The organism is Halomonas sp. DP4Y7-1 (genome assembly GCF_019800705.1).
Lineage (GTDB): Bacteria > Pseudomonadota > Gammaproteobacteria > Pseudomonadales > Halomonadaceae > Halomonas > Halomonas litopenaei_A.
Genome location: NZ_JAHVKS010000014.1, coordinates 1 through 52199 on the forward strand (window position 1 = coordinate 1; position 52199 = coordinate 52199).

The 52199-nt window shown below is 61.1% G+C and carries 40 protein-coding genes; 14 read left to right on the plus strand and 26 right to left on the minus strand.

The features are described 5' to 3' along the window. Positions 1-655: 655 nt before the first annotated feature. From prpF to KUV72_RS19315, 5 genes are all read right to left on the minus strand, one after another. A complete protein-coding gene (prpF, locus tag KUV72_RS19295) occupies positions 656-1852 on the minus strand; it encodes a 2-methylaconitate cis-trans isomerase PrpF (RefSeq protein ID WP_222239465.1) in 1197 nt (398 codons plus the stop codon). 2 nt (positions 1853-1854) lie between these two features. Further along, the gene (gene acnD / locus KUV72_RS19300) at positions 1855-4446 is read right to left on the minus strand and encodes a Fe/S-dependent 2-methylisocitrate dehydratase AcnD (RefSeq protein ID WP_206944831.1); all 2592 of its coding nucleotides are present in this window, start codon (positions 4444-4446) and stop codon (positions 1855-1857) included. A 111-nt stretch (positions 4447-4557) separates the two neighbouring features. After that, complete coding sequence (gene prpC / locus KUV72_RS19305) at positions 4558-5685, minus strand: 2-methylcitrate synthase (protein WP_206944832.1); 1128 nt, start codon at positions 5683-5685, stop codon at positions 4558-4560. 103 nt (positions 5686-5788) lie between these two features. Next, the gene (gene prpB, locus KUV72_RS19310; RefSeq protein ID WP_206944833.1) at positions 5789-6682 is read right to left on the minus strand and encodes a methylisocitrate lyase; all 894 of its coding nucleotides are present in this window, start codon (positions 6680-6682) and stop codon (positions 5789-5791) included. A 38-nt stretch (positions 6683-6720) separates the two neighbouring features. Further along, complete coding sequence (locus tag KUV72_RS19315) at positions 6721-7458, minus strand: GntR family transcriptional regulator (RefSeq protein WP_206944834.1); 738 nt, start codon at positions 7456-7458, stop codon at positions 6721-6723. A gap of 220 nt (positions 7459-7678) precedes the next feature. On the opposite strand from KUV72_RS19315, the gene pabB reads away from it, so the two are divergent. Together pabB and KUV72_RS19325 are read left to right on the plus strand one after the other, a co-directional pair. Further along, positions 7679-9049 carry an aminodeoxychorismate synthase component I gene (pabB, locus tag KUV72_RS19320; protein ID WP_222239466.1) on the plus strand — a complete coding sequence of 457 codons (1371 nt, stop codon included), beginning with the start codon at positions 7679-7681 and terminating at the stop codon, positions 9047-9049. Positions 9050-9183: 134 nt separating this feature from the next. Further along, positions 9184-9927 (plus strand): phosphoadenylyl-sulfate reductase, encoded by a 744-nt coding sequence (locus KUV72_RS19325; RefSeq protein WP_206944836.1) that lies wholly within the window; start codon positions 9184-9186, stop codon positions 9925-9927. Between the two features lie 91 nt (positions 9928-10018). Here KUV72_RS19325 and cysB read toward each other — a convergent pair whose 3' ends face one another. Continuing rightward, positions 10019-10990 (minus strand): HTH-type transcriptional regulator CysB, encoded by a 972-nt coding sequence (gene cysB / locus KUV72_RS19330; protein ID WP_206944837.1) that lies wholly within the window; start codon positions 10988-10990, stop codon positions 10019-10021. 365 nt (positions 10991-11355) lie between these two features. Between cysB and trxA the strand changes: the two genes are divergently transcribed. Continuing rightward, on the plus strand, positions 11356-11679 hold the full coding sequence (trxA, locus tag KUV72_RS19335) for a thioredoxin (protein ID WP_206944838.1): 324 nt from the start codon (positions 11356-11358) through the stop codon (positions 11677-11679). A 146-nt stretch (positions 11680-11825) separates the two neighbouring features. Here trxA and KUV72_RS19340 read toward each other — a convergent pair whose 3' ends face one another. Beyond that, on the minus strand, positions 11826-12266 hold the full coding sequence (locus KUV72_RS19340; protein WP_206944839.1) for a YtoQ family protein: 441 nt from the start codon (positions 12264-12266) through the stop codon (positions 11826-11828). A gap of 268 nt (positions 12267-12534) precedes the next feature. Here KUV72_RS19340 and KUV72_RS19345 point away from each other — a divergent pair, with 268 nt between their 5' ends. Together KUV72_RS19345 and KUV72_RS19350 are read left to right on the plus strand one after the other, a co-directional pair. Then, complete coding sequence (locus tag KUV72_RS19345) at positions 12535-13221, plus strand: gamma-glutamylcyclotransferase (protein WP_261317586.1); 687 nt, start codon at positions 12535-12537, stop codon at positions 13219-13221. Positions 13222-13499: 278 nt separating this feature from the next. Beyond that, complete coding sequence (locus KUV72_RS19350; RefSeq protein WP_222239467.1) at positions 13500-14768, plus strand: threonine ammonia-lyase; 1269 nt, start codon at positions 13500-13502, stop codon at positions 14766-14768. Positions 14769-14876: 108 nt separating this feature from the next. On the opposite strand, the gene KUV72_RS19355 is transcribed toward KUV72_RS19350, so the two are convergent. The 5 genes from KUV72_RS19355 to KUV72_RS19375 all read right to left on the minus strand — a co-directional run bounded on the left by KUV72_RS19355 (position 14877) and on the right by KUV72_RS19375 (position 21996). Further along, positions 14877-17114, minus strand: a complete 2238-nt coding sequence (locus tag KUV72_RS19355) for an ATP-binding protein (RefSeq protein ID WP_222239468.1) — start codon at positions 17112-17114, stop codon at positions 14877-14879. A 6-nt stretch (positions 17115-17120) separates the two neighbouring features. Continuing rightward, the gene (locus tag KUV72_RS19360) at positions 17121-17600 is read right to left on the minus strand and encodes a molybdopterin-dependent oxidoreductase (protein ID WP_206944842.1); all 480 of its coding nucleotides are present in this window, start codon (positions 17598-17600) and stop codon (positions 17121-17123) included. A gap of 336 nt (positions 17601-17936) precedes the next feature. Continuing rightward, positions 17937-20315, minus strand: coding sequence for an ATP-binding protein (locus tag KUV72_RS19365; protein WP_222239469.1), 2379 nt, complete (start codon positions 20313-20315; stop codon positions 17937-17939). Positions 20316-20339: 24 nt separating this feature from the next. Then, on the minus strand, positions 20340-20837 hold the full coding sequence (locus KUV72_RS19370; RefSeq protein ID WP_222239470.1) for a hypothetical protein: 498 nt from the start codon (positions 20835-20837) through the stop codon (positions 20340-20342). 211 nt (positions 20838-21048) lie between these two features. Next, positions 21049-21996 (minus strand): LysR family transcriptional regulator, encoded by a 948-nt coding sequence (locus KUV72_RS19375; protein WP_206944845.1) that lies wholly within the window; start codon positions 21994-21996, stop codon positions 21049-21051. Between the two features lie 144 nt (positions 21997-22140). Between KUV72_RS19375 and trpB the strand changes: the two genes are divergently transcribed. The 3 genes from trpB (at position 22141) to sstT (ending at position 25789) form a co-directional block, all read left to right on the plus strand. Further along, on the plus strand, positions 22141-23388 hold the full coding sequence (gene trpB / locus KUV72_RS19380; RefSeq protein WP_222239471.1) for a tryptophan synthase subunit beta: 1248 nt from the start codon (positions 22141-22143) through the stop codon (positions 23386-23388). 27 nt (positions 23389-23415) lie between these two features. Next, positions 23416-24261 (plus strand): tryptophan synthase subunit alpha, encoded by an 846-nt coding sequence (gene trpA, locus KUV72_RS19385; RefSeq protein ID WP_261317587.1) that lies wholly within the window; start codon positions 23416-23418, stop codon positions 24259-24261. Positions 24262-24559: 298 nt separating this feature from the next. Further along, entirely contained in the window at positions 24560-25789 is a 1230-nt protein-coding gene (gene sstT, locus KUV72_RS19390; RefSeq protein WP_206944865.1) for a serine/threonine transporter SstT, read from the plus strand. 133 nt (positions 25790-25922) lie between these two features. Here sstT and pflA read toward each other — a convergent pair whose 3' ends face one another. From pflA to KUV72_RS19420, 5 genes are all read right to left on the minus strand, one after another. Continuing rightward, entirely contained in the window at positions 25923-26666 is a 744-nt protein-coding gene (gene pflA / locus KUV72_RS19395; RefSeq protein ID WP_222239472.1) for a pyruvate formate-lyase-activating protein, read from the minus strand. Between the two features lie 95 nt (positions 26667-26761). Then, entirely contained in the window at positions 26762-29038 is a 2277-nt protein-coding gene (pflB, locus tag KUV72_RS19400; protein WP_222239473.1) for a formate C-acetyltransferase, read from the minus strand. A gap of 398 nt (positions 29039-29436) precedes the next feature. Then, positions 29437-31341: a molecular chaperone HtpG gene (gene htpG / locus KUV72_RS19405; RefSeq protein ID WP_222164335.1), complete on the minus strand. Its 1905-nt coding sequence runs from the start codon at positions 31339-31341 to the stop codon at positions 29437-29439. Positions 31342-31572: 231 nt separating this feature from the next. Beyond that, positions 31573-32571: a PaaI family thioesterase gene (locus KUV72_RS19940; protein WP_261317588.1), complete on the minus strand. Its 999-nt coding sequence runs from the start codon at positions 32569-32571 to the stop codon at positions 31573-31575. Between the two features lie 232 nt (positions 32572-32803). Further along, on the minus strand, positions 32804-33340 hold the full coding sequence (locus KUV72_RS19420) for a YkvA family protein (RefSeq protein ID WP_315857953.1): 537 nt from the start codon (positions 33338-33340) through the stop codon (positions 32804-32806). 68 nt (positions 33341-33408) lie between these two features. Between KUV72_RS19420 and KUV72_RS19425 the strand changes: the two genes are divergently transcribed. Next, on the plus strand, positions 33409-35352 hold the full coding sequence (locus KUV72_RS19425; RefSeq protein WP_222239474.1) for a transglycosylase SLT domain-containing protein: 1944 nt from the start codon (positions 33409-33411) through the stop codon (positions 35350-35352). A 172-nt stretch (positions 35353-35524) separates the two neighbouring features. On the opposite strand, the gene KUV72_RS19430 is transcribed toward KUV72_RS19425, so the two are convergent. Both KUV72_RS19430 and KUV72_RS19435 read right to left on the minus strand, forming a co-directional pair. Further along, positions 35525-36184, minus strand: a complete 660-nt coding sequence (locus tag KUV72_RS19430; RefSeq protein WP_374107046.1) for a LysE family translocator — start codon at positions 36182-36184, stop codon at positions 35525-35527. Then, positions 36181-36603, minus strand: coding sequence for an NINE protein (locus KUV72_RS19435; RefSeq protein WP_224852177.1), 423 nt, complete (start codon positions 36601-36603; stop codon positions 36181-36183). The genes KUV72_RS19430 and KUV72_RS19435 overlap by 4 nt, the downstream gene beginning before the upstream one ends. Before the next feature lie 368 nt (positions 36604-36971). On the opposite strand from KUV72_RS19435, the gene KUV72_RS19440 reads away from it, so the two are divergent. Then, the gene (locus KUV72_RS19440) at positions 36972-37178 is read left to right on the plus strand and encodes a cold-shock protein (RefSeq protein ID WP_206944852.1); all 207 of its coding nucleotides are present in this window, start codon (positions 36972-36974) and stop codon (positions 37176-37178) included. A gap of 172 nt (positions 37179-37350) precedes the next feature. Here KUV72_RS19440 and KUV72_RS19445 read toward each other — a convergent pair whose 3' ends face one another. Next, positions 37351-38160 carry a hypothetical protein gene (locus KUV72_RS19445; protein WP_222239475.1) on the minus strand — a complete coding sequence of 270 codons (810 nt, stop codon included), beginning with the start codon at positions 38158-38160 and terminating at the stop codon, positions 37351-37353. A gap of 241 nt (positions 38161-38401) precedes the next feature. Further along, on the minus strand, positions 38402-39331 hold the full coding sequence (yegS, locus tag KUV72_RS19450) for a lipid kinase YegS (RefSeq protein ID WP_206944855.1): 930 nt from the start codon (positions 39329-39331) through the stop codon (positions 38402-38404). Between the two features lie 243 nt (positions 39332-39574). On the opposite strand from yegS, the gene KUV72_RS19455 reads away from it, so the two are divergent. Both KUV72_RS19455 and KUV72_RS19460 read left to right on the plus strand, forming a co-directional pair. Continuing rightward, positions 39575-41197 (plus strand): cation:proton antiporter family protein, encoded by a 1623-nt coding sequence (locus KUV72_RS19455; RefSeq protein ID WP_222164331.1) that lies wholly within the window; start codon positions 39575-39577, stop codon positions 41195-41197. 136 nt (positions 41198-41333) lie between these two features. Next, a complete protein-coding gene (locus tag KUV72_RS19460; protein ID WP_224852176.1) occupies positions 41334-41621 on the plus strand; it encodes a hypothetical protein in 288 nt (95 codons plus the stop codon). Between the two features lie 82 nt (positions 41622-41703). Here KUV72_RS19460 and pepN read toward each other — a convergent pair whose 3' ends face one another. The 4 genes from pepN to KUV72_RS19480 form a co-directional block, all read right to left on the minus strand. Then, on the minus strand, positions 41704-44337 hold the full coding sequence (gene pepN, locus KUV72_RS19465) for an aminopeptidase N (RefSeq protein WP_222239476.1): 2634 nt from the start codon (positions 44335-44337) through the stop codon (positions 41704-41706). An 85-nt stretch (positions 44338-44422) separates the two neighbouring features. Further along, positions 44423-44803, minus strand: a complete 381-nt coding sequence (locus KUV72_RS19470) for a YbaN family protein (protein ID WP_224852175.1) — start codon at positions 44801-44803, stop codon at positions 44423-44425. 240 nt (positions 44804-45043) lie between these two features. After that, a complete protein-coding gene (locus tag KUV72_RS19475) occupies positions 45044-45529 on the minus strand; it encodes a YajQ family cyclic di-GMP-binding protein (protein WP_206944859.1) in 486 nt (161 codons plus the stop codon). 23 nt (positions 45530-45552) lie between these two features. Then, on the minus strand, positions 45553-46260 hold the full coding sequence (locus KUV72_RS19480) for a GNAT family N-acetyltransferase (RefSeq protein WP_222239477.1): 708 nt from the start codon (positions 46258-46260) through the stop codon (positions 45553-45555). Positions 46261-46503: 243 nt separating this feature from the next. Here KUV72_RS19480 and KUV72_RS19485 point away from each other — a divergent pair, with 243 nt between their 5' ends. Then, entirely contained in the window at positions 46504-47988 is a 1485-nt protein-coding gene (locus KUV72_RS19485) for a RimK family protein (RefSeq protein WP_315857955.1), read from the plus strand. A 104-nt stretch (positions 47989-48092) separates the two neighbouring features. Continuing rightward, the gene (cobO, locus tag KUV72_RS19490; protein ID WP_222164328.1) at positions 48093-48698 is read left to right on the plus strand and encodes a cob(I)yrinic acid a,c-diamide adenosyltransferase; all 606 of its coding nucleotides are present in this window, start codon (positions 48093-48095) and stop codon (positions 48696-48698) included. A 246-nt stretch (positions 48699-48944) separates the two neighbouring features. On the opposite strand, the gene KUV72_RS19495 is transcribed toward cobO, so the two are convergent. Next, positions 48945-52199: type I secretion C-terminal target domain-containing protein (locus tag KUV72_RS19495; RefSeq protein WP_222239478.1), on the minus strand; the 3255-nt coding region annotated here is incomplete at its 5' end.

Sequence of the window (52199 nt, forward strand, 5' to 3'; positions counted from 1 at the left end):
TTAGGCCTGCCGCCAGCGTTCAATCTGAGCCATGATCAAACTCTTCAGTTTAAAGTCTGATAGTCCGTTAAGCGGACCAAACTTGGCTCAAGGTTCAAACGTCTCGTTTGACGAGTCGCTTGCCTTGATATTTCAGTGACATTGTCACTGACTCATCGGCAAGCGCCCACATGAATTACCTGATCAATTTTTAAAGAGCGTGCTCTTGACTCTAGTGAGCTCAATGAGCGCCTCGCTGTTGCCGAGCGCTTTGCTCAGCGCCCTGCGAGGAAGGCGTATTCTACAGAATCGAAGCGTTTTGTCAAGCGCTTTCTTTTGCGTCCTGCAAGCGATGCTCGCAGACTTCAAAAGAGAGCGAAGCGTGCCTCAGCGCATCCTTTGATGCCCTGTCGGCGACTCCGATCAAGTGGCGAGCATTTTACCGATTTTTCGTTGCTCGTCAAGCAGTAATTTTTCCGAGAAGCTTCAAAAAGCCTTTTCAAATCAACTGCTTTTACCACTCTTTACCGCCTGTGACGTTTGCTCGTCGCCGGCAGCGGATGCGTACTTTACGGATCTACTGCCGGCTTGGCAAGGGATATTTTTAAAAAATGTCAGGCGCTGTCCGAGCCTTCTTCACGATGGCTGAACGCAGGCGAAGACTAGCCGCTACAACCTACTCGATGCCGTCCTGAGGCACACGCACCAGACCCTCCATCAGGATGCGTGCGCTACGACTCATGGTGGCCTCCTCGGCGACCCACTCATTCTCCTGCTGCCTGACGCCTGCCCCTACCCGCAGCGTGCCGGAGGGATGACCAAAGACAACCGAGACTCGCTCCTTGCCGCCTCCGGCAGCGCGGTTGACCAAGGTGCCAGGCACGGCGGCAGCCACACCAATAGCGACAGCAGCGGTTCCCATCATGGCGTGGTGCAGCTTACCCATCGACATCGCCCTGACCAGAAGGTCGATATCGCCGGCCTCTATCGACTTACCGCTGGACGCCGCGTAGCTCCTGGGAGGGGCAACGAACGCAAGCTTAGGCGTGTGCTGGCGACTTGCCGCGTCCTCTAGCCGGTTGATAAGCCCCATCTTGAGCGCACCATGCGCACGCAACGCTTCAAGCCGGGCTAGCGCAGCAGGATCCTCATTGATGTCTTCCTGGAGCTCGTCTCCCCGGTAACCGAGATCCGCGGCATCGACAAAGATCGTCGGGATGCCTGCGTTGATCAGGGTAGCGTCGATCCTCCCTCCGGCCACGATATCGTCGGGCACGCTGAGCTCGTCGACGACGTGCCCCGTGGGAAACATGCTGCCCTCCCCATCGGCGGGATCCTTGAAGGCGAGGTGAATCTCAGCGGCGGGAAAGGCGACGCCGTCCAGCACGAACTCGCCGGTTTCCTGTACCCGGCCGTTGCGCACCGGCACACGGGAGACGATCGTCTTGCCGATGTTGGCCTGCCAGATTCGCACCTCGACCTCACCATCATGGGGAATGCGCTCGGGCGCAATCATTCCACTCTCGATGGCGAAGGGGCCGACGGCTGACGAAAGGTTGCCACAATTGCCGCTCCAGTCGACGAACGGCTTGTCGATGGACACCTGGCCGAACAGGTAGTCGACGTCGTGATCTGGTGATTCGCTGGTACTGACGATGACAACCTTGCTGGTGCTTGAGGTGGCGCCCCCCATGCCATCAGTGTGCTTGCCGTAGGGATCCGGGCTACCCACCACACGCATCAACAAAGCGTCTCGGCTTGGCCCAGGGCGACGTGCAGATTCAGGAAGGTCGTCCTGGCGGAAAAACGTTCCTTTGCTGGTACCACCACGCATGTAAACAGCGGGAATACGAAGCTGCGGCAGGTTCGCCATGGTCACGCTACCTCCGACTCAAGAAAATCCTGAGCAAACCGCTGCAAGACACCGCCAGCACTGTAGATCGACAGCTCTTCAAAGGTATCGATGCGGCAGGTGACAGCAACGTCCTCGACCTCTCCATTCCCTCGCTGAATCTTGAGCGTCAAGCGGGCACCGGGCTGGATATCACCGCTGACATCAAAGGTCTCGCTGCCATCGATTCCCAGCGTCTTGCGTGTCGTTCCCGGCAGGAACTCCAGGGGGAGCACTCCCATGCCGATCAAGTTGGTACGGTGAATACGCTCGAACCCTTCTGCCACGATCACCTCAACGCCGGCCAGCCTCACCCCCTTGGCTGCCCAGTCTCGAGAGGACCCCTGCCCATAGTCGGCACCAGCAATCACGATCAGCGGCTGCTTTCTCGACATGTAGGTCTCGATCGCTTCCCACATCCGCATCACCTCACCTTCAGGCTCGAGCCGAGTCAGCGATCCCTGCTTGACCTCACCGTCGACCACCGCCATCTCGTTCACCAGCTTGGGGTTGGCAAAGGTCGCGCGCTGGGCGGTGAGATGGTCTCCTCGATGGGTCGCATAGGAGTTGAAGTCTTCTTCCGGCAAGCCCATCTTGGCGAGGTATTCGCCAGCGGCACTGGTCGGCAGGATGGCGTTTGACGGCGACAGGTGATCGGTCGTGATGTTGTCACCCAATACTGCAAGCGCCCTCAGCCCCGTCAGGGACCGCTCGGCTGCCAGCGCGCCTTCCCAATAAGGAGGACGGCGAATGTAGGTACTCATCTCACGCCAGTCATACAGCGGGCTGATCTCCTTGGACCTGTCAAACGTGGTGTCGAACATCGGAATGTAGACATCGCGGAAGTGTTCCGGCTTGACGCTCTCGGCAATGATCGCGTCGATCTCTTCATCCGCTGGCCACAGCTCCTTCAGGGTGATGGGGTTGCCCTCAGGGTCATGACCCAGCACGCCTTTTTCAATATCAAAGCGCACACTGCCCGCGATGGCGTAGGCGACCACAAGGGGCGGCGAGGCAAGGAATGCCTGCTTGGCATAGGGATGTATCCTGCCATCGAAGTTACGATTGCCTGACAGCACGGCCGTTGCGTACAGGTCACGCTCGACCACTTCTCGCTGAATCTCGGGATCCAGTGCACCGCTCATGCCGTTACAGGTGGTACAGGCAAAGCCGACGATGCCGAAACCAAGCTGCTCCAGCTCACTCAGCAGGCTGGATTCTTCCAGATAGAGCTGTACAGCCTTGGACCCAGGCGCCAGCGATGTCTTGACCCATGGCTTACGCGTCAGGCCCAGCTCATTGGCGCGCTTGGCGAGCAGACCCGCCGCGATCACGTTGCGTGGGTTCGAGGTGTTGGTACAGCTCGTGATCGCGGCAATGATGACCGCCCCATCCGGCATTTGGCCAGGCGTCTCTTCATAGGGCGCCACAATCCCCCGCGCTTCCAGCTCACGGGTGGACACCCGGTTATGGGGACTCGACGGACCGGCCAGAGTGCGCTCGACCGTGGACAGGTCAAAGTGCAGCACGCGTTCGTACTGGGCATCGACCAGACTGTCCGCCCACAGCCCCGCTTCCTTGGCATAGGTTTCGACCAGGGCGACCTGTTCAGGCTCCCGTCCGGTCAACCTCAGATAGTCCAGCGTCTGGTCATCGATGTAGAACATGGCCGCGGTGGCACCATATTCCGGTGTCATGTTGGAGATCGTAGCCCGGTCACCCAAGGTCAGGTGCGCGGCGCCTTCACCGAAAAATTCCAGATAGCTGGATACCACCCGCTCCGACCGCAGGTATTCGGTCAGGGCCAGCACAATGTCTGTCGCCGTGATACCCGGCTGTGGCTTGCCGCTAAGCTCTACCCCGACGATATCCGGTAGACGCATGTAAGAGGCTCGACCCAGCATCACGCTCTCGGCCTCCAGGCCGCCCACGCCGACGGCAATGACGCCCAGTGCGTCTACATGGGGCGTATGACTGTCGGTGCCGACCAGCGTATCCGGGAAGGCAACGCCCTCCCGCGCCTGAATCACCGGCGACATCTTCTCCAGATTGATCTGGTGCATGATGCCGTTGCCCGGGGGAATGACGTCGACGTTCTCGAAGGCTTCACGGGTCCAGTTGATAAAGTGGAAGCGGTCCTCGTTGCGCCGATCCTCGACGGCGCGGTTCTTTTCGAAGGCACCCTCCTCGAACCCCGGATGCTCCACCGCCAGCGAGTGATCGACGATCAGCTGGGTCGGCACCACAGGGTTGACCTTCGCCGGGTCACCGCCCTTTTCGGCGATGGCGTCGCGCAACCCTGCCAGGTCTACCAGGGCAGTCTGTCCCAGAATGTCATGACACACGACACGCGCCGGGAACCAGGGGAAGTCCAGATCTCGCTTGCGTTCAATGAGCTGTGACAGAGATGCCCTGAGATCCTCCGGAGGACAGCGCCTGACCAGGTTTTCCGCCAGCACTCGGGAGGTGTAAGGCAAACGCTCATAGGCGCCGTCGGCGATGGCATTCACCGCTTCCCGGGTGTCAAAGTAGTCCAGCTCAGTGCCGGGGAGCGGCTTTCGGAAATCGGTATTCATGGCAGGAGTTCACGGTCGCTTGCACCATCGAATGCGGCTCGATGACACATGTTGTTAGAAGAAGCGGCAGGCAGAGTGCCTGCCGCTGCTGGCCGATACGCGAGTGTTGCGTCAATCGCGCTGCTCGATCGGCACCCAGTCAGAGTGTGCAGGCCCGGTGTAGTCGGCGCTGGGACGAATGATGCGGTTATTGTCACGCTGTTCAAACACGTGAGCGCACCAGCCGGTCACCCGCGAGCACACGAAGATCGGTGTAAACAGCTTGGTCGGAATGTCCATGAAGTGGTAGGCGCTGGCATGGAAAAAATCGGCGTTGCAGAAAAGCTTCTTCTCACGCCACATGACCGCTTCAACCCGCTCCGACACCGGATACAGGAAGCTGTCACCCACGTCCTCCGACAGCTTCTTGGACCACTCCTTGATGATGGCATTGCGAGGATCGGACTCGCGGTAGATGGCGTGGCCGAACCCCATGATCTTTTCCTTGCGCTCCAGCATGCCGAGGATTTCCTGCTCGGCCTCTTCCGGGCTCCGCCAGTTCTCGATCATCGCCATGGCTGCCTCGTTGGCACCGCCATGCAAGGGACCGCGCAACGAACCAATCGCCCCGGTCACGCAGGAGTGCATGTCGGACAAGGTCGAGGCACAGACCCGCGCAGTAAAGGTGGAGGCGTTGAACTCGTGCTCTGCGTAAAGGATCAGCGAGACGTTCATCACTCTGGCATGCAGCTCTGACGCGGGCGCATCGCGCAGCAAGTGCAGGAAGTGACCGCCGATAGACGCATCGTCTGTCTCGGTCTCGATACGCACTCCATCATGGCTGAAGCGGTACCAGTAGCAGATGATGGATGGCAGCGCCGCCAGCAGACGGTCGGCGACATCCTGCTGCTGGCCGAAATCGGCTTCCGTCTCGAGATTGCCGAGCATGGATGCGCCGGTACGCATGACGTCCATGGGGTGGGCATCCGCCGGGATCTGCTCCAGTACGGTCTTCAAGGCATCGGGCAGACCCCGCAAGCTCTTGAGCTTGGCAATGTAGTCGTCAAGTTCACGCTGGTTGGGCAACTTTCCCTTCAACAGCAGGTAAGCGACCTCCTCGAAGCGGGCCTTGTCAGCCAGCTCCTTGATATCGTAGCCGCGATAGGTCAGCCCCGACCCACTCTGTCCCACCGTGCACAATGCCGTGGCACCGGCACTTTGACCGCGCAACCCAGCGCCTCCGATCGGTTTGTCAGCCATGGCGTAGCTCCTTATGTCATCGTTGGACGTTGTTATAAAAAATGATCAAGCGTGATTGAGCGCGAAAGCGCGTCACCGCATCATCTGGCGAGCCGATGTGATGTCAGTCCTTGCCCTCGGCGAACAGCGCATCCAGCTTGCGTTCGAACTCGTGGTAGCCCAGCACGTCGTAGAGCTCTTCACGGGTCTGCATCATGTCCACCACATCGCGCTGATGGCCGTTGCTTTGAATACTCTGATACACCTGAAGCGCTGCTGCGTTCATCGCCCGGAAGGCTGAAAGCGGATACAGGACCAGACGACAGCCCACTTCGGCCAACTCCTGCTGACTGAACAGCGGGGTCGCTCCGAACTCTGTGATATTGGCGAGAATCGGTGCATCAACCCGAGCACAAAACGCGCGGTAGTCATCCAGGGTATGCACGGCTTCAGCGAAGATGGCGTCAGCGCCAGCCTCGATGCACGCATTGGCGCGCTCGATGGCAGCATCCAGCCCCTCTTTCTGAAAGGCATCGGTACGCGCGATCAAGTAGAAATCCGGATCGATGCGGGCGTCCGCCGCCGCCTTGACGCGATCCACCATCTCCTGCTGGGACACGATGGCCTTGTTGGGACGGTGGCCACAGCGCTTCTGCGCCACCTGGTCTTCCAGATGCACGGCCGCCACGCCTGCACGCTGCATTTCCTTGACCGTGCGCGCGATGTTGAAGGCCCCACCCCAGCCAGTATCGATATCCACCAGCAGTGGCAGGTCACTGGCACCGCAGATGCGGTGGGCATCTTCCACCACATCATTCATGGTGGTCATGCCCAGATCAGGCAGACCGAAGGACGCATTGGCAACCCCCCCGCCGGACAGGTAAATCGCCTGGTGGCCTGCACGTTCGGCCAGCATCGCGGTGTAGGCATTGATGGTGCCGACGATGGGTAACGGCGTATGGGCGGCAAGGGCTGCGCGGAAGCGAGCGCCCGGCGTCATTGAGCTAGGGGATGTCATGCAAGTCTCCAATCATGGTGGGGTCGAAAAATAGGCCATCAGCTACCGAGATCAGCACCGATGACCACATCGGGCTCATCACGGCCTTCAAGAGAGGCGGCATAGCGGGCCATGACGTTCTCGCGGGAAGCGCTGACATGGCGTCGCATCAGCAGCTCGGCAAGCTCGGCGTCCCCTGCCTCAATGGCGTCGACGATACGGTGGTGTTCGACAAACGCCTTCTGCGGTCTGGCACCGCTGGCACTGAACTGAGTGCGATACATGCGCACCAGGTAGTAGAGGTCGTCACACAGCAACGCCATGAGCATCCGATTGTGGCTACCTAGTACGATGCGGTAGTGAAAATCCAGATCGCCCTCGCGCTGGTAATAGGCTTCACCGCTGGCCAGGTCCGCCTGTTTCTCGTGCACGGCCAGGACCTCTCTCAGCCCGGCTATCTCGCTGGCCGTCATGTGCTCGGCCGCGATTCTCGCCGCCATGCTCTCGAGCGCCTCGCGTACATCGAAAAGCTCCATCAGCTCTTTCATCGATAGCTTGACCACCCGCGCCCCGACGTGGGGCACGCGCTCGATCAAGCGGTGCGCTTCAAGGCGGCGCATGGCTTCTCGCAGTGGACCACGGGATATGCCATAGGCCTTCGACAGGCCCGGCTCGGTGATCTTGCTGCCAGGCGCCAGCTCACCACGGACGATGGCGTCCTGCAGCTGGTGGAAAACACGCTCTGCCAGGGTCCTGACTTCGGGGGGTACCACTATCTCGTGTTCAGCGCTGGTCATGGCTTGATTGTCGACAATAAATGGATAACAGGAATGTAAGACAGGCCAAAGACTGGGTCAATGCCCGGCAAGGACCACAACCTTAGCCATTGGTTGTAGACAATACAACCCAAGGTGTCAGCACGGTGACAAATGCAGCGTTGAGGCAACGCCCGCGGCAACAACGACAAGTGTTTGCGTTGGCCGTAGAATACGCAGCCTGCACTACCCGAGGCCCCGCATGAACGCCCAGCTAGACATCACGCCAATGCCCTATCAGCCCACGCCACTCGGCTATTTCGAGTCACTCCGCTCGAGACCTGGTGCTGTGCTGCTGGACAGCGGCAGGCCTAAGGCTCCCGGCGGGAGGTTCGATATCTTGACCAGTGATCCGCTCGATCAACTGGAGATCGATCCGCTGGGCAAGGCGTGGGATGCGGAAGGCAACCTTGTGACGGGCTCTCCCTTCGCCGCTCAGCAACGCCTGCTCAACCGATTGCCGAAGACAGACCTGGTCTCCGAGCTGCCCTTTCTCGGAGGCTTGATCGGCTATTGGAGCTATGACCTGGGTCGCCTTATCGCCGGAGTCAAAGGCCCGGCACGCGCGAGCACCCGACTTCCCCTGGCACGACTGGGCCTTTACGACTGGGCCTTGATTCAGGACCACGAGCAACAACGAAGCTATCTCGTTGCCGACACGGCGCGACGTCAGCAGGTCCTCGCCTGGCTGCTCGAGCCTGCCGAAGACAGTCACTTCACACTGACATCCCGCTTCACCTCCAACCTCGACGAAGCGTCCTACCGCGACCGCTTTGAGCGTGTTCAGCACTACATTCGGGCAGGAGACTGCTACCAGATCAATCTTGCCCAGCGCTACTCGGCACGCTACCAGGGCGATCTATGGGGAGCCTACCGGTGCCTTCGAGCGGCGACCCCAACGCCCTTTTCCGGATTCATGTCGTGGCAAGGCCGTCACGCTGAACAAGGTCTCCTGTCGGTGTCTCCAGAGCGCTTTATCGAATGCCGGGAAGGCACCGTGGAAGCACGGCCCATCAAGGGCACTCGTCCTCGTGGACAGTCGCCGGCCGAAGACTTGGCCCTCGCTGAAGAACTACGGCAAAGCGTCAAGGACCAAGCCGAGAACGTCATGATCGTGGACCTGCTACGCAATGACCTGGGGCGAGTCTGCGAAACCGGCAGTGTGAACGTTCCCCAGCTGTGCGGTCTGGAAAGCTACGCCAACGTGCATCACCTGGTCAGCATCGTGAGTGGAAAGCTGCCGCCACACACGCCACCGCTGACCCTGATGGAGGCAGCGTTCCCTGGGGGATCCATCACCGGGGCACCCAAGATTCGCGCCATGCAGATCATCGACGAACTGGAGCCAGACAGACGCAGTGCCTACTGCGGCAGCCTCGGCTATGTCGATGTTCGTGGCCATATGGACACGTCCATCGCGATTCGCACGGTGGTGGCCGATGACAAGCATCTGCATATCTGGGGAGGCGGTGGTCTAGTGGCCGATTCCGAGGCAGACGCTGAGTACACTGAGACCCGAGACAAGATTCGCCACCTGATGTCAGCCCTGGGCGATAGCAGCCATCAGGACTGACCCGCCCAAACCAATGGGAATAAGAACCCTTATCGCTAATCGATAAACGCTATATAAGAACCGAACCAATCGATATTGGGGCCGGACTAGCGCCTTTTGGTAGGGTAGCGGCAAAACACACACTGGAGGTCGCCGTGACGCCCTTTGACCCCAATGCCTTCGTCCTGGAACATGACCAGGCGACGCCCAAGAACATCCTGAAAGCCGCCTATGAGGCCTTCGGCCAGCTGACAGTCTCCTTCTCCGGTGCCGAAGACGTGGTACTGATCGACCTGGCCCTCAAGGTAGCGCCCAAGGATAAGGTGCACGTCTTCTGCCTGGATACCGGACGGCTGCATGCGGAAACCTACGAGTTTATCGAGCGGGTGCGCGAGCACTACGCCATCGAGATAGACATCCGCTTTCCTGATCAGCAGGCAGTTCAGGACCTGGTTCGCGAGAAGGGCCTGTTCAGCTTCTATCAGGATGGCCACCAGCAGTGCTGCGGTATTCGCAAGGTAGCGCCATTGCGTGAACGCCTGGCGGGACTCCCCGTCTGGGTCACCGGGCAGCGTCGCGATCAAAGCCCAGGCACCCGCTCTCAGCTGCAGATCGCCGAACGCGACACCACCTTCGGCAGTGAGTCATCACCGCTGTACAAGATCAATCCATTGACCCACTGGTCCAGTGAAGACGTCTGGAACTACATCCGCTCCTTCGATGTGCCTTACAACCGTCTGCATGAGCAGGGCTACGTCAGCATTGGTTGCGCACCCTGCACCAGGCCCATCCTTCCCGGTCAGCACGAACGTGAAGGGCGCTGGTGGTGGGAAGACCAGGGCGGCAAGGAGTGCGGTCTGCACGTCCTCAACCTGCCCCCGGTGGCCGCCAAGGATTAAGCGTCCACCGGCACGAGCGTCGAGCTGAATCAAAAAAAGCGCCCTTCGGGGCGCTTTTTGGTGTCCTGCGGCTACGCTTCTGCTGCTTACCTCAGCGTACTGGCAGCTCGATACCCTCGAACAGGGTGTGCTCATGCCGGGGCCCTGCCGCCAGCGCCGCATCCACCAGATCTCGATCAAGGTGGTCGGCAAACTGTTTCAAGAAGTCATACATGTAGCCACGCATGAAGGTTCCTCGACGAATGCCGATCTTGGTGGTGGAACTGTCGAACAGATGGCTGGCATCCAGCGCCACAAGATCATGATCCAGCTCTTCATCCACCGCCATGTGCGCCACGATGCCCACGCCGAGGCCAAGCCGCACATAGGTCTTGATCACATCGGCATCAGCGGCCGTCAGCACCACATTGGGCGACAGGCCCCGAGCCCTGAAAGCATCGTCGAGCTGAGACCGACCGGTAAAGCCAAAAACGTAGGTCACCAGGGGGTGTTCGGCCAGTTCATCCAGGCCCAGTCGCTCTACCCCCGCCAACGGATGATCGCGCGGCACCAGCACACAGCGATTCCAGCGGTAGCAGGGCAACAGCACCAGATCATTGAAGAGTTCAAGGGATTCGGTGGCGATGGCAAAGTCCGACTGCCCTTCACTCACCATCTGAGCGATCTGCTTGGGCGTCCCCTGCTGCATGTGCAAGGCCACGTCAGGATATCGCTGGGTGAACGACTGAATCACGGGAGGCAGACAATACCGGGCTTGGGTGTGCGTAGTGGCAATGGCCAGGCTTCCACGTCGCTCATCCGAATGTTCCTGAGCCACATCCTTGATATTGGCCGTCAACCGCAGCACCTGACCGGCCAGCTCGATGATCGCTTCGCCAGCCGGGGTGACTCGGGTAAGGTGCTTGCCACTGCGCGCGAAAATTTCCACCCCCAGCTCGTCCTCGAGCAGGCGGATCTGCTTCGAGATCCCTGGCTGGGAGGTGAACAGACTCTGGGCGGTCGCCGATACATTGAGGTTGTGGCGGGAAACCTCCCAGATGTAGCGCAGCTGCTGTAATTTCATGGCCGGAGCTTACCTCGTCCGAAGTCGTCGGATTGGTGCAAGAGAGATGCGGCAAGGCGCTCAATGGAGGTATCAGCCATGTTCGGCATGGCGTAAATGCCTTTTACGTACAATAGTTGCCATGGCAACGGACTCGTTCGTAAGAGGGGCCACCGCCGCCCGGCACATACCAAAGCGCCATAAAGAACCCTGCGGTGATTACTTTATAGCATAATGAGATCGATTGCAGCGGTTCGTAAGCTGACTAAGAAACTATCGACCCAATATTTGCCAGCGTATTGGCCGACCGCTACCATCGTGCCACCGGACATGGCGGACATGTCCCCCATTCCGCTCGATGAAGCGCAACATATATGGAGAAACACATGGCTAACAATGTCGATGTCACCAATGCCAACTTCGAGCAGGAAGTTCTGCAGGCCGATTCCCCGGTATTGCTGAAGTTCTGGGCTCCCTGGTGCGGTCCGTGCAAGGTGATGGCACCGGTGGTCGATGAAGTCGCCGAAGAGCGTGACGGCGCCCTCAAGGTGGTCAGCATCAATGTGGACGACGCCCCTGAAATCGCCGCCGAGCAGGGCGTGCGCGGTGTACCCACCGTCATGCTGTTCAAGTCAGGCGCCAAGGTTGCTTCCTTGGTGGGCGCTCAGTCGAAGTCTCAGCTGACCCAGTTCATCGAACAGAACGCCTGAGCAGCACGACCTGACGAGCGCTCGGCACGGCACCGCCTGCATAAGACGAGTCAGTGCTGACACATCGAACCCGACGCCTGTGAACAGGCGTCGGGTTCGATGCTTTTAGGCCTTCATCTCGGCATGCTGCCAGGCCACTCGCGCGCTTACTTGCGCAGCACGTAGCGCAGGATCTCCACCACCTGATCAGTGCTGGTCGCCCAAGCCTGAGCGTCAGCGTCGACCTCCTTGAGAGGGTGCACGATCTCTTCTGCGTGCAGGGTGACATAGGGTTTGCCAAGCGCCGCACAGTACCCCGCGTCGAAGGCCGCATTCCATTGCTTGTACTTGTCACCAAAGCGCACGATGACCAGGTCGCTCTCGCCGATCAGGGTTCTGGTGCGAATCGCATTGACCCGCGATGACTGATGGTCCCGCCAAAAGCCCTCCCCGGGCACGCCGAGCATATCACCAGCTGCATCACTGGCATCATGGTCGGTCACCGGCTGGGTGAAGACGACGTCGAGCCCCGCCTCCCGGGCGCCCTGCTTGATCTCCTCACGCCAATCGGTATGTATCTCTCCAGACAGGTAGACGGTAAAGCTCATTGCATCGTTTCCTTTGTAGGGTTAGACCGGCTGTTTCAAGAAGCACACTCATCGTCTCATCCGAGGCAGGCCTCGCGGGCACGGCGCAACCCCTCTTCTCTCTGAGCCGGCCAGCTGTTAATTTTATTCGGGTGGTGATGACGGGACATGGAGCGCCCTCTGGCTCAGCCATGATACCTGGTGGTCGGAACCACACAACCACGTGCCGACCGCTGACACTGCCTTCTTCATGGCCAGCACCGATGAGAGACGGCGACAAGGAACCTAGATGCAAGACACGGACCCCACTGACAACGCAGCACCGATGTCCTCGGCAGATACGCGCGAGATCAATCGTCGTCAGGGCCACTTCGCCAGCCAGGACACCTTCTGGCTGTTTGGCTACGGTTCGCTCATCTGGAAGGCCGACATCGCCTATCGCAAGCGTCGTCCCGCCCTCATTCATGGCTACAGCCGACGCTTCTGGCAAGGATCCCACGATCATCGGGGGACACCAGACGCGCCCGGGAGGGTCGCCACCCTGGTGCGTGAGGAAGGCGCATCATGCCTGGGCATGGCCTACCTGATCGGCCCCGAAGCGCTCAGCCCACTGGATTTGCGCGAGAAGAATGGCTATCTGCGAGCCAGTGTCACCCTGCACTTCGTCGACCATGGGACGAATGGCGATCAGCCCCGGAACCAGCACCAGGTCTCGGCCACACCTCAGACAGCAACGGGCTTGGTGTATATCGCCAGTAGTGACAACCCGGCATACCTTGGTGATGCACCGGTCGATCACATCGTCCAGCAGATCGCCCGATCCCACGGACCCAGCGGCCCCAACAGCGATTATCTGCTGAACCTTGCGGATGCGCTGAGCGACCTTGGCGGCGACGATGCCCACGTCTTCCAACTGGCACAGCGGTTACGCCAGCGAATGCGCCAGGCGGCCCCTCAGTCGTCTTGTCTTGAGTGAGCGCCGCCCTGCCCTGTTCTCAGCACACTGTTCTCCGAAAACCGTTCTCGAAAAACTGCTCTCGAAGCGTAGGTCTTGACCTGTTATCGCTGATCGGATGCCGCTTAACTGTCTTCGATGACCTGTCTTACATGGCTTCTTTCGATGATCGTTGGCAGTACACCGTGCCTTGACCGCATGGACCGCTCGCGGTGATCTGACCGACACTGCGCTTTACGGCAGCCCGAGCCCTGTCAGCCGACAGGTCGCTTCTGCCCTTTACTCGCTGGAGACCCCAGATGAGCGTCACTCTTGAAGACGTCAGACACGCCGCTGACGCCATTGGTAGCCATATCGTGCGCACCCCGTTGCTGCACTCTGCCACCCTGTCGCGCCTGACCGGTTGCGAGCTGTATATCAAGTTCGAGAATCACCAGTTCACCGCTGCCTTCAAGGAGCGGGGTGCGCTCAACCACCTGCTCGCCCTGACCGAAGCGGAGCGCAAACGTGGCGTCATCGCCATGTCAGCCGGCAATCATGCCCAGGCCGTGGCTTATCACGCTTCGCGGCTGGGCATCCACGCCGTCATCGTCATGCCGCGTCACACCCCAAATCTGAAGGTCAGCAACACCCGTGCTCTGGGGGCCGAGGTCCATCTGCAGGGAGATGGCGTTGACGAGGCAGGTGCCTACGCGGCGCGCCTGGCCGACGAACATGACTACGTCTTCGTCCATCCCTACGACGATGAGAAGGTGATTTCAGGCCAGGGCACTATCGCACTCGAAATGCTGGAGGACGAGCCGTCACTCGAGGCGCTGGTCATTCCCATCGGCGGTGGCGGGCTTATGGCAGGCAACGCCGTCGCGGCCAAGGGACTTAACCCCTCCATCGATCTTCTTGGCGTGCAGACCGCACGGTTTCCTGCCATGCAGCAAGCCCTGGCCGGCGAGCCGATTCACTGCGGGCGTGCCACCATTGCAGAAGGCATTGCGGTGAAGCAGCCCGGCCAGATCACGCGGGAACTGATCCGCCAGCACGTCGGTGACATCCTGATGGTCGATGAAGCGGATATCGAGCGCGCTATCCTGATGCTGCTGGAAATCGAGAAGACGGTGGCTGAAGGCGCTGGTGCCGCAGGACTTGCCGCGGTGCTGAGCCAACCCGAGCGCTTCCGTGGTCGCAAGGTAGGACTGGTACTGTGCGGCGGCAATATCGACATGCAGGCGCTATCGTCCGTGATTCAGCGAGGACTGGTCAGGTCAGGCCGGATCGTGCGCGTACGCGTCGGCATCTCGGATGTCCCGGGCTCCTTGTCCGAGCTCACGCAGCTGCTGGCTGAGCAGCGCGCCAATGTCATCAGCATCACCCACCAGCGCACCTTTACCGACCTTTCACTGCGAGCTACAGAAGTCGAGGCCACCCTGGAAACCCTCGGCAGTGAGCACACCCGCGACGTCCTGGCAGCGCTTCGCCGCGAAGGCTACGACCCGGTGATGCCCGCCAACGAAGTCCACCCCGATGAACGCTACGCCAGCGCTGACGAGTCAAAGGGGACATCCCAGCGCTGAGCACAGAGCACTGCGAGTGCTAAGTCACTCGCATGGCCCCAGTGGTATCACGAAGTGAATCGCCAGGTGAATTGCCACTGGGGCACCCCTGACATCCCTCTGCCAGCATCATTCTCGCAACAGCCCCGCGGAGCGCAGTGCATTGCCTGTCGCAGGCCCCAACTGAGCCAGGACATTCAGCTGAGTACCAAGCTCTGTCACTTGTCTCTCCTGGGCGAGTTGTTCCACGCGGGCAGCCTGAGCCTCGACGGCCTGACAGCCTAACGAGGCCGAAATCCCCTTGATATCGTGGGCCAGCTGCGCAAGCTGCCCGTGGTCATGCTGCGACAGTGCATCACGCATCTCCCCCAGTCGCGCCGGATAGCGCTGCAGATAGCTGGCGATCATGCGACTGAGGGCCTGCGGTGAGAGCACCTGACGCAGCTCCTCGACGGTGTCTCCCGACAGCAAGGTCTCGTCCACACTGATCTGGGTTTCCAGCATCGGGGCCACGACCGTCGGAGCCACCTCTTCGCCGTCTGCCGCTACTGCGGCAGACTTCACTATCAGCGCGTCTCGTTGAACATACTGACGCAACATCTCGGCCAGCTCTCTTCGCGAGAACGGTTTCCCGATGACATCATCCATCCCTGCATCCAGACAGGCACGATGGTGCTCGGGCATCACATTGGCGGTGACGGCAATAACCGGCAGTCGCCTGACCCGGTGGCCCTGATCAGCCATTGCCTGCTCGTGGGCTCGCCAGCGGCGAGTGGTTTCCAGCCCGTCCATCACCGGCATCTGCATGTCCATCAGCACCAGATCGAAGTTGCGCTGCATCAGCACTTCCAACGCCTGCTGGCCATTGCCCACCAGCTCGCAGGTCTGGCCCAGCCGCGACAGCATCGCCACCACCAGTTCTCGATTCAGAGCATTATCCTCGACCACCAGGATATGACGGCAGGACAAGGCCTGTGAGGAGGGGCTGGTCGCCTCTTCTACTCCTTCCACCACCGGCAGACGAAGATCAAACCAGAAGCGGCTTCCCGAGCCTGGCTGGCTTTCCACCTTGAGCTCGCCGCCCATGGCCGCCACTAGCTGAGAGCAAATGGCCAAGCCCAAGCCCGCTCCTTCATGACGCCGGGACAATGCAGAGTCTGTCTGCTCGAAGGGTTCGAAAATGCGCCGCTGATCTTCCTCGGCGATTCCACACCCGGTGTCGTAGACCATGAACGTCAACACGTCATCGCCCTTGCCGGCAACCCTCAGCATGACGAAGCCACTCTCGGTAAACTTGAAGGCATTGTTGAGCAAGTTCATCAACACTTGGCGAAGTCGGTGTACGTCTCCGTCCACCCAGGCAGGAAGAGAAGGAGCGACCCGCATCAGGAACTGGACATTGCTACGACTCTGGGTTTGATAGCCCGTGGCCAATTGGTCGAGCATCCTGGGCAATTGGAAGGGCTGGCGCTCGACGGCCAGGTGACCGGCCTCAATGCGGGTATAGTCCAACACATCGTTAATGACCGATCGCAGTCCCGCAGCACTGTCCCGCAACCCATCAATTTGCCGACGCCCCTGCTCACTGAGGGCTTCATCGCACAGCAGGTCGGCCATTCCCAGCACTCCGTTCAGGGGCGTGCGTACTTCATGACTCATGATCGCCATGAAGTCGGACTTCGCACGGTTTGCCACCTCCATGCGATGGTAGGCTTCGCGCAACGCCTCAGACTGAGCTTCCAGCAACTGCGTCTTCTGCCGATGCTGGCGTGCCTCCTTGACCAGTGCCCAGATCAGTACACCGCCGGCCAACAGGGACAGTAGCACGGCAATCAGCATGGCGACGTAGAGTTGATCCAGCACATGCATATCCCTGCTACGTTCTTCGGCGGATACTCGGCCATGCTGTAACATCAATTGACGACTTAACTCCTGGGCGTCTGCCAGGCGGTTGTTCAGCGATCGCCTCAGGTCCTCATCATAGGTGAGCTGGCCATTGGCGAGCGCAGCAAAGCGCTCGTCCAGGGACTGCATGATGCCCTCTATCTCGCCGATCAGTTCACCTGCTGCTGCATGATTGGCCAGGAAGTTCGCCGCCTGTCCTTCGAGCAAGAACACGAAGCGTCCGTAGAGCAGCTCGAACTCCAGCAACGTTTCATCCAACTCCGTATCGCCCCGTTGCCAAAGCGCCAACCGCAGATCCCTCAACGCACGATCATATTGGTAGAGCGTCCAGGTGACCGTATCGATGTCACGGTGGTGAAGTGAGTTACTGCGGTCATAGATCAAGCCGCCCGTGATCACCACGGCGACGATGAAGACGATGGCGGCAACGGCGGGCGCCTTGATGCGCAGAAGCTGGGGCATGGCCAATCAGCGCACCTCGATTCGAGCGACTTGCCAGACAGAACGACTGAAGTAGATGTTCGTCTTGAGGTCAGGCTCTTCGTCAAAAGGGTAGATCACGAACAGCGGCCCCTTGTCGCGAATGCGCATGGGCTCGCCATCACGGCGCATGGCCAGAATGACGTCATGCTGCTCGGCATCTTCAATCGGAATCAGCGACTCGTAATCCTTGATCGCGATCACACGCAGCTCACTGCCTTCAGCACCAGCGGCATCGAGCACATCGCGCAGGAGAGGACCAGAGAACCGCGACTGACCGTCTATCCAAGGGTTACCGGTGATCACGTCATGCTGCGGCAAGGACTCCAGCATACGAGCATCGAAGTGGGCTTCGTCTTCGACGTTGGGAGACGTAAGCTGACCGGAAAGCGTGAGAATGACACGCTCCTGTGGAGACTCCAGAGCCAGCGAAGGGCCTGTCGTCATCAGCAACATCACCAGAGCCATGAGTCGCCACGTCTGTACTGCTTTGCTGCACCATCCCTGCTGCCGCTGCATAAAATCTCTCCGCTGAAGACCGAGCTTTCCTGTGAAACTGTGCCGTATCAGCAATATGCTACTGCCAGTGCTGCCTCAAGGGAAACTCTGGGTCAACCCTGATCACAGCACCAACGGCCGCGAAAGAGCGTAAACTGTCCTCAAGATCGGCAATGAGATGGGGAGACAGCGACCCCATCACACAGCCGTGCGCCATTCGCAGAGCCTGCGCCAGCCACAGACGAAGCAACAACGGTGAGAGCAGAACCCTTGGGGTCAGTCAGTCAAGCACGCGGCAAAACGGGTTTAGCGCAAGCTGTCGAACACACCTGCCTGGCGCCAGGCCAGGCCAGTCTGGGTGCCCATCTCTTCTAGCTCGCTGATCAAGGACGCGACCGCCTCCAGCCGCTGCTCCCCGACGCAGTCCAGAAGTCGCTGCGCAACCTCGGCCACCGCGAGACATCCCAGGGTACGGGATGCATGCTGTAACTCGCTGGCCTCGGACACCAGCACCGACAGGTCACCTTCCTCACGGGCTTGAGACATACGCGCGATGCGGGCCGGAAAGCGCGCGAGATAGCCACGCACCATGCGCTCCAAAGCATCCGCGGAGACCATCGAACGCAACTCCTGAAGGGTGGTGGAGGCGATCACTGCTGGGCGGTCGACAGAGCCCTCAGCGGGGCTGTGAAAGGAGCCATCAGCGGGGTTGTGGAAAGAGCCATCAGCGGGGTTGTGAAAAGAGCCATCAGCGGTTTTTCCGAGAGAGCCATCAGCGGTTTTTCCGAGAGAGCCATCAGCGGGGTCGTGGAAAGAACCATCAGCGGGCTTGTGAACAACACCCTGTTGGATAACGCCCTTGCCATCCAGGGAGGGGTAGACCCGTGAAGGATAGCGCTCCAGCACGCAGGCAAGGTCGTGGCGCGTGAAGGGCTTGCCGATCAAGTCGTCCATGCCCGCCTCCAAACTTGCCCTGCGATGCTCTGGCAGCACGTTGGCCGTCACTGCAATGATCGGCAGACGGTAGTCTTCATCGCCATCCACACCACGCCCAGCGCGTTCCTTGTCACGCCACCTTCGGGTCGTCTCCCATCCATCCATTACCGGCATCTGCAAGTCCATCAAGACCAGATCAAACTCGCGTTTTGCCAAGACTTGCAGGGCTTCCTCGCCATTGGCGACCCGCTCGCAGGACTGCCCCAGCCGGGCCAGCATACTGGCCACCAGCTCGCTATTCAGCGGATTGTCATCCACCACCAGGACATGATGCGGTGCCAACGCCTCTAGCGCAGCGCTATGGGTGGTCTCCTCCAGCGCCGCTTCATCGCAGGCAGGTAATGGCAGCTCGAACCAGAAACGGGAGCCACTGCCCAACTGGCTGTCCAGCTTGAGGTCTCCGCCCATGGCGCGGACCAGATTACGGGCGATGGGAAGCCCCAGGCCGGCACCATCGTGGCGTCGGGCCATGACCGAGTCAGACTGCTCGAAGGGCTCGAAGACGCGATCCACATCCTGCTTCGAGATACCGCATCCCGTGTCATAGACCACAAACGAAATTCTCTCATCCTGAGCGCGGCTGACGCGCAGCATCACGAAGCCCTGGCGCGTGAACTTGAACGCATTGTTGAGCAGGTTCTGCAGGACCTGGCGCAGCCGATGCAGATCGCCAAGTACCCAATCCGGCAGGTCAGGGGCCAGTCGCATCAAGAACTGTACGTCGCTCTGATGGCGTGAACGATACCCAAGCGTCGCCTGCTCGAGCATTCCCCGCAGGGCAAAGGGTTCCTGCTCCACATCGATGCGCCCGCTTTCCAGACGAGTGAAATCAAGCACATCGTTGATAACGCTTTTCAGACCGGTCGCACTGGCCTCGAGGCCCTCGATATGGCGCTTGCCCTGCTCACTCAGGGTTTCGTCCCGCAAAAGGTCAGCCATACCCATGACGCCGCTCAACGGCGTGCGCATCTCGTGACTCATGATCGCCATGAAGTCGGTCTTGGCGCGGCTTGCGCTCTCGGCTCTCTCCACCGCATCCTTCAATGCGCGAGACTGCGCTTGCAACAGCTCAGCCTTGAGCGTGTGCGCACGCCCTTCACGCATCAGAGCCAGTACCAATACGGTGCCAGCTCCCATGATCAACACGATACAGGCCAGCACCACCCCATAGAGGCGCAGTAACGACTGCGTATCACGGGTGCGAATGTCAGCCACGCTAGCCTTATGCTGCAGCAACATGTCGAGACTTGAGGCCTGCAGCTGCGTCAGTGTCTGCCGCAGTGACGCTCTTGCCGTTTTATCCAGCGGCGCCCCGGCCACGAGATCCCCCACCCGCACAGCCAGCTCGTCAATCAGCTGTTCACTCTGCAGATAAAGCGCTTGGGAGGCCTGGGTCTGACGCAGGAAGGCGCGGGTTTGCCCTTGTCGTAACAGGTCATTGCGCCCCTGCAGAATCTCGAAGTCCAGCGCCAGCTCATCGATGGCATCAGCCGGCGCTTCGGCCACAAGGATGCGCATTTCTCGCACCATGCGATCGAATTGATACAGATTCCAGGTGACAGTATCCAGAATTCGATGCTGAAGTTCCTGCTGACGATCAAAGGTCAAACCACCCGCGACCAACGCGGCCACGAAGAACATCACGGTGGCCGTCGCGGCTACCCGCGAGCGATAGGGCAAACTCAGCATGTCCGGACCCTGGGCCGCAAGACGTCAACGCACATCGATGGACTCCACTTGCCAGACCGAGCGCGTCAGATACACCGCGTTATAGAGATGGGGCCGCTCATCAAAGGGATAGATGACAAACAGAGGGCCTTGATGGCGCACCTCGAGCACATTGCCATCGCGAGACATCGCCAGGACAATGCCGAAATCTCTCGCGTCTCCCACGGGAATGGTCGCCGCAAAATCATTCAGTGCCCCAACCCGCAGTTCCATGCCGCGAGCATCTACTGCCTCCAGCAAGGCCATCAGCAGTGGACCGTCGTAGACCGATGCTCCGTCGTACCAGGGAAGGTGGGTGCTGATGCGCCCTTGATCCAGCGCAAGTAGCATATCGCGATCAAACCATGCCTGATCACCCACGTTGGTGATACCAATATCGCCGGATACCTTCAGCAAGGGTTTGCCAGCAGGCCGCTCAAGCGCCATCGCCAGGGAAGACACCAAGGTCAGCCCAAGAACCGCAAAATGCCAGCGATATCGCACATTTCCCCCTTTGCCGAGCTCGATGCTCGGAGGCGTTTCCGGCTTATCGTCTTCGCTTGTATGCTGATTCAGCCGTACCGAATGTTAAAATAGTAAATCATAGGACACAATTCGTCACGTGATGAAACGCAAGGGCTCCCATGCCTCCCACCAATGCTCTATGGCCCGACGACATGCCCACCTTGCCCTCTGCCATGGCACCAGCGGCGCCTTATGATCGGCCAAGTTCAGCCGCCAACCAGTCCGCCAGATCATTGGCATGAGGATGACGCGGGCCGTGCGCCCCGGAGGCCAAATGCAGGGTCAGACAGGCCTCCGTGGTCACGAACCCCCAAGGAGCAAGCAAACGCCCAGCACGCACGTCGTCTTCCACCAGATAGTCCGGGGAGATGCCCACGCCCAGCCCCACCAGTGTCGCCTCGAGCATATAGGTAAGATGCTCGAAGCCCTGTCCCATGGAGAGGCCTTCAACGCTCATCCCCTGCTGGGAACACCAGTCACTCCAGGCTGACGGCCGCGAGCGAGTATGCAGCAAAGGATGCCCCAGGAGCTCTTGCGGCTGCCGCCGGCCCGCCCCTTGAGTGGACGCGACCTGATAATGCGGGCTGTGGACAGGGCCGATACGCTCCTTCCCCAGCACTCGAATAAGCGCACGCTCGTCGGGGCTATCGGGCAGGCGCTGGAACCGCAGCACACCGTCCGCTCCTGGCGGCACACCTTCCCCTTCTTCACTGGCACTCAGGTGCAGTTCCAGCGTCGGAAGCGCCGTCTTCAGCGCCGCCAGGCGCGGGATAAACCAGCGAGCCAGAAATGAGCCGGGGCAGTTCAGCACAAAGGGGCGCCCCTGTCCCCGCTGCGACACGTCACTGCACACTCTGGCTAACGCTCCTAGATGGAAGCCGATGGCATCGGCGAGCTCCTGACCCGCCTCGGTCAGGCGCACTCCTCTGCCCTCCCTTTCCAGCAGGTGCACGCCCAGCTGCTGCTCAAGCCCCTTGATCTGACGGCTCACGGCCCCGTGGGTAAGGTGCAACGCGGTCGCGGCCCGGGACACGCTGCCCAGTTCCGCTACCGCCTCCAGAGCTCTCAGCGCTCGCATTGACGGCAGCCTGTCCCCTGCCAAGGTGACGGGCGCTCCCCGGCGTCCCTGATCTGTCATGATGCACCTCCGACCACGGCCAGATATGTGAATTTTTCTCACAGATTAGTGCAACGATATCGATTTTTCAGGTGTCCGTCAGCGGTTATTCTTGGCCTCGACACCCATGGCGCTGGTCGCGCCGCGACAGCTTTGGAGCTTCCGATGAGCCAACACGACACGACACAGAGCCTCCGCCAGGGGCCCGACTCAAGAGGGTTCTTTGGTGACTTCGGGGGACGCTTTGTCGCCGAGACACTGATGCCGTTGATTCTTGACCTGCAGCGGGAATATGAAGCAGCTCGCAAAGATCCACTGTTCGCCGACGAGCTGGCACGGCTTTCTGCCGACTACGTGGGCCGCAAGAGTCCGTTGTACTTTGCCGAACGTCTGACCGAGCATCTGGGTGGCGCACGCATCTACCTCAAGCGCGAGGACTTGATGCATACCGGCGCTCACAAGATCAACAACGCCCTTGGCCAGATTCTACTGGCACGCCGCATGGGCAAGCGTCGCATCATCGCCGAAACCGGGGCAGGCATGCACGGTGTAGCGACCGCCACCGTGGCGGCACGCTTCGGCATGGAGTGCATCATCTACATGGGCAGCACCGACATCCACCGCCAGCAACCCAATGTACAGCGCATGCAGCTGCTTGGCGCCAAGGTGATTCCCGTGACCGCCGGCGATGGGACCCTGAAGGATGCCATGAACGAGGCCCTGCGAGACTGGGTCACCCACGTCGATACCACCTTCTATATCATCGGCACGGTGGCAGGCCCTCACCCCTATCCTGCCATGGTGCGTGACTTCCAGTCGGTCATCGGCCAGGAGGTTCGCGAGCAGCTGTTCGACAAGGAACAACGCTTGCCCGACTCCCTGGTGGCCTGCATCGGCGGCGGCTCCAACGCCATGGGACTGTTTCATCCCTTCCTGGATGATCAGGACGTGGCATTGATTGGCGTAGAGGCTGCTGGCGAGGGGCTCGACACTCCTCGTCACGCCGCCAGCCTGAAAGGCGGACGTTCAGGCGTGCTGCATGGCAATCGCACCTTCCTGCTGCAGGATGCGGAGGGACAGATCAGCGATGCGCACTCGATTTCCGCCGGCCTCGACTACCCCGGCATTGGTCCCGAACATGCGTGGCTGCATGCCATTGAGCGTGCCGAGTACGTGGCCGCCAGTGACCGCGAGGCGCTGGACGCGTTCACCTTGCTGTGCCGTAAGGAAGGCATCATTCCTGCGCTGGAGTCGTCCCATGCCCTGGCAGAAGTGATCAAACGTGCGCCCGGCCTCCCCCAGGATCACCTGATGGTGGTGAACCTCAGCGGTCGCGGCGACAAGGACATGACCACCGCGACGCAATGCTTGGCTGAAGAGTTAGGGCTCGACACCGCCAATGGCCCGGTCTGACCTGCGCCCCTTATCCTCAGGAGAGACATGATGACATCCCCAGCCACTTCACAAGGACGCCTGGCCCAGCGCTTTGCCGCTACCCGCCAGCAAGGCCGCGCCGCCCTGGTGACCTATATCGCCGCCGGTGATCCCGACTACGCTACCAGCCTCGCGACCCTCAAGGGCCTGGGCGAGGCCGGGGCCGATGTGATCGAACTTGGCATGCCGTTCACCGACCCCATGGCAGATGGCCCCGCCATTCAGCACGCTACTCGGCGTGCGCTGGAGGGCGGTCAGACCATGGACCGCACCCTGGAGATGGTGCGCGAACTCCGCCGAGTCGACACTCTCACGCCGGTGGTACTGATGGGCTACTACAACCCCATCTACGCTCGCGGCGTTGAGCGCTTCCTCGATCAGGCCAAGGCCGCCGGGGTCGATGGCCTTATCGTGGTGGACCTGCCGCCGGAGCACGATGACGAGCTGTGCCTGCCCGCCGCCAAGGCTGGTCTGAACTTTATTCGTCTGGCCACCCCGACGACCGACGCCGAACGTTTACCCAGCGTGCTCGCCAACACGTCAGGCTTTCTCTACTACGTCTCCAGCAATGGCGTGACGGGTGGTGCAGCGCCTAGTGCGGAGCGGGTCAAGCAGGAGCTGGATCGCATCCGTACTCACAGCGACATTCCCGTCGCCGTCGGGTTTGGCATTCGCACCGCCGCCCAGGCCAAGGAGATTGGCGCCTTTGCCGATGGCGTGGTGGTTGGCTCCGCTCTGATAGATGCCCAGGCCAGCGGAGAGACACCCCAGGCAGGCACCCAGGCGGTGCTGGAGCTGACGCGCGAGCTTGCCAACGCGCTGGCCCAGGCAGGTCACGCTCCCTCCCGCTAACACGGGCACTTGTCATGTATCACTCGACCACTCCCGCGGAGTGGTCGAGTCTTTATGCCCTCTACCATGATGGGTCCAGAGTAACAATCACGGCGATTCCTGCCAGAAACCCGCGATATCGACGTCCAGTCCTCTGCCTGACGTCTGCTCCCGCGATATTCTTTCTGCCATTCTCATGCTTAAGTCGAACCCGTAATACGGGTCAGCGATGGTAGAATCCCGCCCCTTCCGGCCACAAGCCACCCCATCCGTCTGCGCGAGACGGTCGATGCACACACCACGCTTCGAGATCAGAGTCATGTCCAACACCCTGAGCGTCCCCTTCAAGGCACTGAACCGGTTGGGGCTGATACCCCAGATTGTGATCGGCATCCTGCTGGGTATTATTGTCGCCACCCTGTCCCCAGACCTTGCGGCTTCGGTCTCGCTGCTCGGGCAGGTCTTTATCTCTGCCCTGAAGGCCGTTGCGCCTGTGCTGGTGTTTGTGCTGGTGATGGCCGCCATCGCCAACCACCAGCGAGGTCGTCAGACCCAGATCCACAGCGTACTCATGCTGTATCTTGCCGGCACCCTGGTGGCCGCTCTGGTGGCCGTCACCGCAAGTTTCCTGTTTCCCACAGAATTGACGCTGGATACCGCCCAGGCCAGCGGCAACCCTCCCGGCGGCGTGATCGAAATCCTACGCAACCTGTTGCTCAGTGCCGTCGCCAACCCGATTGCCGCGCTGATGGAAGCCAACTTCGTGGCGATTCTGGTCTGGGCCATCAGCCTCGGCCTGGTGCTGAGAAACGCTCAGTCCGCCACCAAGGGAATGATCAATGACCTGTCCGACGCGGTCTCTACCCTCGTCCGCTGGGTGATCCGCCTGGCACCGCTCGGCATCTTTGGCCTGGTCGCCGGCACCCTGGCCGAAGCCGGCATCGGCGCACTGATGGAATATGGCCGCCTGTTGTCCGTCATCGTGGGATGCATGGTATTCGTGGCGCTGGTCACGAACCCCTTGATCGTCTTCCTGACCACCCGCAAGAACCCCTACCCTCTGGTATTCAGCTGCCTTCGCGGTAGTGCCATCACCGCCTTCTTCACACGCTCAAGTGCCGCCAACATTCCGGTCAACATGGAGTTGTGCAAGCGCCTGGAGCTGGACGAGGACACCTATTCCATCTCGATCCCCTTGGGTGCCACCATCAACATGTCCGGTGCGGCCATCACGATCACGGTGATCACACTGGCGGCCGCCCACACCCTCGGCATCAGCGTCGATTTTGCCACCGCACTGCTGCTGTGCATCGTCTCGGCGCTTGCCGCTTGCGGAGTCTCGGGTGTCGCAGGTGGCTCGCTACTGCTGATTCCCATGGCGGCCAGCCTGTTCGGCATATCCGCCGATGTGGCCATGCAGGTCGTCGCGATCGGCTTTGTCATCAGCGTGGTGCAGGACTCCACGGAAACCGCGCTTAACTCGTCCACCGATGTGCTGTTCACCGCCGCCGCCAGCCGCAGAGCCGAGCGCAGCACAGCCGTCGACTGATCCCCTCCTGCGGCTGCACGAACCAAGCCCCCGTCACCCTGCGGTGACGGGGGCTTTGCTTGGAAGGCTTGCTGACTGGGCGTTGCTTAGCGGGCTTGCTGGACAGGCTTGATGGAACGCATGACGCCGTCGCTCAGCCCGCCACCACCTGCGGATGATAGCGAGCGGCAATCGCCACCAGGCGCTCCATGGTCTCGCGACTCGGAGGTTCAAGTCCGGCCAGCGGATAGTGCTGTCCCAGCTCCTCCCACTTGTACTCGCCCAGACCATGGTAAGGCAGCAGCTCGACCCGCTCGATGTTATCCAGGGTCTGAATAAACTGGCCGAGTCGGTGCATCATCTCGTCGCTATCGGTATGGCCCGGCACGATCACCTGTCGAATCCAGGTCGGCTTGCCGATCGCCGCCAGATGACGTGCGAAGGCGAAGGGTCGACGAGAGGAAATCCCCGTCAGCACGCGATGGGCCCCTTCCTCGATATGCTTGATGTCCAATAACACCAGGTCGGTGGCATCAAGCAGTGCATCGAGCACATCGTCGTAATGGCAGGCGTAGCCGTTGGTATCGAGACAGGTGTGCATCCCCTCTGCCTTGGCGGCCACGAACAGATCCCGCACGAAGGCTGGCTGCAGCAGCGCCTCCCCCCCGCTGCAGGTGATGCCCCCTCCGGAGGCGCGCATGAACGGTAGATAGGTTCGCGCTTCCGCCATGACCTCTTCCACGCTGACCTCGCGTCCTCCTTTCAGATCCCAGCTATCCCGGTTATGGCAGTACTGACAGCGCATCACGCAGCCCTGAAGAAAGACCAGAAAGCGGATACCGGGGCCATCGACGGCACCGCAACTCTCGAGATGATGAAGACGGCCGATACGGGACATGGCGTGGCCTCGCAAGAAAAGGGCTCCGGGGAAAATTCCCGGAGCCAGAGGGAGGCCGCTGTCGCGGCCTCAGGGCGAGTCTTGGGCAGTGCGCCCTAGAGCGTCTCGGTGAAGGTACGGCTGATCACGTCCCGCTGCTGCTCTGCGGTGAGCGAGTTGAAGCGCACCGCGTAGCCGGACACCCGAATCGTCAACTGCGGGTACTTGTCAGGATGGATCACGGCGTCTTCCAGCATCTCGCGGTTGAGCACGTTGACGTTCAGGTGTTGGCCACCTTCCTGGCGATCACTGTGGTGGAAATAGCCGTCCATCAAGCCGGCCAGATTGCCACGCTGCGTGCCTTCGTCCTTGCCCAGCGCCTTGGGCACGATCGAGAAGGTGTACGAGATACCATCCTTGGCGTGGGCATAGGGCAGCTTGCCCACCGACGTCAGCGACGCCACGGCTCCTTTGGTGTCACGTCCATGCATCGGGTTTGCTCCCGGCGCGAAAGGCTCGCCGGCGCGACGCCCGTCCGGCGTAGTCCCTGTTTTCTTGCCGTAGACCACATTGGAGGTGATGGTCAGCACAGACTGGGTAGGCTCGGCGCCACGGTAGGTCTTGAGCTGGCGAATCTTGTTCATGAAGACTTCCACCAGCTGACAGGCGATATCATCAACCCGTGCATCGTTATTGCCAAAACACGGGTAGTCACCGTCGATCTTGAAGTCCACCGCCACACCGTCTTCGTCGCGCACTGGGCGCACGGTGGCATACTTGATCGCGGACAGTGAGTCCGCCGCCACCGATAGCCCGGCGATACCGCAGGCCATGGTGCGCTTGACGTCAAGATCATGCAGCGCCATCAGGGCCGCTTCGTAACTGTACTTGTCGTGCATGTAGTGGATGGCATTCAGCGCGGTGACGTATTGCCGTGCCAGCCAGTCCATCAGACCATCCATGCGCTGCCAGACGTCATCGAAGTCCAGCACCTCATCACGGATCGGCTCGCTCTTTGGCCCCACCTGAATCTTGAGCTTCTCATCGACGCCGCCGTTGATCGTGTACAGCAGCGTCTTGGCCAGGTTGGCGCGAGCGCCGAAGAACTGCATCTGCTTGCCGATCACCATGGGAGACACGCAGCAGGCTATCGCGTAGTCATCGGAGGCAAAGTCCTGGCGCATCAGATCGTCGTTCTCGTACTGGATCGACGAGGTGTCGATAGACACCTTGGCGCAGTAGCGCTTGAACCCCTCTGGCAGCTGCTCTGACCACAGCACGGTCAGGTTGGGCTCTGGACTTGGGCCCATGGTGTACAGACTGTTGAGGAAACGGAAGCTGGTACGGGTGACCAGCGTGCGTCCGTCCTGGGCCATGCCCCCCAGGCACTCGGTCGCCCAGATGGGGTCGCCGGAAAACAGTTCGTCGTACTCAGGCGTGCGCAGGAAGCGCACCATGCGCAGCTTCATGATGAAGTGGTCGACCAGCTCCTGGGCCCCCACTTCATCGATAACTCCCTGGCTCAGATCGCGCTCCAGGTAGATATCGAGGAAGCTGGAAGTACGCCCCAGCGACATGGCCGCGCCATTCTGGGACTTCACCGCAGCCAGGTAGCCGAAGTAGGTCCACTGAATGGCTTCCTGAGCCGTGGTGGCCGGCACCGAGATATCGAAGCCGTACTTGGCCGCCATCTCTTTCAGCTGGTCCAGCGCACGATACTGCTCGGCGACCTCTTCGCGCAGCTGAATGACCGCCTCCAGATCATCGCCCTGTTCAAAGCGTGACTGCAGAGAAGCAAACTGGGCCTGTTTGTCGGCCATCAGGAAGTCGACACCGTAAAGCGCGACCCGGCGATAGTCACCGATGATGCGGCCGCGTCCGTAGGCATCTGGCAGTCCTGTCAGCACGCCGGACTTGCGACACTTGAGGATGTCCGGGGTGTAGACATCGAACACGCCCTGGTTATGGGTCTTGCGAAACTCGGTGAAGATCTTCTTCACCTGCGGATCCAGCTCGCGGCCGTAGGCCTGACAGGACCCTTCCACCATCTTGATCCCACCATTGGGCATGATGGCCCGCTTCAAGGGTGCCTCGGTCTGCAGACCGACAATGGTCTCGAGAGACGCATCGATGTAGCCGGCGTCATGGGCGGTGATGGAGGACACCAGCGAGGTGTCGAAGTCCAGCGGCGCGTGGGTGGCATTCTCCTGCTTGATGCCCTCCATGACCCGGTCCCACAGTGCGCGGGTGCTCGTGGCGGGCTCTGCCACCAGAAAATGCTCGTCGCCTTCATAGGGCGTCACGTTGGCCAGCAGGAAGTCGCGTACGTTGACCCCCTCTTTCCACGCGGTGCCCGCGAACCCTTCCCACGCCTGTGCGAATTGCTCTTTCATCAACTTGCCCCTCAACAAAAGGAAATACGAAACTAGTGCAGATTCACTGCGCCCCTCTATCCATCGGAGGGGGCAGCAAAGCTTGAAGATCAGTGGCAGCGCGGTCGTCACTTCGATGGTGACGTGGATGCAGCGCTCTTGCTGGGCGAGACAACCTCTGACCCAGCGGGACCATTCGACTTTAGCAGTAGAGGGACAGCCCGGACTTGACCCGTATCAGCGTCCAATAAGGTCGCGGCGCAACTGGCGATTTAGCGCATCAGGGAGGATAAACAGGCGGGAGGGTCAGCGAGCAGAGCGCGCCATAAAAAGGCGACGCCACCCGAAGGTGGCGCCGCCCTGGCGCAACGATGGCGCTATGTACCCAGAGGTACGCCGATCAATCTGCCGGCCTGTTGTCAGGCGCTGAGCAAGGCATTCAGACGCTTGACGTAGGCAGCGGGATCATCGAGATGGCCGCCCTCGGCGATAATCGCCTGATCAAGCAGAATCCTGGCGAGATCGGCAAAGCCCTCGTCGCCGGCCGCTTCGAGACGCGCGACGAGCGCATGCTCCGGGTTGAGTTCGAGGATCGGCTTGACCTCCGGCAGGCTCTGGCCCGCCGCTTCCATGATGCGGCGCATCTGGAAGCCCATCTCGTGCTCAGGCAGGACCACACAGGCAGGAGAATCCGTCAGGCGATGGGTGACCTTGACCTCCTGGACCTCGTCTCCCAGCGCCTCTTTCACCCGCTTGACCAGGTCTTCCTTGGCCTTGGCGGTCTCCTCCTGAGCCTTCTTCTCTTCCTCGTTCTCGACATCACCAAGATCAAGGTCGCCCTTGGCCACATCGACCAGCTTCTTGCCATCGAACTCGGTAAGGTGGCTCATCAGCCACTCATCGATCCGGTCGTGCAGCAGCAGTACCTCGATACCCTTCTTGCGGAAGATCTCCAGATGGGGGCTATTCTTGGTCGCATTGAAGCCGTCGGCGACGATGTAATAGATCTTGTCCTGACCCTCTTTCATCCGCTCGACATAGTCGGCCAGTGACTGGTCCTGGGTGGCGCTGTCGGTGTGAGTACTGGAGAAGCGCAGCAGGCCACTGATCTTGTCGCGGTTGGCGAAGTCTTCCGCCGGGCCTTCCTTCAACACGGCGCCAAAGGTGTTCCAGAAGCTCTGATAGGCCTCCTTGTCCTTCGACAGCTTCTTCAGCATGTCCAGCGCACGCTTGGTCAGCGCGGACTTGATCTTGTCGACCTTGGGATCCTGCTGCAGCAGTTCGCGGGACACGTTCAGCGACAGGTCGCGGGTATCCAGCACGCCCTTGATGAAGCGCAGGTAAAGCGGCAGGAACTGCTCAGCGTCGTCCATGATGAACACACGCTGCACATACAGTTTCACCCCACGGGCGCCATCACGCTCGTACAGGTCGAAGGGAGCACGGCCCGGCACGTACAGCAGGCTGGTGTACTCCAGGTTGCCTTCGACCTTGTTATGGCTCCAGGCCAGTGGGTCGGAGAAATCATGAGCCACATGCTTGTAGAAGGCCTTGTACTCATCATCCGACACCTCGCCCTTGGGACGAACCCACAGCGCTGTCGCCTCGTTGATGGTCTCCCAGGTGGTGACCTCACTACCGTCGACCTCATTGCCTTCGTCGTCGGTCGCCTTTTCCGTGCGCGGCATTTTCACCGGCACTTCGATGTGGTCGGAGTACTTGCGCACCAGACTCTGCAGGCGATAGTCATCGGCGAACTCGCTGGCATCATCCTTCAGGTGCAGGATGATCTCGGTACCGTGCTTCTCGCGCTCAAGCTCGGCCACCACAAACTCACCTTCGCCCTTCGAACGCCACTCGACGCCCGCATCCGCTGCGTCTCCCGCCTTGCGCGTGCGCACCGTGATCTCGTCAGCGACGATAAAGCCCGAGTAGAACCCGACACCGAACTGGCCGATCAGCTTGGCGTCCTTCTGCTGCTCGCCGGATAGCTGATTCAGGAACTCCGCGGTGCCGCTCTTGGCGATCGTGCCGAGGTTGGCGATCACATCGTCGCGATTCATGCCGATACCGTTGTCACGAATCGTCACCGTCTTGGCGTCACTGTCGTGCTCGATCTCGACACGCAGTTCGCTGTCGCCTTCATACAGGGCGTCGTTGTCCAGGGCGGCATAACGGAGCTTGTCGCAGGCATCCGCTGCGTTGGAAATCAGCTCCCGAAGAAAGATCTCGCGGTTGGAATACAGCGAGTGGATCATCAAGTTGAGAAGCTGCTTGACCTCGGTCTGAAAGCCCAGGGTTTCTTCGTGAGTAGCGGTGGTCATGGTAGGTCGAACCCCTTTCGACATAGCGTTTTCCGGACCAGTGCCGGGGCACTGGCGTTCCAGAGTGTGCGACGCGGGTAGCGAGGCGTCAGAGCATCCCCTGTCGGCGCTCGCTCAACGCCGTACGATCTTCAATTGATCATCGATATGGGGCTAGACGCTGTCTTTTCAAGCCCGCAGCGCACCCCTTGGCGCTGGTTCCGGCACATACGCTTCAGGATTCAGCACACGCTAGGCGGGATCTAACACATAGCTCATGCGCGCACGGGCGATGGGTGTCGCTTCGTCATCCTGCCACGCCCATGTGTCCACATTGACCATACGACGCCCCTCGCGTACCAGGCGACAGCGGGCACGGGTCGGTTTCACCGCAGCGGGTGCCAGGTAGTCCACGGTCACATTGACCAACCGAGGGAGGCGTGGCTGGCGGGACTGGCTGAGCGTATGCAGGGCCGCAGCCGTTTCCATGAATGCCGCCACAACACCACCGTGAAGCGCAGGCAGCATGGGGTTACCGATATTGGAAGACCGCGCCTCCAGCGCAAAACAGAGCCCCTCATCGTCGCGACAGGCCGACACCCCGAGCTGCCCTGCGTAAGGTATCTGCGCTATCCAGGGGGCGAGGTTATCATCGTTGATGCCCGCCTCTAACAGCAGTGGATCCAGGGCAACGCTGCTGCCACGGGCCGCCATCACCGGGGTCGGTGGTACAGCCGGCGATTCATCCGACTCCGCGAGACCGGCAAACATGGCATCGGCAAATCCAGGAGGCGTGTTGCGGGGTCCTAGCCTGGCGAAATGCCCGCTCGCTCGGGCCAGTGGCTGTCCATCCTGCTGCCATGCCTGAGCCTCGGTGAACACGACACTGGACGATACCGCATCGGCTCTGGCCTTGACCCACAGCGGCAATTCCTCGATACCGGGGCGGCGGTGGCTGATATGCAGGTCCAGGGTCGGGCATACCTCGGGCTGGGGCAACGCGGTCAGCACGGACGCGCCACAGGCGGTGTCAAGCAGCATGCTGAGGACACCCGTGTGCACTAGCCCTCGTTGGCGATCTCCCGACAACAGCGGATGCCAGGGCAGATACAGCGTAACGCCCTCCTCGTCCACCGAGGTGACCTGCATTTCCAGCATGTGGGTGTGCGGAATGACATCGACAAATCGCTGAAGAGCCTGGCGCCACAGCGAAAAGGAAGGTGAAGCGAAAGCATCTTCTTGTGCGGACATGACGAGCGCCATAGTCAAACGTTTGACTGACAGCCTAGTCAGAACCCTCCAGGTCCACCATTCGCCTTTTTACCTATGAACGATGGGTCTAGTTACCTATGACGACTTACCTATGACGACTTATCTATGAAGACGTATCTATGAAGACTTACCCAAGCACAGTGGGCCTGGCGGCGGCAGGGCATTCCACCACCGCTCAGCGTTGCCGACGCCGACGGGTCAACCGGGCAGACTACAGATCACTGATATCCCGCTCTTGCCGCTGCGCGTCCTCTTCGACGTCGCCGCGCCAGGCCCGATAATCTGCCAGACTCGCGTCCACCTTGGTCAGCAACCACCCGACAATGACCACGTCATCGACGAGACCAAACAGCAGCAGCACGTCCGGAACAAGATCCAACGGAGACACCAGGTAGGCCAAGGCCGCCGCCATCCAGCCAAAGGCGGACCAAGGCACTGGGCGATAACGTCCGCCGAGCACATCCTGGAGCATCGGAATGAACAGCTTCAAGGCCCTCAAGATGTGCTTGAAGGCTCTCGAACGCTGGGAAAGACGTCCTATCACAGGGACACGGTCAAACAGGGACATCTCAACAACCTCCTGGATGCAGGTCTCGTCAAACGCCTGCAGCGGTGACAGCAGCCGGCCTTTGGGGACGATGTCCTGGGCTTCGGCCTCGACACTGTCAACATGGAGGCGGACCTGTTCTGGGTCAAGCTTCAGCGTCAGATAACATGACTGTTCAAGCTTCCCATGTTCGGTCACCATGGAGCCTCCAGGCGCACTCAGGCGCGCCCAGGCAATCGTGTCTTCACCTCAGGACCAGGAGGGTCTCAATGCCATTCGCCCTGTTTCGCCGCCTAGCGCCACTGCTGGCCGCGACGGCCCTTTGTACACCGTCGCTGGCCTCTGCCCAGGCCAGCGATGGCGCCATGCGCAGTGCCCTGGAAGCTGCTCGCAGCGGTAACTTCCAGCAGATCAACGACGCAGCCATACGTGGTCACGAACTCGAGGGCTACGTGGCGTACTATCGCCTGCGCGACCGTCTGCCCAACGCCTCCCCCCAGGAGGTGCTGGGCTACATCTCCGCCAATGCCGACGCTCCCCTCGGTGACTGGATGCGCGAACAGGCCATCCTGCGCTATGGCCGTGCCGGTCGCTACGGCGACCTGCTCGCCGTGGCCAACGGCGTTCCGGCGACCACGGCAGAGCAGTGTTACTACTACACCGCTCAACTCGGCCAGAACCCCTCCCAGGCCGCACAAGGGGGACGCGAGCTGTGGAACGTCGGCAGCTCCCAGCCAGATGCCTGCGACACGCTATTCTCGACGCTACGGGCCAGGGGCGACATCGGCGACCTGGAGATCTTCCAGCGCATGATGCTGGCTTGGGAAAACGGCGAAGACGGGTTGGTCAGCTATCTCGGCCGCCAGCTCGGGCCGGCCTGGAGCAGTGCAGTAGCTGCACAACAAAGCGTGGATATCAGCCCCTCCCGTCTGGCCAGCGTAGGCAGCTGTGTCGGGCCGAACTGCGCCGGCACAGAGGACTTTGTGCGTGCCGCCGTCATCGCTGGTGCGGAAACGTCGGCGGCCTCTGCCCTCAGCGGCTGGCAACAGGTATCGACACGGGTGAACCTGTCCGCGCAAGCGCGCCAGTCCCTCGAGCGCGAGATCATGTATCACGCCCTACGGCGTGACCAGCGCGAACTGCTTGGCTGGATCGATGGCGCCTTGCCGGCGCAGCAGGATGCCGAAGTCTTTGAACTCAGGGCGCGCCTGGCCATCCGTGACCGCGACTGGGGGGCGCTGGAACGCACGGTCGCCGCCATGCCCGCGGAGGTGCAAGGCAAGGCCCGCTGGCAATACTGGCTTGGACGTGCGCTGACTCTGCGCGGCCAGCAGACCGCCGCACAGGCAGCCTTTACTCGCGCAGCCGGGCAGCGAGACTTCTTCGGTTTCGTCGCAGCGGACCGCCTGGGGCAGCCCTACAACCTCAATATGGAAAGCCACCACTCCAGCGATGCGGAACGTTCTCAGGTCGCGAACTGGCCCACGGTGCGCCGCACGGAAGCCCTGCTGCGCGTCGGGCAGGAGGGACTGGCGAACCTGGAGTGGTACCACGCGGTGCGCAAGGCCAGCCCCGCCGATGCGCGGCGCCTGGCTGACTATGCCGCCTCCAGGGGCTGGCACGTGCGCCTGGTGCAGACCACCATCGTCGGCAAGATGCTGGACGCCCTGCCATGGCGTTTTCCGGAAGCCTATCGCGCTGACTTCCAGCGCTGGGGCCAGGCCAATGCGGTGGATCCCTACCTGTTGATGGGCATTGCCCGACGCGAGAGTGCCTACAACCCTGAGGCGCTGTCGCCGGCAGGCGCCCGTGGTCTGATGCAGCTGATGCCGGGTACCGCCGCACTGGTCGGACGGCAGGTGGGGATCGGCGACCCTGGGCCCTATGGGGTGCTGGATCCCGCCACCAATATTCGCCTCGGCAGCACCTATATCCGGGATATGATCGCTCGCTACTCGGGCAACCGCATTGCGGCGGCGGCTGCCTACAACGCGGGGCCCCACCGGGTCGACAACTGGCTGGCGCGGTCGCCTGGCGAGTTTGATCTTTTCGTCGAAGAAATCCCGTTCAAGGAAACGCGTCGCTATGTGCGCGCCGTACTCGAATACCGCGTGGTGTTCGAGAGCCTTGCCAAGGGGTCGACCCAGGGCGTGCAGGTGCTGACGCCGGCAGAGAAGACGGCACGCTACGATGCGGGCATGGTCAGGCGCTGAGACAGCATAGGCGTACCGTTACCTCCCCACAGAAAAGCCCCGGTCCACTTGGACCGGGGCTTTCGTTACCCTGTTTGTTTGCCATGTCTCTCTACGCTGCCACCTTGCGCTAGCGCAAGCCGAACGCCTTCAGCGCAGGAATCGACCGGGCGGCCGCCTATTCGGCGCGGCCTTACGCCGGCGCCCTGGTCAGCGCCAACTTGATACCAAACGCCACCAGCACGCCCCCGGTCAAGCCATTGAGCACCCGGGAGAACGCGGGCCGTGCCAGCCAGTGGCTGGCGCTTCCCACCAGCACCGCGACCAGAATCTGCCAGACGTTCGCGATGATGAAGTGGATGCCCGCCAGCCACAGCGACTTGAGCAAGGCGGGATCCGTGGGCGCGATGAACTGCGGCAGAAAGGCCATGTAGAACACGACGGTCTTGGGGTTCAACACATTGGACAGAAGCCCTTCCCGCAGGGGGCGCCACATCGGAACCGCTTGCCGCGAGGTGCCGCTGACCGCCGCCACCTCCAGGCCGCCGCCCTTCCAGGCTTGACGCAAGCTAGCCACTCCGAGCCACGCCAGATAGGCAGCGCCCACCAGCTTCAGCGCAGAGAAGGCCCACGCCGACTGCAGCAGAATCAGTGACACACCCAGGGCCGAAACCGTGGCGTGGACAAACAGACCAGAGCAGATCCCCATGCTGGTAAGCACACCATCACGCAGGCCGCCCCGCGCCGTATTTCGAATCACCAACAGCGTATCGATGCCGGGCGTCACGCTCAGCAGCGTGATCGCCACGACAAACGCCAGCAATTGCCCGTCCATCCACTCCGCCATGGTCATTGTGCTCCGGGGTTCTCGGCGTGCTTGAGAGAAATCTGGTCGTTCAGGGTCCAGAAGTCATACAGAATGCCAACCAGAAACAGGCCGCCAGTCAGCAGATAGATGATTCCGGTCACCCATTTGCCCATGTAGAAGCGGTGAAGACCAAACACGCCAAGGAAGGTCAGCAGCACCCAGGCAACCGTGTAGTTGGTCGGTCCACCGCGAAAGCGCAGATCCGCCTCCCGATCCATGCTCGGAATCAAGAACAGATCAATGATCCACCCAATGAAGAATAGGCCAAGCGTCAAGAACCAGATGGTTCCCGTCACCGGTTTGCCGTAATAGAACCGGTGCGCACCGAGAAAACCGAACAACCACAGCAGGTAGCCCACTACCTTGGAATGGGTGTCGTCGTTGTACATCGCAGGAGCAGTCATGCAGATTCCTTTTACGTTGAATCCCTGTCGTCAGGTCCGTCGTCACGCCATAACACGCGTGCCGCTGGACGCTGCAGACCTTTCGATCTACAGTAACTTGGCGGGTCGAGGTAGGCCATTCTCGCTTGTCTGAAGAAACCGTTCCAGCGGTGTCTCTCAAACACGTCGAGAATGTGCTGATTGAGTCGCAGCGTAGGACAGCAAGTGGAAACGTCGTCAGTGGTAGTTCGAACAATCTATTGTCGAAACACGCAATGCGCCCTTCTTTCTTGTCATGCCCACGCACTAGGGTTCAGACCACATGATGGGAGAAAAGCTCCCCTGTGGCTGCACCAGCACCATCATTTAGCGAGTTAAGGAAATCGACAATGGCAACTGGCACTGTCAAGTGGTTCAACGACACTAAGGGCTACGGCTTCATCTCTCCGGACGACGGCGGTGACGACCTGTTCGCCCACTTCTCCGAGATTCAGGCTGAAGGCTTCAAGTCCCTGCAGGACGGCCAGAAGGTCTCCTTCGAAGTGACCCAGGGCAAGAAAGGCCTTCAGGCCTCCAACATCAAGATCGCTGACTAAGCTTCGTGCAAGTCACATCTTGACGCGGGAACGCTGTTCCCGCGATGCAGTACCGCGACATCGGAACAACCTGTCAGCATGATGGATTGGACCCGGCGTCGTAACGGAAAGGCCCACCGCGAGGTGGGCCTTTCTTATGAGCGTATGAGCTCGGAGGCTACGGTACGGGCGACTACTGCTCGATCTCGCCTTCAGCGTTGACGTCCACCTTGTAGGTGGGGCCGCTCCCGCTGGTCTCGACAGGGGTCGTCTCCGGCACCTGTCGTTCGGCCTCTTCAAACGTCTCATCGATCTTGCGGCTGGCCTCTTCGAAACGCCGCTCGGTCTCTTGCAGGATGGCATCGACCTCGCTGGAGTCATTGCCAGGCGCACTGCTGGCGCCGCCTTGCCCATCACCATCTGCCAGCGGTGAAGCGCTGGCCGCCCCATCGCCGCTGTCATCGACGGCACTGGTGGGCTCAGGCGCCGAAGCATCGACGCCTGACGCTTCCGTACCGGAGCTATCCGGGGCCGACGCCTCCGCTTGCTGATACGCTTCATCGATCTTGCGGCTGGCCTCTTCAAACCGGCGCTCGGTTTCCTCGAGGATAGCGTCAACGTCGGAACGGCTGGCCTCACCAGGCACGGCCTGCTCGGACTGCAGGGTATCGGTTGCGCTGCTGCCCAGCTCCACGCTGGCACCCTCAGGCATATCGGAGCCTGCAGCAGCATTGCTGGACGCATCGTCTTCTGCCGGTTCAGGGCGTTGCGATGCATCACCCTCAGACGCCGTATCCACGGCACTGTCCCCTTGAGACGCCAGCGTATCGCCTGGCGCTTCATCTGTTGCCGCCTCAGGCGCTGACGAGGAGTCCTCACCAGCCACAGTTTCCGCACTGCTGGTCTGAGTCGTCGCCTCTGGGTCTTCACCCTCACACCCGCTCAACCACAGCGGGATGCTGAGGGCCACCACGGCCACCGCCACTCGCGGGGTCACTGCCATTGTCTTCTCTCCATGTCATGTGGCTCCTGTTGATACGACTGCGGGCAACACCCACCGATGTCACCTTGGACCGCAAACGTTCACAAATATTGCAGCAAAGGCGCTGATGAGGTGCAACGCTGACCGACCAACCGCCGCCCCTCGCCGCGGGACGGCTCACTGAATGCTGGTCACATCTGGGCTCTCTACATCAATGCCAGCTACATCAATACCAGCTACATCAATACCAGCTACATCAAGGCTACTCGCCACGTGGTGATGCCATGCGACAGCTGTCCGGCATGGTCAGTCGCAGCGCCAATGGCATGACCTGGGCTTCAAAGGCCTGCTGGTAGCAGGCCTCGCCGTCCAGCGTCAGAGGCAAACGTGCCTCCCCATCCGCCTCGAAGCGCAGCCAGGCACTGCGAAAGGCATCGACATATTGACCGTGATAGGGCCGCGCACGTAGCTCACTCATCATGGCCTTGAGCTGTCGCAGAGAGCGAAAGTCCCGCACCAGCAGCACATCGAAAAGTCCGTCATCCAGCCGAGCTGCCGGGGTCAGCTGCTGGCCTCCTCCGGCCTGGATGCCATTGCCGATTCCCAGCAGAAAGATGCCCGCACGACTCTCGCCACCGTCCCAGGCCAGGTGCCCCTGATAGAGCTGATAGCGCCAGGCCTTGAAGGCACCAAATACCGAGTAGGCGCCGCCACCCATCAGCCTTTTCAGCGGCCGGGGGGTGGACGTGGTAATTTCCGCGCCGAACCCGCCGGTGGCCATGTTGATAAAGTAACGGTCGTTGAGACGCGGGATATCGATCCAGCGGCTGGGCAAGCGGCATGCCGCATCCAGTGACGCGGCCTGACCCAAAGGCAAGCCCAATGACTTGGCCAGGTCGTTGGCGCTACCTAAGGGCATGATGGCCAACTCGGGACGGTCCTTGCGGGGTAACTGCATCAGACCATTGACGACTTCATGTACGGTGCCATCGCCGCCCCCTGCGATCACTCGCTTGACGCCATCGCGACCGGCCTGGGTGGCCTGACGCTCGCCGTCTCCTTTCTCCCAGGTGACGCGAACATCCACATCGAGTCCCCCGCGCCGGCACGCAAACACCGCACTGCGGACCTCCGGCAGCTGCGATGATTGTCCATTAAGGATCAGCCGATTGGTGCCCGGCGGCTGGGTCATCCTGACAGTTCCTTCTTCACAAGGGGTTCATGTAAATCGCACATCCTGGTGCGGTTTGCTCTCCACGTGGACAGGGCAACGCCCCAGCCACCGTTTATCTTGACTTGGCACCGCAGTCGCATTTTAGCTCGCAGAGGGGGACATGCATCAATGTGGCATCAACACGCACATATCCGCCACCATGCTGACAACGCATCCCTTACAATTGTCGTCACTATCAGCCCCTTCTGACCGAGTGCCTGCATGATTGAACCTATTTTTGTGCTGACCGCCTTCTTGTCCGGCCTGGCCGCCATGGCCCTCAGACTACCACCCTTGGTCGGTTTTCTCGCCGGCGGCTTTCTTCTCAACGTGCTCGGCTACGATGAAACGCCTGTGCTCACGCTGGTGGCGCACCTGGGGGTGACCTTGATGCTGTTCACCATCGGGCTGAAACTCAACGTCAGGACCCTGCTGCGCCCAGACGTCTGGGGCGGCGCCAGCCTGCATATGCTGGCCTCAGTGGTACTTTTTGTTGTCATCTTGGGGCTCCTGAAGGGCATTGTCACCCTGGGCTGGCTGGCATCTCCCAACGGATTGCTGGCGGGCCTGGATCTGACGACGCTGCTGGTGCTGGCCTTCGCCATGTCTTTTTCCAGTACGGTGTTCGTCGTCAAGGTGCTGGAGAAACGCAGTGAAACCCAGGCGGCTTACGGCCGCCTGGCCATCGGCATCCTGATCATGCAGGACCTGTTTGCGGTGATTTTTCTCACGGCATCCACCGGCAAGTTGCCCAGTCCCTGGGCGCTTGGACTATTCGCTCTGATTCCCCTTGCGCCGCTGCTGCGTAAATTGCTGGATCGTATGGGCCACGGCGAGATGCAGATGCTGTGCGGCGTCGTCATGGCGCTGGTACTGGGCTACGGGCTGTTCGAGGCGGTCGGGGTCAAGGGCGATCTGGGCGCGCTGATCATCGGCATGCTGCTGGCGCCCCACCCCGCCGCCCAGACATTGTCGCGGTCCATGTTCAACATCAAGGAACTGCTGCTGGTCGGGTTCTTCCTGAGCATCGGTCTTACCGCCCTGCCTAGCTGGTCTCTGCTGGGGCTGGCGATGCTGCTGGTGGTGCTGCTGCCGCTCAAGAGTCTGCTCTATCAACTCATACTGATGCGCTTTGGCATGCGCCACCGCACATCCGTACTGGCGACGCTGAGCCTCAGCAACTATTCGGAATTTGGCTTGATCGTGGGCGCCATCGCAGTGTCCAGTGGCTGGCTTGCGCCAGAGTGGCTGGTGGTGGTGTCCCTGGCGGTAGCACTGAGCTTCGTCGCTTCAGCCATCCTCAATGCCTTCAGCGAACGCCTCTACCAATGGCTCGAGCCGCGCCTGCCCAAGGTCGATGAATCGGCGCTGTCACCCAGTGACAGGCCCATCGAAGTCGGAGATGCCGAGGCGGTAGTGCTGGGGATGGGTCGCATCGGTCGCAGCGTGTACCGGCGTCTGACAAAGGAGTACGGGCTGAAGGTACTCGGGGTGGACTCCAACCCGAAAAGCGTGAAGACCCTGGCCGAAAAGGGCTTCAATATCGTCGAAGGCGACGCGGTAGACTCCGATTTCTGGGACAAGATGCTGATGTCTTCGCAGGTCGAGCTGGTCGTGCTGGCCATGCCCCATCATGCGGGTAACCTGTTCGCCCTGAAGCAGCTGAGAAGCCGCCACTTTCCCGGAAAGATCACCGCGGTGGTGGAATACCTGGAAGAGATCGATACCATCCGCGAGCTTGGCGCCCATGCGGTCTACCATGTCTACGACGAAGCGGGCCGTGCCCTGGCAGACAGTGCCGCCGAGGAAGCCGGTATCATCTCGCGTACCCAGCAGCTGGGCTAGCCGAGCCGAGGTGGCGTGGAGCGGGTGCACTAAAGCGGTAGTTGCCCCGCCTCCTCATGGCAAGGATACTCGTGTCTCTTACCTCCTCGACCGGCGTTGCGGAGCGGTACACGATCGATGACAAGGATGCATGGCGGTGGAAGATCTCTTTACCTGGCTGGGCGAAGCACTGGGCACCCTGATACGGGTGGTCGTCGATACCCTGGGAGGGTTTTTTACCGGCCTTGATGATGCGGCAGCAGGCTTCATCGATGGCTTGTCTCGCTCCCTCGGTATCGCTCCCTCGTTCTTCAGTCTGGCCTTGCTGGTGCTGGGTCTGTTCTTCCTGTGGCGAGCCCTGCGGGCGATTCTCGCACGCTCAGCTGTCGCGGCGTTGCTGTGGGCCCTGCTAGGCCTGTTGACCCTGGGCATGCTGCTGCCGTAACCGCTGACACGGTTTAGATGTCGCCAACGCAAGACGCCGCCCACAGGGCGGCGTCTTTCTCGGCATCTTTCCGAGTCCGGGGTCAGGCCAGCGCCTTCTCCACGATCTCGTAGACATTGGGCGACAATGTCTCCTGACGAATCCGCTCGAGTTCAGTGCGCATCAGCTCCTGGCGCGCCTCGTCGAAGCGCTGCCAGCGCGTCAGCGGCGTGATGATGCGTGCCGCGATTTCCGGATTCAGGCGATTCAACTCGATCACCACCTCCGCCAGCAGACGGTATCCTTCCCCGTCCAGCCGATGGAAGTTGACCCGATTCTGCCCGGCAAAGGCGCCAATCAACGCTCGCACCTTGTTTGGGTTCTTGAGCGAAAAGGCCGGGTGCTCCATCAGGTATCGCACGCGATCCAGAGCGTCTGCCTGGGGGCGGGTCACCTGCAGGCTGAACCACTGATCCATCACCAGCGGATCATGGGACCACTTACGGCCAAAGGCCTTGAGGGCCGGGTCGGCAATGTCCGAACGACTGCTGTGCACCAGCAGGGTCAGTGCGTGGCGCACGTCGGTCATGTTGTGGTCGGCATCGAACTGTGCCTGGGCAAGCTCGATCGCGGCCTCGTCCTCGATGCTCATCAGGTAGGACAACGCCACGTTCTTGAGCGCCCGCTGCCCGATCTGCTCTGGGGTCGGGGCATAGGGAGCATCACTCTGGTTGGCGTGGTAGAGCGCCATCAGCTCGTCGCGAAGCTCCCGAGCCAATGACTGCTGCACGAACATCCGAGCGGCATGGATGGCATCCACATCCACCAGCGGCTGCTGCTCCGCAATGTAGGCCTCGCTCGGCAGCTGCAGCATCTCCGCCAATACCGCCTTGTCATCGTTGCCTTCTTCGATCAGCGCGCGGAAGGCGTCGACCAAGCGCCCGTCCATGACCTTCTCGACGCCATTGCGATGAGCCGCAATCAGATCGTCAAGGGCCAGCAGGGTCAGACGCTGGCCAGCGTCCCAGCGATTAAAGCCATCGCTGTCATGAGCCATCAGGAACGCCAGGTCCTCCCGCGAGTAAGGGAACGACAGCTTCACCGGCGCTGAGAACCCACGCAGCAGGGAGGGCACCGGCGCTTCCTCGATGTCGGTGAAGATGAACTCCTGTTCGTCTTCACGCAGATGGATGACGGCGTCACGGCCCAGGGTTTCGCCGTCAAGCGTCATGCTCAGGTCTCTGCCGCTCTTGGTACCGACAAGACCCAGGCGCACCGGAATATGCAGCGCCTGCTTGTCGGGCTGCCCCGGGGTTGACGGGGTACGCTGACGCAGGATCAAGCGATAGCGGGAGTTGGCGTAATCGTACTCGCCAAAGGCATCGATTTCCGGAGTGCCCGCCTGGGAGTACCAGCGCATAAACTGCCCCAGATCCAGACCGGACACTTCCGCCATGCAGTCGACAAAGTCTTCGATCGTCACTGCCTGACCATCAAACCGGGAGAAGTACAGGTCTGATCCCTCGCGGAAGGTCTCCGGCCCGACCAGGTTGGACAGCATCCGCACAATCTCTGCCCCTTTCTCGTAGATGGTCAGGGTATAGAAGTTGCCGATCTCGATGTAGGACTCAGGACGCACCGGGTGAGCGGTGGGACCCGCATCTTCCGCAAACTGAGCGGTACGAAAGAAGGACACTTCTTCGATACGCTTGACCGGCGCAGAGTTCACGTCAGCCGAGAAACACTGGTCACGGAAGACGGTAAAGCCCTCTTTCAGCGACAGCTGAAACCAGTCGCGGCAGGTCACCCTGTTGCCCGACCAGTTATGGAAGTACTCGTGGGCTACGATACCCTCGACGCGCTGGAAAGCGGCGTCGGTAGCGGTCTTCGGATGGGTCAGCACCGCCGCGGAGTTGAAGATGTTGAGGCCCTTGTTCTCCATGGCGCCCATGTTGAAATCATTGACCGCGACAATCATGAACAGGTCCAGGTCATATTCGCGACCGTAGGCCTGCTCGTCCCACGCCATGGAGCGCTTCAACGACGCCATGGCGTGCTCGGTCTTGTCGAGGTTTTCTTCTTCCACCCAGATCTGCAGGGTGACGTCACGCCCGCTCATGGTGGTGAAGTGATCTTCCACCTTCTTGAGGTCGCCGGCGACCAGGGCAAACAGGTAGGCAGGCTTGGGATGCGGGTCTTCCCAGGTGACAAAATGACGCCCATCCGGCAGTTCGCCACGCTCAACGGGGTTGCCGTTGGACAACAGCACCGGCTCACGCGTGATATCCCCCACCACGGTGGTGGAGAAGGTGGCCATCACATCTGGGCGATCGGGATAGAAGGTGATCCGGCGAAAGCCCTCCGCCTCACACTGGGTGCAGAACATGCCCCCGGAGCGATAGAGGCCTGACAGTGCCGTGTTGTCCTCAGGAGCAATCTCGACGTCAGTCTCCAGCACGAAGGAGGCAGGCACCTTGGCGATGGACAGCCCCTTGTCGCTCAGCTCGTACTCGTCATTGGACAGCGGCCGCCCATCGATAGCGATGGACACCAGTGACAGCTGCTCCCCATCCAGCCACAGCGCTTCGCCGGCCTCGCGCTCAGGATGGCGCTCAAGATGCAGCCTGGCCTCGACGCGGGTCGCGCCAGGCGCCAGATCAAAGGACAACTCGGTGCGCGTGACACGGTAAGCCGGGGGAAGATAGTCGCTGAGATGAATCGGCTGGGGGTCGGACATCGGGGATGCTCCAATCAGAAAAGTCGTCGCCATTGTACGGGCATGGAGGGGCCAGGCTCAAAGCGCCGGCAGCGCATTGAGCGGTTCAGGACGAGGACGCGGGCTCGGGTCGCGTGAAGATCCAGATGGCGATACCGGCCAGCATCGTCACCAGGCCCAGCTTCAACCACCAGAGGGATACCGTGAACAGCAGCACGATCACCGACAGCGACAGCATCACCAGGGCCATCCACTTGGCATGACGAGGGATCGCACCCGATTCTTCCCACGCCACCACCGCGGGGCCGAAGCGCGGGTGTTCCCGTATCCAACGGGCGAAGCGTGGCGACCCCTTGGATGCCGCCCACACCGCCACCAGCAAGAAGCAGGTGCTGGGCATAAGGGGGACGAAGGCCCCGATGACGCCAAGGGCGAAGCTGATCCAGGCAAGCATTTGCCACGCCACACGGCGCGTGGTGGTTATCAAGGGTAAGCTCCGATGGTGCGGCAGACGGTGCGATGGAAAAAGCGGTTGACCGCCCCGCGCACACGGCCGTTGATCGCTGAGACTCCCATTGAACCGCAACGGTCGAGCAGGGGCCAATTGCACGAGGCTATCGACACCTTAGAGCCTCTCGGCACCTTAGCGGCTATCGACACCCGACAGGCTACCGATGCCCTGGATGCCGACCTCAGGCCGTCGCCCCTGCTCGCCATGGTGTTGCGCTCAATCTCGGAAGTTATCGAACTGCAGGGCGAGATCAGGCCCATCGTCACCACGCAGCAGCGCCATGACGCTCTGCAGGTCATCCCGTTTCTTGCCAGTGACGCGCACCTTGTCGCCCTGAATCTGCGCCTGCACCTTGAGCTTGGAGTCCTTGATCCGCTTGACGATATCCTTGGCTTCCTTCTGCTCCAGGCCTTGCTTGAGCAAGACGTTCTGGCGAGCCTTCACCCCGGACAGCTCGGCATCCTGCACGTCCATGGTGCGCGGATCGATGCTACGAGCAATCAGCTTGTTGCGCAGAACGTCGAGCATCTGCTGGAGCTGGAAGTCCACCTCGGCATGCAGTGCAACGGTCTCGTCGGACAGCTCGAACCCGGCGTCGACGCCACGAAAATCGAAGCGCCCCTGGACCTCTCGGTTAGCCTGATCCACGGCGTTCTGTGCCTCGTGGCGATCAAATTCGGAAACAATATCGAAAGAGGGCATGCTCACTCCAAGGGGTAAAAGCGCTAGTCTACCACTGGAAGCGGTGCCTGCGAGGCACCTCGCGGACCAACCTCTTCAGCGTCGTGCTGAGGGTCCGTCGGATCCTGCGTCTGCTCTTGGAAAGAGGCGCTCGCCGAGTCCGTCGCCAAGGCCGTCGCCGAGGCAGTCGCCGAGGCTCGAGGCGTCCTTTGTCTCACCACCTGTCCCCCTTCTGCTCCCCCCGCCTGAGTGGGGGCGTCTGGCGGTTCGCCCAGCGTCAGGATCATTTTCCAGGCGGCGCAGCCATCCTCGTAGTACTCGTCCAGCCAGGCATCCAGGCGGAACCCGGCACGTCGATACAGCCCGAGAGCCACGCGGTTATCGGCACGCACCTCAAGGCTCATGCGCGAGCAGCCTGACGCCCGAGCCTGCTGCTGCAAGGCCAGCAGCAACGCCCGACCTACGCCATCACCGCGGGCCTCTGGTGCCACGCAAAGCGAGTAAAGCCGCGCTGTCTGACTGCCCTTTCGCAGCAACAGGGTGCCGTATCCGAGCAACCTCCCCTCGGGCGGAACCGCCCCATCAGCGTCGCCGGCCTCCGCCGGGACAGCAAGCAGGGTGATTGCCCTGGCGCGGGTCAGCAGGTACCTGAGCTGACGACGATTGAAACGATCACCGCTGAAGCCACGACGTTCCAGCGACTCGAGAGCATCGAGATCGGCTGGGACCGCCGGGCGCAGGACAACAGACATCGAGAAAGACTTCCATGCAAGGCCACGAATTCCGTGTCGGCGACGACGGAGTATATCGCTCGATTCTGTCGCTCCCGAGGCCCGCTGTCAGCCGTCGATGAATGAATTTTTTTCACCCAGATAGCATATTGCTTTGCGGCTGGCTCAGGTGCATTCTTGCGCCACTCGACCAGACACTCCTCCTGCTCCCTCGCCGGCTGCCAGAACGATCGAGCCCCGCCCCTTCCCCCTGCCCGAGGATCCATGACGATGTGCGCACTGCGTATCGTGGTTGACCGCCAGCGCGACTGGCAGCCCTATCACCCCAGCGACGATGTGATCGATGCCGAGACCTATCTCGCATCGGCGGCAACGTCCGGCAGCGAACAGGTCATCAACCTGTGCGCGGATCTCGGCTACCTGGGGACTGGCTACTATGTCTCGTTGCTTGCTCAGGCGCGTGGAGCGAGGGTGATCCCCACGGTAGATACCCTCAACACGCTGCGTCGCAAGTCCACCACCGACATGCAGCTCGAAGGCCTGGCACCGCTGCTGGAGGATCTGGGCAAGGTGGCAGCCAGCCAGCAGCTTGGCGACACGATCGACGTCACCATCTTTTTTGGCGAGTGTGATGCCGCCCCGCTGGCAAAGATCGCCAGGCGACTTTTCGAGCGCCTGCCCTGCCCGCTGCTGGAAGCGCGCCTGACGCGTCAGGGCCACAGCTACCGGCTGGCACGTCTTCGCCCGCTGGCGCTATCGCGACTCAAGGAGCACGAGCAGGACACCTTTGCCCGCGCCCTGAATCGTCACTCACTGAAGGTCTGGCGCACCCCACGGGCCAGGCGTCGCTATCGTTTTGACCTGGCCATGCTGGTCAACCCGGAAGAGCGACTGCCACCTAGCAACAAGGGTGCGCTCAAGCGTTTCATTCGCGCCGGGCGCCGCCAGGGAATCAATGTATCGCTGATCACCCATCGCGACAGCGCACGCCTGGCGGAATTCGACGGGCTGTTCCTGCGCGAAACCACGTCGCTTGACCACCCGACCTGGCGCATGGCCCGGCGTGCAGAACATGAAGGGCTGGTGGTGATCGACGCACCTCAGGATATTCTGCGTTGCACCAACAAGGTCTACCTGCATGAGCTGCTGCGCACTCGCAATGTGCCAGCGCCCGAAGGGCTTCTGCTGCGCCGCTCCAGTGCTGAGCGGCTGATCGAACAGGCTCGCGAGCTCAGTTTTCCAAGGGTGCTGAAGGTTCCCGATGGTGCGTTCTCCAAGGGAGTGGTGAAGGTGGCGTCGGCAGAGGCCCTGGCCCGGGAGGCCAGCATTCTGTTCGAAAGCTCGGACCTGTTGCTGCTGCAGGAATGGCTTCCCACCGACTTCGACTGGCGCATCGGCGTGCTCGATGGTCAGCCACTGTTTGCCAGTCGCTACTACATGGCCCGTGGACATTGGCAGATCTACGACCACTCCGGCCCGCGGACTCGCAGCGGCGGCTTCACCAGCCATCCGATCAGTGATGTGCCTGCGGCGGTACTGCGCACTGCCCTCAAGGCATGCCGACTGATCGGCAACGGCCTCTACGGCGTTGACCTCAAGCAAGTCGGCGAGCGAGTTCTGGTCATCGAGGTCAACGACAATCCCAATATTGATGCGGGTATCGAGGACAACGTGCTGGGAGATGCCCTCTACGATCGCCTGCTGGACGTGTTTGCTCGGCGTATGGAAGCTGGCAAGCAGGACCCGTGACCGTCACGATGGCGCCGTGGTGGCCCAGCGTGACGGCCTTCGAGCTGACGCCAGCGAGCGACTCGGCTAACCTGCGCGTTCACGACCAGAAAATCGGAGCCAGCATGAGCGATCAGCAACGCAACGAGCGCCACAAGAAGGCCATGGAAAAGCTCAAGAGCCACGTCGATGCCAAGGTCGCCGCGGCAGAGGAAGAGCGCGGACTGATGCTGGTTTTCACGGGCAATGGCAAAGGCAAGACGACGGCGGCCTGGGGCACGGTGACTCGCGCGCTGGGCTACGGCTATCGGGTGGGCGTCGTCCAGTTCATCAAGGGTCTTTGGGAGTGTGGCGAACGCGAACGGCTTGAGCAGGATGCCAATCTCGAAGTGGCTATCATGGCGACAGGCTTTACCTGGGACACCCAGAACCGCGAGTCGGACACCCAGGCCTGTCAGGAGGTATGGCAACAGGCCAGTCGCATGCTGGCGGACCCTGAGGTCTATCTGGTCGTGCTCGACGAGATCACCTATATGCTCAAGTTTGGCTACCTGGATATCGATACGGTGCGCACCGCGATTGCCAACCGCCCGCCAGAACAGACCGTGATCATCACCGGGCGCAACGCCCATCGGGAGCTGGTGGCCATGGCCGATACCGTCACCGAGATGCAGGAAGTCAAGCACGGCTTTGCGGCAGGGCTCAAGGCACGCCGCGGGATCGACTTCTGATCCTGCTGCCGATCGTGTAGCCCTGTTGCCGACAGACCGACCGCATTCCCTGTCACGCAGCAAAACAACCGGCCCGGGAACATGCTCCCGGGCCGGTTGTCTCAAGCTACTACCTACCTCTAAAACGACGTGCCGCTGAAACCTATGCGCCGCTGAAACCTATGCGTCGCTGAAACCAAGCGCCGCTGCAACGACGAGGACTGACGGCTCGGCGACGTCTTGTCGCCACGCGTCCCTCGGCTCGCATCACTCTACCTGCAGCTGGTCGTTGGCGATCATCTGCTGCAGGAAGGTGGCGGAGTCCTGCCCTCCCATAGTGACGCCATTGAGCACGATGGTCTGATCGGCATCGTTGCCATTAGCGGCAATGCCTCCACTGCTCTTGACGTGCAGCACCGTATTCCCGTTGCCATCTTCCTGAGCAAAGAGATAGTCGTTGACGCTGGCGTCAGTGGCACCATCCAGCAGGTCCGCCACTTCCAGACGATCCGCTTCTGGGTCCACCCCGTAGCCACCCACGGTGAAACCAGTGACGGTGTCGACGGCCGGGGCGCCGTTGGTGCCGGCATCACCCTGGCTCCAGGCCAGGATATCGGCGCCGCTTCCCAGATCAATGATGTCGTTGCCCTTGCCGCCAGCTAACACGTCATCACCGTCACCGCCCTGCAAGGTGTCGTTGCCCTTGCCACCGATCAGCGTATCGTTGCCGACACCGCCAATCAGCGTATCGGCTCCCGCACCTCCGATCAGCAGATCATCACCTTCTCCACCGTCCAGGGTGTTGGCCGCACCGTCGTCGCGACCATCCCCAAGGTTGTCGATCTCGGCACGAATGTAGGCACGAATCTCCTCATCGCTGGGGGCCGACCCAGTCGCATCGGCAATGCGATCCGCCACACCGCTGCCGCCTGGGTTCTCCTGTGTCCAGGTCAGGTAGGTGTACAGGCCTGCATAACCCAGGCCGTCGTGGTCGCCCGCGGTGAAGGTTTCGCCGGTGGCCGCGTTGACCCATTCGAGATGATCACTGTTCAAGGTGTCGGCGACCAGAATGTCGTCCCCACCGCCACCACTGAGGGCATCGGCACCGACCGGCAGCAGGCTGGCGGCGGCTTCCTGCAGCGCCGCATCAAGATCGCCACCGCTCAAGACGATCTGGGGCTGCCCCACCGGCGCATCAAAGGCATCATTCGTACCGCCGCTCAGGTTGGTAGATGCCGTACCGACTGTATTGGTGTTATCAAAGAAGCGCAGCACATTGGAATTGATGCCCTCGCCGATCCCAATGGCGGCCACCTGGGCCACTGAGGCCAACTCGCCAAACGCATTGACGGACTCGTTCATCACTGTCTGGCTAAAGTTGCTGCCGTTGCCGCCGAGGCCACCAGTGGAGCCACGGTAGTAGGTCGGCACACCATCGGTCAGGAAGAAGCCAATATTGGTGAAACCGTTGCCCTGGCTGGCCAACCAGTTGCGTGCCGCATCGAAGCCATCCTCATAGTTGGTTCCCCCTGACGCGATCATGGCATTGATAAAGGCGATCGCCGCCGGCAGGTCTGCCGCGCTGAAATTGGTGAAGGTGATGGTGTCGCCGTTGCCCACCGCGCTATCGAAGTCGACAATCTGAAGGTTGATGGTGCCCTCGTGGCCGCTGAGCTGGGTCACCAGGTTCTGCAGGGCCTCCTTGGCCAGCTGCATGCGCGACTTGCCGTTGACCCCAGAGCTGTTGCCCATACTGCCAGAGCTGTCGACGATCAGGGTGATGTTGTAGTTGCCAGCGGGCTCATTGAGCGTGCCACCCGCATCGCCGATGATCACATCGTCACCACCACCGCCCGTCAGGGTCTGCTCTCCGTTGCCGCCCACCAGCAGCTTGTCCTTGGCATCCCCGTGCAAGGTCAGGCTAGCGGATAGCTCGTCGTCATCACCATCGCGACCAATCAGTCCAAGCTGGACATCGAAGTCGTCGCTGGGGCCGCCCAGACGATAGGACGCATCCTCAAGCAGCAGGTCATCGTTGCTGGTGCTGCCGCTATCCGCCGCGGTGATTTCCACCGCTTCAAAGGGCCGGTCGCTCGCGGTTTCCAGCGTCACCTGCCAGCCGTCCTTCAACCCGGTTACGCGCAGGCCGTTGCCGTCAGCGGTCACGCTGACCTGGCTGGTCACATCCACCCCAATGGAGTTGAAGACCTTGATGTCGGCGGGCGTCACGGCAAGATAGCCGCTGGATCCGGTGCTGGGATCGCCACTGCCGGCGCTGCCATCGGGCGAGTAGAGCAATGCCGCAATGACCAGTGCCGTGGTGGCACCTTCGCCGCCTGCCACCTGCACCCGCTGGGAGAAGCTGACCATGCCTTGATGGTCGGTCCAGCTCGGGCCGCCAGTTCCCGCGTCAAGGTCCTTCAGGGCATCGAAGCGCACGCTGGCACCCGTGGCGACGGCGATCTTGCCATCGTCGACGACCACGGCTCCGCTGCTGCTGGACACCAGCAGGTCGTTATCACTGGCACTATCCAGGTGATTCAGTGCGAGATAGCCACCTGTCACGCTCTCGCCGTCCTCGAGTTCGGCAGCGACATCGACGCCATTACTGACGTCACCGACCACATCGATGGTATAGCCGTCTCCGGTCTGCGCCAGAGTCACGCTAAATCCATCTTCAGCCCCATTCGCAGACTCGGCATAAAGTGTGGTGCCGTCGGCACTGAGTCGATAGGTCAGCGGCTTGCCGTCGACTCTCAGAGCGTTGCCTGCGCTATCCATCGCCGGCTGGCCGTCCAGACTGGCGTCGAACACCATCTCCTTGACCCCGTCTGCCCCTGCATTGGGCCCGAAGTCCAGGGTGCCGCTTCCATCCTCCAGCGCGTGCTCCGCCGGCGAGAACTGTTGTGGCACGTCATCCTTGATATCGATGGTCAAGGCTGCGGGGTCGCTGACGTCGCCGTCGGAGTCGGTCACCACCAGGCTGAACACGTCCTGGATACCGTCGCTGCCGGTGCCCTGGCTGCTATGGTCGGTGGTGTTGTCGTCCAGGGTGTAGGTATAGCTGTAGTCCCCATTCACCACGCTGACGACCAGGGTGCCGTAGGTACCCTGCACGGTGCCGCCATTGGTCACGTCCACACCGCTGATCACCACCGAGCCCACGCTGTCGGAGCCGGTATCGATGGCGATGGTGCCGCTGGTGGTCTCCAGGTCGGTGGCAGACTGGCTGCCGCCGTCGTCCAGACCGGCCTCGTCCACCTCGTTATTGCCAGACGCATTGGGCGACTCGGGGTTCACCTCCACCACCGGGGTAGCGTCCACGGTGATGGTCAGGGTCGCGTTCGCGGTATCCCCGTCGGCATCGGTGATGGAGTAGTCGATCAGCACGTCGCCTTCAAAACCCGTCGCCGGGGTAAAGGTCACGCTGCCGTCACCATTGAAGCTCACGCTGCCCTGGCTCGGATCCTGCAGCGCGGCGTTGGTCAGGGTCACCGGACCATCGGCACCGGCCACGTCGGT

Bases quoted from the DNA above. Each gene is read 5' to 3' on its own strand.
- prpF (WP_222239465.1), bottom strand. From the start codon at position 1,852: ATGGCGAACCTGCCGCAGCTTCGTATTCCCGCTGTTTACATGCGTGGT.
- acnD (WP_206944831.1), bottom strand. From the start codon at position 4,446: ATGAATACCGATTTCCGAAAGCCGCTCCCCGGCACTGAGCTGGACTAC.
- prpC (WP_206944832.1), bottom strand. From the start codon at position 5,685: ATGGCTGACAAACCGATCGGAGGCGCTGGGTTGCGCGGTCAAAGTGCC.
- prpB (WP_206944833.1), bottom strand. From the start codon at position 6,682: ATGACATCCCCTAGCTCAATGACGCCGGGCGCTCGCTTCCGCGCAGCC.
- KUV72_RS19315 (WP_206944834.1), bottom strand. From the start codon at position 7,458: ATGACCAGCGCTGAACACGAGATAGTGGTACCCCCCGAAGTCAGGACC.
- pabB (WP_222239466.1), top strand. From the start codon at position 7,679: ATGAACGCCCAGCTAGACATCACGCCAATGCCCTATCAGCCCACGCCA.
- cysB (WP_206944837.1), bottom strand. From the start codon at position 10,990: ATGAAATTACAGCAGCTGCGCTACATCTGGGAGGTTTCCCGCCACAAC.
- trxA (WP_206944838.1), top strand. From the start codon at position 11,356: ATGGCTAACAATGTCGATGTCACCAATGCCAACTTCGAGCAGGAAGTT.
- KUV72_RS19340 (WP_206944839.1), bottom strand. From the start codon at position 12,266: ATGAGCTTTACCGTCTACCTGTCTGGAGAGATACATACCGATTGGCGT.
- KUV72_RS19345 (WP_261317586.1), top strand. From the start codon at position 12,535: ATGCAAGACACGGACCCCACTGACAACGCAGCACCGATGTCCTCGGCA.
- KUV72_RS19350 (WP_222239467.1), top strand. From the start codon at position 13,500: ATGAGCGTCACTCTTGAAGACGTCAGACACGCCGCTGACGCCATTGGT.
- KUV72_RS19355 (WP_222239468.1), bottom strand. From the start codon at position 17,114: ATGCCCCAGCTTCTGCGCATCAAGGCGCCCGCCGTTGCCGCCATCGTC.
- KUV72_RS19360 (WP_206944842.1), bottom strand. From the start codon at position 17,600: ATGGCTCTGGTGATGTTGCTGATGACGACAGGCCCTTCGCTGGCTCTG.
- KUV72_RS19365 (WP_222239469.1), bottom strand. From the start codon at position 20,315: ATGCTGAGTTTGCCCTATCGCTCGCGGGTAGCCGCGACGGCCACCGTG.
- KUV72_RS19375 (WP_206944845.1), bottom strand. From the start codon at position 21,996: ATGACAGATCAGGGACGCCGGGGAGCGCCCGTCACCTTGGCAGGGGAC.
- trpB (WP_222239471.1), top strand. From the start codon at position 22,141: ATGAGCCAACACGACACGACACAGAGCCTCCGCCAGGGGCCCGACTCA.
- trpA (WP_261317587.1), top strand. From the start codon at position 23,416: ATGATGACATCCCCAGCCACTTCACAAGGACGCCTGGCCCAGCGCTTT.
- sstT (WP_206944865.1), top strand. From the start codon at position 24,560: ATGTCCAACACCCTGAGCGTCCCCTTCAAGGCACTGAACCGGTTGGGG.
- pflA (WP_222239472.1), bottom strand. From the start codon at position 26,666: ATGTCCCGTATCGGCCGTCTTCATCATCTCGAGAGTTGCGGTGCCGTC.
- pflB (WP_222239473.1), bottom strand. From the start codon at position 29,038: ATGAAAGAGCAATTCGCACAGGCGTGGGAAGGGTTCGCGGGCACCGCG.
- htpG (WP_222164335.1), bottom strand. From the start codon at position 31,341: ATGACCACCGCTACTCACGAAGAAACCCTGGGCTTTCAGACCGAGGTC.
- KUV72_RS19940 (WP_261317588.1), bottom strand. From the start codon at position 32,571: ATGTCCGCACAAGAAGATGCTTTCGCTTCACCTTCCTTTTCGCTGTGG.
- KUV72_RS19420 (WP_315857953.1), bottom strand. From the start codon at position 33,340: ATGGTGACCGAACATGGGAAGCTTGAACAGTCATGTTATCTGACGCTG.
- KUV72_RS19425 (WP_222239474.1), top strand. From the start codon at position 33,409: ATGCCATTCGCCCTGTTTCGCCGCCTAGCGCCACTGCTGGCCGCGACG.
- KUV72_RS19430 (WP_374107046.1), bottom strand. From the start codon at position 36,184: ATGACCATGGCGGAGTGGATGGACGGGCAATTGCTGGCGTTTGTCGTG.
- KUV72_RS19435 (WP_224852177.1), bottom strand. From the start codon at position 36,603: ATGACTGCTCCTGCGATGTACAACGACGACACCCATTCCAAGGTAGTG.
- KUV72_RS19440 (WP_206944852.1), top strand. From the start codon at position 36,972: ATGGCAACTGGCACTGTCAAGTGGTTCAACGACACTAAGGGCTACGGC.
- KUV72_RS19445 (WP_222239475.1), bottom strand. From the start codon at position 38,160: ATGGCAGTGACCCCGCGAGTGGCGGTGGCCGTGGTGGCCCTCAGCATC.
- yegS (WP_206944855.1), bottom strand. From the start codon at position 39,331: ATGACCCAGCCGCCGGGCACCAATCGGCTGATCCTTAATGGACAATCA.
- KUV72_RS19455 (WP_222164331.1), top strand. From the start codon at position 39,575: ATGATTGAACCTATTTTTGTGCTGACCGCCTTCTTGTCCGGCCTGGCC.
- pepN (WP_222239476.1), bottom strand. From the start codon at position 44,337: ATGTCCGACCCCCAGCCGATTCATCTCAGCGACTATCTTCCCCCGGCT.
- KUV72_RS19475 (WP_206944859.1), bottom strand. From the start codon at position 45,529: ATGCCCTCTTTCGATATTGTTTCCGAATTTGATCGCCACGAGGCACAG.
- KUV72_RS19480 (WP_222239477.1), bottom strand. From the start codon at position 46,260: ATGTCTGTTGTCCTGCGCCCGGCGGTCCCAGCCGATCTCGATGCTCTC.
- KUV72_RS19485 (WP_315857955.1), top strand. From the start codon at position 46,504: ATGACGATGTGCGCACTGCGTATCGTGGTTGACCGCCAGCGCGACTGG.
- cobO (WP_222164328.1), top strand. From the start codon at position 48,093: ATGAGCGATCAGCAACGCAACGAGCGCCACAAGAAGGCCATGGAAAAG.